At 58.2% G+C, this 56,752-nt stretch carries 56 protein-coding genes, 1 tRNA gene, 1 pseudogene and 1 riboswitch (1 of these 59 only partly in view); of the genes and pseudogenes, 14 read left to right on the forward strand and 44 right to left on the reverse strand.

The genetic code is table 11. The annotated features are described in order from the left end of the window. On the forward strand, window positions 1-1,790 hold a 1,790-nt coding region (locus BN1125_RS14780), incomplete at its 5' end, for a hypothetical protein (RefSeq protein ID WP_042013182.1). A gap of 88 nt (window positions 1,791-1,878) precedes the next feature. Here BN1125_RS14780 and BN1125_RS19150 read toward each other — a convergent pair. Then, window positions 1,879-2,025, reverse strand: coding sequence for a hypothetical protein (locus BN1125_RS19150; RefSeq protein WP_156993403.1), 147 nt, complete (start codon window positions 2,023-2,025; stop codon window positions 1,879-1,881). A 107-nt stretch (window positions 2,026-2,132) separates the two neighbouring features. Here BN1125_RS19150 and BN1125_RS14785 point away from each other — a divergent pair, with 107 nt between their 5' ends. Genes BN1125_RS14785 through BN1125_RS14795 form a run of 3 tightly spaced genes read left to right on the forward strand, consistent with a single transcriptional unit; the run spans window position 2,133 to window position 6,246 of the window. After that, window positions 2,133-3,263, forward strand: coding sequence for an FIST signal transduction protein (locus tag BN1125_RS14785; RefSeq protein WP_042013183.1), 1,131 nt, complete (start codon window positions 2,133-2,135; stop codon window positions 3,261-3,263). Then, the gene (locus BN1125_RS14790) at window positions 3,260-4,711 is read left to right on the forward strand and encodes an HD domain-containing phosphohydrolase (protein ID WP_042013185.1); all 1,452 of its coding nucleotides are present in this window, start codon (window positions 3,260-3,262) and stop codon (window positions 4,709-4,711) included. Before BN1125_RS14785 ends, BN1125_RS14790 begins: the two co-directional genes overlap by 4 nt. Next, window positions 4,708-6,246, forward strand: coding sequence for an HD domain-containing phosphohydrolase (locus tag BN1125_RS14795; RefSeq protein ID WP_042013186.1), 1,539 nt, complete (start codon window positions 4,708-4,710; stop codon window positions 6,244-6,246). The genes BN1125_RS14790 and BN1125_RS14795 overlap by 4 nt, the downstream gene beginning before the upstream one ends. 79 nt (window positions 6,247-6,325) lie before the next feature. Here BN1125_RS14795 and purL read toward each other — a convergent pair whose 3' ends face one another. Then, window positions 6,326-10,261: a phosphoribosylformylglycinamidine synthase gene (purL, locus tag BN1125_RS14800; RefSeq protein ID WP_042013187.1), complete on the reverse strand. Its 3,936-nt coding sequence runs from the start codon at window positions 10,259-10,261 to the stop codon at window positions 6,326-6,328. A 149-nt stretch (window positions 10,262-10,410) separates the two neighbouring features. Between purL and mltF the strand changes: the two genes are divergently transcribed. Next, window positions 10,411-11,895: a membrane-bound lytic murein transglycosylase MltF gene (mltF, locus tag BN1125_RS14805; RefSeq protein ID WP_042013188.1), complete on the forward strand. Its 1,485-nt coding sequence runs from the start codon at window positions 10,411-10,413 to the stop codon at window positions 11,893-11,895. 371 nt (window positions 11,896-12,266) lie between these two features. Here mltF and BN1125_RS14810 read toward each other — a convergent pair whose 3' ends face one another. The 20 genes from BN1125_RS14810 to trmJ all read right to left on the reverse strand — a co-directional run bounded on the left by BN1125_RS14810 (window position 12,267) and on the right by trmJ (window position 31,270). Further along, window positions 12,267-12,491 carry a zinc ribbon domain-containing protein gene (locus BN1125_RS14810; protein WP_042013189.1) on the reverse strand — a complete coding sequence of 75 codons (225 nt, stop codon included), beginning with the start codon at window positions 12,489-12,491 and terminating at the stop codon, window positions 12,267-12,269. A 123-nt stretch (window positions 12,492-12,614) separates the two neighbouring features. After that, a complete protein-coding gene (der, locus tag BN1125_RS14815; RefSeq protein WP_042013190.1) occupies window positions 12,615-14,111 on the reverse strand; it encodes a ribosome biogenesis GTPase Der in 1,497 nt (498 codons plus the stop codon). 74 nt (window positions 14,112-14,185) lie between these two features. Then, window positions 14,186-15,370 carry an outer membrane protein assembly factor BamB gene (gene bamB, locus BN1125_RS14820; protein WP_042013191.1) on the reverse strand — a complete coding sequence of 395 codons (1,185 nt, stop codon included), beginning with the start codon at window positions 15,368-15,370 and terminating at the stop codon, window positions 14,186-14,188. Further along, window positions 15,363-16,013 (reverse strand): YfgM family protein, encoded by a 651-nt coding sequence (locus BN1125_RS14825; RefSeq protein WP_042013192.1) that lies wholly within the window; start codon window positions 16,011-16,013, stop codon window positions 15,363-15,365. The genes bamB and BN1125_RS14825 overlap by 8 nt, the downstream gene beginning before the upstream one ends. Window positions 16,014-16,016: 3 nt before the next feature. Continuing rightward, entirely contained in the window at window positions 16,017-17,294 is a 1,278-nt protein-coding gene (hisS, locus tag BN1125_RS14830; protein WP_042013193.1) for a histidine--tRNA ligase, read from the reverse strand. A gap of 138 nt (window positions 17,295-17,432) precedes the next feature. Continuing rightward, on the reverse strand, window positions 17,433-18,548 hold the full coding sequence (gene ispG / locus BN1125_RS14835; RefSeq protein WP_042013194.1) for a flavodoxin-dependent (E)-4-hydroxy-3-methylbut-2-enyl-diphosphate synthase: 1,116 nt from the start codon (window positions 18,546-18,548) through the stop codon (window positions 17,433-17,435). A 10-nt stretch (window positions 18,549-18,558) separates the two neighbouring features. Then, complete coding sequence (rodZ, locus tag BN1125_RS14840) at window positions 18,559-19,551, reverse strand: cytoskeleton protein RodZ (RefSeq protein WP_042013195.1); 993 nt, start codon at window positions 19,549-19,551, stop codon at window positions 18,559-18,561. Then, window positions 19,541-20,332 carry a PilW family type IVa pilus biogenesis/stability lipoprotein TapF gene (tapF, locus tag BN1125_RS14845; RefSeq protein ID WP_156993406.1) on the reverse strand — a complete coding sequence of 264 codons (792 nt, stop codon included), beginning with the start codon at window positions 20,330-20,332 and terminating at the stop codon, window positions 19,541-19,543. Before tapF ends, rodZ begins: the two co-directional genes overlap by 11 nt. Before the next feature lie 11 nt (window positions 20,333-20,343). Then, window positions 20,344-21,447: a dual-specificity RNA methyltransferase RlmN gene (gene rlmN, locus BN1125_RS14850; RefSeq protein ID WP_033136073.1), complete on the reverse strand. Its 1,104-nt coding sequence runs from the start codon at window positions 21,445-21,447 to the stop codon at window positions 20,344-20,346. 167 nt (window positions 21,448-21,614) lie between these two features. After that, window positions 21,615-22,043 (reverse strand): nucleoside-diphosphate kinase, encoded by a 429-nt coding sequence (gene ndk, locus BN1125_RS14855; RefSeq protein WP_033136074.1) that lies wholly within the window; start codon window positions 22,041-22,043, stop codon window positions 21,615-21,617. 266 nt (window positions 22,044-22,309) lie between these two features. Beyond that, entirely contained in the window at window positions 22,310-23,593 is a 1,284-nt protein-coding gene (pepB, locus tag BN1125_RS14860) for an aminopeptidase PepB (protein WP_042013198.1), read from the reverse strand. Continuing rightward, window positions 23,590-24,894, reverse strand: coding sequence for an aminopeptidase PepB (gene pepB, locus BN1125_RS14865; protein WP_042013200.1), 1,305 nt, complete (start codon window positions 24,892-24,894; stop codon window positions 23,590-23,592). The genes pepB (BN1125_RS14860) and pepB (BN1125_RS14865) overlap by 4 nt, the downstream gene beginning before the upstream one ends. A gap of 174 nt (window positions 24,895-25,068) precedes the next feature. Beyond that, on the reverse strand, window positions 25,069-25,407 hold the full coding sequence (gene fdx, locus BN1125_RS14870) for an ISC system 2Fe-2S type ferredoxin (protein WP_042013201.1): 339 nt from the start codon (window positions 25,405-25,407) through the stop codon (window positions 25,069-25,071). A 1-nt stretch (window position 25,408) separates the two neighbouring features. Beyond that, complete coding sequence (gene hscA / locus BN1125_RS14875) at window positions 25,409-27,256, reverse strand: Fe-S protein assembly chaperone HscA (protein ID WP_042013203.1); 1,848 nt, start codon at window positions 27,254-27,256, stop codon at window positions 25,409-25,411. 28 nt (window positions 27,257-27,284) lie between these two features. Further along, window positions 27,285-27,803 carry a co-chaperone HscB gene (gene hscB, locus BN1125_RS14880; RefSeq protein ID WP_042013204.1) on the reverse strand — a complete coding sequence of 173 codons (519 nt, stop codon included), beginning with the start codon at window positions 27,801-27,803 and terminating at the stop codon, window positions 27,285-27,287. 118 nt (window positions 27,804-27,921) lie between these two features. Next, window positions 27,922-28,245, reverse strand: a complete 324-nt coding sequence (iscA, locus tag BN1125_RS14885; protein ID WP_005333812.1) for an iron-sulfur cluster assembly protein IscA — start codon at window positions 28,243-28,245, stop codon at window positions 27,922-27,924. Window positions 28,246-28,260: 15 nt separating this feature from the next. Next, window positions 28,261-28,644, reverse strand: a complete 384-nt coding sequence (gene iscU / locus BN1125_RS14890) for a Fe-S cluster assembly scaffold IscU (RefSeq protein ID WP_040094674.1) — start codon at window positions 28,642-28,644, stop codon at window positions 28,261-28,263. Window positions 28,645-28,685: 41 nt separating this feature from the next. Continuing rightward, a complete protein-coding gene (locus BN1125_RS14895; protein ID WP_042013205.1) occupies window positions 28,686-29,900 on the reverse strand; it encodes an IscS subfamily cysteine desulfurase in 1,215 nt (404 codons plus the stop codon). Between the two features lie 51 nt (window positions 29,901-29,951). Then, on the reverse strand, window positions 29,952-30,455 hold the full coding sequence (iscR, locus tag BN1125_RS14900; RefSeq protein ID WP_042013206.1) for a Fe-S cluster assembly transcriptional regulator IscR: 504 nt from the start codon (window positions 30,453-30,455) through the stop codon (window positions 29,952-29,954). A 92-nt stretch (window positions 30,456-30,547) separates the two neighbouring features. Next, entirely contained in the window at window positions 30,548-31,270 is a 723-nt protein-coding gene (trmJ, locus tag BN1125_RS14905; RefSeq protein WP_042013207.1) for a tRNA (cytosine(32)/uridine(32)-2'-O)-methyltransferase TrmJ, read from the reverse strand. Window positions 31,271-31,457: 187 nt separating this feature from the next. On the opposite strand from trmJ, the gene BN1125_RS14910 reads away from it, so the two are divergent. After that, entirely contained in the window at window positions 31,458-31,874 is a 417-nt protein-coding gene (locus BN1125_RS14910) for a hypothetical protein (RefSeq protein WP_042013208.1), read from the forward strand. Here the strand turns inward: BN1125_RS14910 and ubiT are convergent. After that, on the reverse strand, window positions 31,827-32,360 hold the full coding sequence (ubiT, locus tag BN1125_RS14915; RefSeq protein ID WP_042013209.1) for a ubiquinone anaerobic biosynthesis accessory factor UbiT: 534 nt from the start codon (window positions 32,358-32,360) through the stop codon (window positions 31,827-31,829). The genes BN1125_RS14910 and ubiT overlap by 48 nt on opposite strands. Before the next feature lie 188 nt (window positions 32,361-32,548). Between ubiT and ubiU the strand changes: the two genes are divergently transcribed. The 3 genes and pseudogenes from ubiU to BN1125_RS18695 form a co-directional block, all read left to right on the forward strand. Continuing rightward, a complete protein-coding gene (gene ubiU, locus BN1125_RS14920) occupies window positions 32,549-33,544 on the forward strand; it encodes a ubiquinone anaerobic biosynthesis protein UbiU (RefSeq protein ID WP_042013210.1) in 996 nt (331 codons plus the stop codon). A 12-nt stretch (window positions 33,545-33,556) separates the two neighbouring features. Continuing rightward, window positions 33,557-34,429 (forward strand): U32 family peptidase, encoded by an 873-nt coding sequence (locus BN1125_RS14925; RefSeq protein ID WP_042013211.1) that lies wholly within the window; start codon window positions 33,557-33,559, stop codon window positions 34,427-34,429. 331 nt (window positions 34,430-34,760) lie between these two features. Further along, window positions 34,761-35,164 (forward strand): annotated as a pseudogene (locus BN1125_RS18695) (helix-turn-helix domain-containing protein); the annotation flags it as partial. A 157-nt stretch (window positions 35,165-35,321) separates the two neighbouring features. Here BN1125_RS18695 and BN1125_RS14930 read toward each other — a convergent pair. Continuing rightward, window positions 35,322-35,409 (reverse strand) — tRNA-Ser (locus tag BN1125_RS14930). A 134-nt stretch (window positions 35,410-35,543) separates the two neighbouring features. Beyond that, window positions 35,544-35,999: a type III secretion system chaperone family protein gene (locus tag BN1125_RS14935; RefSeq protein ID WP_005337119.1), complete on the reverse strand. Its 456-nt coding sequence runs from the start codon at window positions 35,997-35,999 to the stop codon at window positions 35,544-35,546. 158 nt (window positions 36,000-36,157) lie between these two features. On the opposite strand from BN1125_RS14935, the gene BN1125_RS14940 reads away from it, so the two are divergent. After that, window positions 36,158-37,495 (forward strand): flavohemoglobin expression-modulating QEGLA motif protein, encoded by a 1,338-nt coding sequence (locus tag BN1125_RS14940; protein ID WP_042013213.1) that lies wholly within the window; start codon window positions 36,158-36,160, stop codon window positions 37,493-37,495. An 80-nt stretch (window positions 37,496-37,575) separates the two neighbouring features. Here BN1125_RS14940 and BN1125_RS14945 read toward each other — a convergent pair whose 3' ends face one another. Both BN1125_RS14945 and BN1125_RS14950 read right to left on the reverse strand, forming a co-directional pair. After that, window positions 37,576-38,157: a thymidine kinase gene (locus BN1125_RS14945; protein ID WP_042013214.1), complete on the reverse strand. Its 582-nt coding sequence runs from the start codon at window positions 38,155-38,157 to the stop codon at window positions 37,576-37,578. Between the two features lie 91 nt (window positions 38,158-38,248). Beyond that, window positions 38,249-39,829, reverse strand: coding sequence for a Na+/H+ antiporter NhaC family protein (locus BN1125_RS14950; RefSeq protein ID WP_042013215.1), 1,581 nt, complete (start codon window positions 39,827-39,829; stop codon window positions 38,249-38,251). An 88-nt stretch (window positions 39,830-39,917) separates the two neighbouring features. After that, window positions 39,918-40,089: riboswitch (Lysine riboswitch) on the reverse strand. A gap of 302 nt (window positions 40,090-40,391) precedes the next feature. Here BN1125_RS14950 and BN1125_RS14955 point away from each other — a divergent pair. Beyond that, window positions 40,392-40,796 carry an H-NS family histone-like protein gene (locus tag BN1125_RS14955; RefSeq protein ID WP_042013216.1) on the forward strand — a complete coding sequence of 135 codons (405 nt, stop codon included), beginning with the start codon at window positions 40,392-40,394 and terminating at the stop codon, window positions 40,794-40,796. Window positions 40,797-40,865: 69 nt separating this feature from the next. Here the strand turns inward: BN1125_RS14955 and BN1125_RS14960 are convergent, their stop codons facing one another. The 5 genes from BN1125_RS14960 to BN1125_RS14980 all read right to left on the reverse strand — a co-directional run bounded on the left by BN1125_RS14960 (window position 40,866) and on the right by BN1125_RS14980 (window position 43,754). Further along, window positions 40,866-41,441, reverse strand: a complete 576-nt coding sequence (locus BN1125_RS14960; RefSeq protein WP_042013217.1) for a cob(I)yrinic acid a,c-diamide adenosyltransferase — start codon at window positions 41,439-41,441, stop codon at window positions 40,866-40,868. After that, the gene (locus BN1125_RS14965) at window positions 41,438-41,668 is read right to left on the reverse strand and encodes a DUF3820 family protein (protein ID WP_005337126.1); all 231 of its coding nucleotides are present in this window, start codon (window positions 41,666-41,668) and stop codon (window positions 41,438-41,440) included. Before BN1125_RS14965 ends, BN1125_RS14960 begins: the two co-directional genes overlap by 4 nt. A 1-nt stretch (window position 41,669) precedes the next feature. Next, window positions 41,670-42,341, reverse strand: coding sequence for a 7-carboxy-7-deazaguanine synthase QueE (gene queE, locus BN1125_RS14970; protein WP_042013274.1), 672 nt, complete (start codon window positions 42,339-42,341; stop codon window positions 41,670-41,672). 61 nt (window positions 42,342-42,402) lie between these two features. Continuing rightward, on the reverse strand, window positions 42,403-43,110 hold the full coding sequence (queC, locus tag BN1125_RS14975) for a 7-cyano-7-deazaguanine synthase QueC (protein ID WP_042013218.1): 708 nt from the start codon (window positions 43,108-43,110) through the stop codon (window positions 42,403-42,405). Between the two features lie 20 nt (window positions 43,111-43,130). Then, entirely contained in the window at window positions 43,131-43,754 is a 624-nt protein-coding gene (locus BN1125_RS14980; RefSeq protein WP_042013219.1) for a tRNA-uridine aminocarboxypropyltransferase, read from the reverse strand. Here BN1125_RS14980 and rrtA point away from each other — a divergent pair. Then, window positions 43,753-44,346, forward strand: a complete 594-nt coding sequence (gene rrtA, locus BN1125_RS14985) for a rhombosortase (RefSeq protein WP_167562322.1) — start codon at window positions 43,753-43,755, stop codon at window positions 44,344-44,346. The two genes, BN1125_RS14980 and rrtA, sit on opposite strands and share 2 nt — an antisense overlap. Here the strand turns inward: rrtA and pyrF are convergent. From pyrF to cmk, 6 genes are all read right to left on the reverse strand, one after another. After that, window positions 44,321-45,022, reverse strand: a complete 702-nt coding sequence (pyrF, locus tag BN1125_RS14990; RefSeq protein WP_042013220.1) for an orotidine-5'-phosphate decarboxylase — start codon at window positions 45,020-45,022, stop codon at window positions 44,321-44,323. The genes rrtA and pyrF overlap by 26 nt on opposite strands. Before the next feature lie 18 nt (window positions 45,023-45,040). Then, complete coding sequence (gene lapB, locus BN1125_RS14995) at window positions 45,041-46,207, reverse strand: lipopolysaccharide assembly protein LapB (RefSeq protein WP_042013221.1); 1,167 nt, start codon at window positions 46,205-46,207, stop codon at window positions 45,041-45,043. Between the two features lie 9 nt (window positions 46,208-46,216). Further along, the gene (locus BN1125_RS15000) at window positions 46,217-46,501 is read right to left on the reverse strand and encodes a LapA family protein (protein ID WP_042013222.1); all 285 of its coding nucleotides are present in this window, start codon (window positions 46,499-46,501) and stop codon (window positions 46,217-46,219) included. A gap of 158 nt (window positions 46,502-46,659) precedes the next feature. After that, window positions 46,660-46,944 (reverse strand): integration host factor subunit beta, encoded by a 285-nt coding sequence (ihfB, locus tag BN1125_RS15005; RefSeq protein ID WP_005299934.1) that lies wholly within the window; start codon window positions 46,942-46,944, stop codon window positions 46,660-46,662. A gap of 92 nt (window positions 46,945-47,036) precedes the next feature. Continuing rightward, window positions 47,037-48,707: a 30S ribosomal protein S1 gene (gene rpsA, locus BN1125_RS15010; protein ID WP_042013223.1), complete on the reverse strand. Its 1,671-nt coding sequence runs from the start codon at window positions 48,705-48,707 to the stop codon at window positions 47,037-47,039. Between the two features lie 94 nt (window positions 48,708-48,801). Next, complete coding sequence (cmk, locus tag BN1125_RS15015; protein WP_042013224.1) at window positions 48,802-49,494, reverse strand: (d)CMP kinase; 693 nt, start codon at window positions 49,492-49,494, stop codon at window positions 48,802-48,804. A gap of 247 nt (window positions 49,495-49,741) precedes the next feature. On the opposite strand from cmk, the gene ribA reads away from it, so the two are divergent. Next, on the forward strand, window positions 49,742-50,335 hold the full coding sequence (gene ribA, locus BN1125_RS15020) for a GTP cyclohydrolase II (protein WP_042013225.1): 594 nt from the start codon (window positions 49,742-49,744) through the stop codon (window positions 50,333-50,335). A gap of 95 nt (window positions 50,336-50,430) precedes the next feature. Here the strand turns inward: ribA and BN1125_RS15025 are convergent, their stop codons facing one another. After that, complete coding sequence (locus tag BN1125_RS15025) at window positions 50,431-51,387, reverse strand: LysR substrate-binding domain-containing protein (protein WP_042013226.1); 957 nt, start codon at window positions 51,385-51,387, stop codon at window positions 50,431-50,433. 63 nt (window positions 51,388-51,450) lie between these two features. Beyond that, window positions 51,451-52,326: a LysR family transcriptional regulator gene (locus tag BN1125_RS15030; protein ID WP_042013228.1), complete on the reverse strand. Its 876-nt coding sequence runs from the start codon at window positions 52,324-52,326 to the stop codon at window positions 51,451-51,453. A 95-nt stretch (window positions 52,327-52,421) separates the two neighbouring features. On the opposite strand from BN1125_RS15030, the gene BN1125_RS15035 reads away from it, so the two are divergent. After that, window positions 52,422-53,684 (forward strand): MFS transporter, encoded by a 1,263-nt coding sequence (locus BN1125_RS15035; RefSeq protein WP_084202325.1) that lies wholly within the window; start codon window positions 52,422-52,424, stop codon window positions 53,682-53,684. A 111-nt stretch (window positions 53,685-53,795) separates the two neighbouring features. Here the strand turns inward: BN1125_RS15035 and BN1125_RS15040 are convergent, their stop codons facing one another. The 4 genes from BN1125_RS15040 to BN1125_RS15055 all read right to left on the reverse strand — a co-directional run. Continuing rightward, a complete protein-coding gene (locus tag BN1125_RS15040) occupies window positions 53,796-54,350 on the reverse strand; it encodes a VOC family protein (protein ID WP_042013229.1) in 555 nt (184 codons plus the stop codon). Beyond that, window positions 54,344-55,108: a hypothetical protein gene (locus BN1125_RS15045; protein ID WP_042013230.1), complete on the reverse strand. Its 765-nt coding sequence runs from the start codon at window positions 55,106-55,108 to the stop codon at window positions 54,344-54,346. Before BN1125_RS15045 ends, BN1125_RS15040 begins: the two co-directional genes overlap by 7 nt. 194 nt (window positions 55,109-55,302) lie before the next feature. Beyond that, a complete protein-coding gene (gene nfsA / locus BN1125_RS15050; protein ID WP_042013231.1) occupies window positions 55,303-56,028 on the reverse strand; it encodes an oxygen-insensitive NADPH nitroreductase in 726 nt (241 codons plus the stop codon). A gap of 71 nt (window positions 56,029-56,099) precedes the next feature. Next, window positions 56,100-56,752 carry the final stretch of an AbgT family transporter gene (locus BN1125_RS15055; protein WP_042013233.1) on the reverse strand. Its footprint extends 913 nt past the window's final position, so the window shows 653 of its 1,566 coding nt (coding positions 914-1,566); its start codon lies off the right edge, out of view; the stop codon is at window positions 56,100-56,102.

Consider the following 56,752-nt stretch of genomic DNA (forward strand, 5'->3'; position numbering starts at 1 on the left):
ACAGCGATGGCGACAAGGTGGGTGATAACAGCGATGAGTTGCCGCTCGACCCGTTACGCGATACTGCAGATGTCGTGACCACCGAAGAGGAGATATACAGCTACCTGGAGGATCACAGCAAACAACAACTCAATCTCAAACGGGTCACCAAGCAAACCACCAGCCGCTTCCTCGATGGGCACCAGGAAATAGCCGTGGAGGGCATCAACTATTACTGGAACAGCAGCAGTGCGAGCGTTGAGGAATTAAACGGTAAGCCGTTGATCTATAGTGAATATCGTAGCAAGGAGATCAAACAACCGGACGATAGCTTCGAGCGTCTTAACTGGTGGCATAAAGATCTCAATAAAGACGGCTTGTTCGGGTTTACCGGAGAGTCGTTCGAGGTAGGAACCCAAGGCGAGAACGATGCAGATTACTGGGTCTTCTTCGATGAAGACTCCCCCACTGGCGAAGGTGTCAGTATGAATCCGCTGCGCGCCTACGATGGGGGGGATTTGAAGGCACGGTTGGACGCTGATGATCTCTCCACCGTGGATATGATCCACCATTTTACCGTTACCCAAACCGGCGATACCCGGGTCAATCGCTTTTTGGAGTATCCGGCCCCCAAAGATGCCGCCACCCCACCCTACCCGTCACCGGCCGACTGGTTTGATCGCAACGTCATGGCACCCAATCTTGCCTATGTGAATAACACGGGTGACGCCTACACCGACTTCGATCCTTATGCCGAAACCGACACCTATGTCACGGGCGCAGATGGCTGCATCTCGCACACCGAAGAGCAGGACTGGCAAGCCGATGGCAATATTAATATCCGTACCGAGATCATTAATTGTCCTGACGGCTCATCCGAACAGCGGTTTGCCAAGCCAATCTGGCCCAACCCGCAAGATGAGGTGTTTGAAGAGTATGCCGATTACAACTGGCAAAACAGCATCACCATGACCCCCTACTGGTACGAGTACAGTGTCAAAACCGAGTTGGTCAATAGCCAAAAAGTGACCACCACTGCCGGGGCCCGCTATTTGCTGGACGGCAATACCAATACCCTGCTGGTCGATGGCGCCAACCCGAATGGTTACAAGTTTCACGACTATCTCTCCGTCCTGACCGCCGTCAGCCCAACGGAGAACATTGAGCGGGTTAGCTGGAACCATTACCACCTCGACGATCAGCCAGCTACCCCGATAGACGAGACCACCTTTACCGCAAAAACCGATGATACTGGCCAAGATGTTAAAATTTTCTTTAAAGAGGTTAACGACATCTGGGTTGGTCACCGTTTTGCCGAATGGGGTAGCCAACAGGTGACCAATTTGGCGGATAATATTGCGGCACTGCGGCAGCAAGGCGTCACCGTCGATCAGATCAACAGCACCAATCTGCCGGGACTGAGTGACTATGATGGTCATTTGCTGACCTCCTCCATCCGTTACCGTGCCGATGGCACCCCGAGAACCTGGTACTGGGTGACCAATCTGCCAGCCATCACGGATGATGCCGCTGGGCAAACCTGGAAGAAGGTGCCCATCCAACTGGTCAATCAGGGTCTGGATGGCTACGGCAAAAAGGGCTGGATCATCAATGATGCCGCCGGCACGCTGATCATGCTGCAGCCCAAGGTGGCAGAGCCTTGGGGGTGGTATGATGCCTATCAGGTCATCACGCTGGGTGTTTGGAAACCGAATGGTCAAGTAATTGATCCCAGTGGACGTTTTGATACCTGGGCAGGCTCTTTCTACCTCGACCCGGCAGCAGCAGATGCGGATTTGGCAAACCGTTAACCGCGTTCAAGGTTAAATAAAACAACACGGCCCCCGGGTGACCCCGGGGGCCGTTTTTATCGATGATATTGCTGAAAATGGGCTGGCATTACATCAGCAGGTCGGCAAACAGACTGCCGTTTTCAAAGAGCGGGAAACCGCTGGCACCTTGCGACTTGAAGGTCACTTGCCAGCCCGCCGTGTGGTGCAGATTGCTACTGACGTCTTCCAGACGTGGGCCCACAGGTGGCGACATCAAACAACGCATTGGTTTGATCCGCTTTGCCACTACAGATCTCGTCCGGTATGCATCCAACCCCCTTGCTGATATATTGATGACTGGCAGGAATGGAGTTCCGAGCGATGATGCAGCCTACTTTTCATCAATTTGATGCGGTGCAACTGGCCGATGTGCTCCGTCCCTATAAGGGGCAACGAATCGACGTATTGCTGGCCGAACAGGACGCTCACCAGGTTGCCGACCTGCAGCAGCAGTGTCAGCGCCTCAACATTCAGCTCTGTGGTGCCATCTTTCCACGCCTTATCAGCCGACACGGCTTTCATGAGCGCGGCGCCTGGCTGCTGCCCCGCCCCGCTTCCCACAATCCTCTGTTGATCCCGCTCTCCCCCGCCGCCTGCGTCGATGCGCTGGCCGACACCATCTGCGAGCAGTTGGCGTCCCGACTGGCAGAATGGCCGGACACGGAGAAGGTTCCCACCCTCTTTCTCACCTTTGACGCCATGTTCCCCCATATCGCCACTCTACTCGAGAGGATCTATCTACGGCTGGCGGACAGGGTCAACTATGCCGGTGTCAATGCCGGTAGCGGCCAGTTCACCGCCATGCCCTGCCTGTTTGACACCCAGAAATTGCTGGGCCATGGGGTCAGCTGTGCACTGCTCCCCCCCCACAGCCACCCCTTGCTGGATCACGGCTATCAGCTCACGACCCAGCCCATGCTCGCCACCAGCAGCGAGGGTAACAAGATCGCGTTTATCGACTGGGAGCCGGCCTTTAGCCGCTATCAATCCCTGATCCGGCAGCAGTTTCAGCAAAACCTCACCCCGGAGCAGTTCTACCGGTACGGCGTCCATTTGCCTCTGGGGTTGTTGCGGGCCAATGGTGATGTGATCGTGCGGATCCCGGTCGCCGTTACCGATGACGGAGCCCTGCTCTGCGTCGGAGAGGTACCGGATCACAGTATTCTCACCCTGCTGAAAGCCCCGGAAAGCCCCACTGAACTCGCTGTCGAACTGGCCAAAAAGCTCGGCCAACACGGTACACCCGAGCGCCTCGAGATCTACTACTGCGCCGGCCGTCAGCAGCACTTCGGCGAGCAGAGCGCCCTGGAGCTGGAGACCCTCTTTAGCCACAGCGGAGCCCACGAGCTGGTCGGGGCCCTCTCTCTTGGCGAGATCGGCAGTGTAAGGCCGGGAGACTACCCGCTCTTTCACAACGGCGCCATCCTCTGTCTCAGCGAGGGTCAGCAATGAATAACGATCACGCCATGGCCATTGTCTGCGATCTCGCCCTCTGCATCGGCCGGGAGGTCACACTCGATGCGCTGCTGACCAAGGTGTTGCAACGCTTTATGTTTCACTGCGCCACACCGGTTGGCCTGGTATTGCTGCAGCAGCGGGAAGGATATGAGCTTCTCAGGGTCATCGGTGATGATCAGCTATCCCGGCACAGTGGCTCGCTTCTCTCCTTGCCTGACTGGGTTGGTGAAGGCGACCACTCTACGCTGCAAACGACCTTGCCTCTCCCCGGTGGCCGGCCATACCAGTTTGCCTATCGGCTCAGGGTTGACGGGGGATATCTCTTCTTGCTGCTGGCCCCCCAACACCAACAACACACTGTGCCGGTCTGCCATCTATTTAGCCCGGTGCTCGGTAATCTGGCTCGCGCCATCCAGTTGTGCAAGGACAGCGAACAGCTGGCCAGACGCCAGCAGGCCGAGCTGGTCGACATGCAGCGCTTCAACGAATTCCTGCTCAAAGCCATTCCTATCCCAGTGTTTTACAAGGATGTCGAGGGGCGCTTTATCAGTTGCAACCCGGCCTTTACCCTGGTCACCGGGATCAGCAAGGCCGAGCTGCAGGGTAAGCGGGTAGACGACATCCTGCCCCCGAAGATAGCGGATGAATATGCCCAACGGGACATGGAAGTGCTGCGCAACAGACAGCCACAATATTTTGAACATACCCTGTTTGATCGAGAGGGGCGGCGCTACCAGGTGCTCAACTTCAAGGATCTCTTCTATGACCATCAGGGTGAGGTGGCCGGCATCATAGGCGCCCTGGTCGACATCACCCATATCAAGGAGAGCGAACAGCGCCAGCGCACCCTGCTGTTCCAGACCATAGCGGCCCTCTCCTCCGCCATCGCCCACAAGGATCCCGGCACCGCGGGCCACGAACAGCGCGTACATGATCTGGCGCTGGCCATCGGCCAGCATCTGCAACTCGCTCAGGCTCGGCTGGATGGACTGGGCCTCGCCGCCATGGTGCACAACATTGGCCTGCTGCAGATCCCGGCGGAGATCCTCACCCGCCCCCGCGGATTGAAGGAGGTAGAGTTCGAACTGATCAAGCTGCACCCGCAGGCGGGCTGTGACATTCTGCAACAGATAGACTTTCCCTGGCCCATCGCCACTATAGTGCAACAGCACCATGAGAACCTGGACGGCAGCGGCTATCCACAGGGATTGCAGGGGGATGCCATCTGCCTGGAGGCGCGCATCATCCGGGTGGCCGACTCCCTGTCCGCCATGATGGCCCACCGTCCATTCCGGCGGGCCATCTCCTTCACCGATGCCTTCGCCGAGCTGACCCGCTATGCTGGCGTCCACTACGACGAGCAGGTGGTCAGCGCCTGCTTCGCCGTCTGGCAGGCGGGCTACCGCTTTGTCCCCCCTTTGACCGAGGCAGGATCAAGATGAACTCAAGACCCATTACGCTCTTCACCGAACCGACGCGAGTCCCCCCGCTGTCAACGTTCGCACTGTTCAGCCAGGTGATGGATCAACTGCCCTATCGCGTGTTGTTCAAAGATACCCGCTCCATCTTCATCGCCTGTAATCGGCTGCTGGCCGACGATCTCGCCCTTACACCGGCCGAGCTGGTCGGCAAGTGCGATGTCGACTTTTTCCCGGCCGAGCTGGCCCAACGCTATCGGGATGACGATCTCCAGGTCATGACCAGCGGCACAACCCGGCATCACGAAGAACCCTATCTGAAGGGGGGTAAAAACCGCTGGCTCAGTACCACCAAGTTCCCCCTGTACGATGAGCTGGGCAAGGTGATCGGCGTCGGCGTCTTTTTCGATGATATCACCGAGAAGAAACAGCAGCAGGAGCGGCTGCAACAGTACATCTGGACGCAGGAGGCCATAACCCGCGCCCATCATGCCCTGCTCAAGCAGGGGGACGAGCAGACGCTATTGCAGGAGATCTGCGATGCCATCACCTTCGATGGCCGTTTTCCCCTGGTCACCGTGCTGTTGCAGGTCGCCGGGCAGGATGGATTGCAACTGGTCGCCCAGGCGGGTCATGCGCTCTGCGTTGCCAGCGACGACTGGCTTTCCCGGGATCCCGACCTGATCCGGGCCATCAGCACCGCGATGCCTTGCAACGAGACGCTTCCCTGCGAATTGGTACACCACTCGGTCACCCTGCGCGCCCACCTGCTGCTACCACTGCCGTGGCACACCGGCGAGAAGGGTGGCCTGCTTATTCACAGTGAGCAGGCCCGCCCCTTCACCGATGAGGAGGTGCACCTCTTCAGCCAACTGGCGGACTACCTTGCCTATGGCCTGCAGGCCCGCAACACCCAGCAGGCCTATCTCACCGCCCAGCGCGACCAGGTATTGCACGCCCGTCAACTGGAGCAGGCGCTGGAAGATGCCCTCGGTGCCATTGCTGCCGTGCTGGAGCAGCGCGATCCCTACACCGCCGGCCACCAGAAGCATGTCGCTACCCTGGCGCTGGCCATCGGCCGCGAGCTGAAGCTGGATGACAAGCGGCTGCGGGGGCTCTATCTGGGGGCCATGGTGCACGATATCGGCAAGATCCAGATACCGGTCGACATCCTCACCAAGCCGGGTCGGCTCACGCCCCAGGAGTTCAATCTGGTCAAGGAGCACCCGGGCGCCGGCTATCAGGTGCTCAAGGACATCGCCCTACCCTGGCCCATCGCCCGGATGATCCACCAGCACCACGAGTATCTCGATGGCTCCGGCTATCCTCAGGGGCTCAAGGGCGATGAGATCCTGCTGGAAGCCCGCATCCTCACCGTCGCCGATATCGTCGAATCCATGTCCTCGGATCGTCCCTATCGCGCCGCCCTCGGCATTCCCCAGGCCAGAGCCCACATCATAGATCTGCGCGGCACCAAGCTGGATGCAGAGGTAGTGGACGCCTGCTTGCGCATTCTCCATCGCGGTGAATTCACCCCCCATGAGCTGGGCCACGGCTAATCCTGATCACCACTGCCCATATTGAAAAACCGGCCAAATTTGGCCGGTTTTCTGTTTTTACGCGCTTGCGCTGTTGTGATTAACCCAGACGAACCCGGGCGTTGCGGAACATCCGCATCCAGGCGCCATCCTCGCCCCAGTTGTCGGGGTGCCAGGAGTTGGCCACGGTGCGGAACACCCGCTCCGGGTGCGGCATCATGATGGTGGCGCGACCATCGGCGGTGGTCACGGCGGTGATACCATCCGGTGAGCCGTTCGGGTTGGCAGGATACTGCTCGGTCACGCTGCCGCGGTTGTCGACAAAGCGCAGCCCCACCAGACCGCTCTGCTGCAGTGCACTCAGGTGAGCGGCATCACGCACCTCGACACGCCCTTCCCCGTGGGAGACGGCAATGGGCATCACGGAGCCTGCCATCCCGGCGAAGAAGGCGGACGGTGACTCCTGCACTTCCACCAAGCTGAAGCGGGCCTCGAAGCGCTCGGAGCGGTTGCGCACAAAGCGCGGCCACAGATCGGCCCCCGGGATCAGCTCGCGCAGGTTGGACATCATCTGGCAACCGTTGCAGACACCCAGAGAGAGGGTATCGCCGCGCTTGAAGAAGCGCTGGAACTGCTCGCGGGCGTTGTCGTTGAACAGGATGGACTTGGCCCAGCCTTCACCGGCCCCCAGCACGTCACCGTAGGAGAAGCCGCCACAGGCCACCAGGGTCTGGAACTCCTCCAGCTTGATGCGACCGGAGAGAATATCGCTCATATGGACATCGACCGCCGCGAAACCGGCACGATCGAACGCCGCCGCCATCTCCACGTGGGAGTTGACGCCCTGCTCGCGCAGCACGGCCAGACGGGGGGAGACCCCACGGGCGATATAGGGGGCAGCCACATCCTCGGACGGGTTGTAAGTCAGCTTGGCATGCAGACCCGGATCGGTGGCGTCCTGACGGGCGGCGTGCTCACTGTCGGCGCACGCCGGGTTGTCGCGCAGGCGCTGCATCTGCCAGCTGGTCTCGCCCCAGAGGGTGCGAAGGGCGGTGCGGCTGGCGCGATAGACCTCCTGACCGCCCCGCTGCAGGGTGATGAGGTCCCCTTCGCGCACCGTGCCAAGCACGTGAGAGCAAGCCGCCAGACCATGACCGGCCAGCAGGGTCATCACCGCCTCTTTATCTTCACGGCGTACCTGAATGACGGCGCCCAGCTCTTCGTTGAACAGCGCCGGCAGCAGCTCGCCGCCGATGCGATCGAGCTGGATGTCGAGGCCGCAGTGACCGGCGAACGCCATCTCGGTCAGGGTGACAAAGAGGCCGCCGTCGGAGCGGTCGTGGTAGGCGATCAGTTTGCGATCGGCTACCAGTGCCTGAATGGCGTTGAAGAAGCCCTTGAGCTGGACCGGATTGTCGAGATCCGGCGCCTTGTCACCCAGCTGGCGATAGACCTGCGCCAGTGCCGAGGCGCCGAGGCGCTGTTTGCCATTGCCAAGGTCGACGAGGATAAGGTCGGTTTCACCGAGATCGGTACGCAGCTGCGGAGTAACCGTGTTGCGCACATCCTCTACCCGGGCAAAGGCGGAGATGAGCAGAGAGAGCGGCGAGGTGACGCTGTGCTCCTTGCCATCCTGCTGCCAGCGGGTCTTCATGGACATGGAGTCCTTGCCCACAGGAATGGTGATGCCAAGGGCCGGGCAGAGCTCCTCACCCACCGCCTTGACCGCCTCATAGAGCCCGGCATCTTCCCCCGGGTGACCGGCAGCGGCCATCCAGTTGGCGGAGAGCTTGACCCGCTTCAGCGACCCGATATGAGCCGGCGCCAGGTTGGTGAGCGCTTCCGCCACAGCCATGCGAGCGGAGGCGGCGTGGGAGAGCAGCGCCACCGGGGTACGCTCGCCCATGGACATGGCTTCGCCGTGATAGCTGTCGTAGGTGGCAGCGGTGACGGCGCAATCGGCCACCGGGATCTGCCAGGGGCCAACCATCTGGTCGCGATTGACCAAGCCAGTCACGCTGCGATCGCCGATGGTGATAAGGAAGGACTTCTCCGCCACAGTCGGCAGGCGCAGTACCCGCTCGGCCGCGTCACTCAAAGTGATGCCATCGAGCTGAAGCGCTTTGCCTTGTGCCGGCAGGGTCACCACATCACGGTGCATCTTGGGCGCCTTGCCGAGCAGCACATCCAGCGGCAGATCGATGGGCTGATTGTCAAAGTGGCTGTCAGAGAGGGTCAGATGCTTCTCTTCGGTCGCGGTGCCGATGACGGCATAAGGGGCGCGCTCGCGCTCGCACAGCGCCTTGAACAGCGGCAGCTTGTCCTGCGCTACCGCCAGCACGTAACGCTCCTGGGATTCGTTGCACCAGATCTCCAGCGGGCTCATGCCCGGCTCGTCGCTCTGGATGGCGCGCAAATCGAAACGACCGCCACGCTCACCGTCGTTGACCAGCTCCGGCATGGCGTTGGAGAGACCGCCCGCCCCCACATCGTGGATAAAGACGATAGGGTTGTCGTCACCCAGCTGCCAGCAGCGATCGATCACCTCCTGGCAACGGCGCTCCATCTCGGGGTTGTCACGCTGCACCGAGGCAAAGTCGAGATCTTCGGCCGACTGGCCGGAGGCCATGGAGGATGCGGCACCACCGCCCAGACCGATGTTCATCGCCGGGCCGCCCAGCACGATCAGCGCCGCACCGACCGGGATCTCCCCTTTCTGGACATGTTCGGTGCGGATGTTGCCGATGCCGCCAGCCAGCATGATGGGTTTGTGGTAGCCACGCACCTCGACGCCGTTGTGGCTCGGCACCTCCTCTTCGAAGGTACGGAAGTAGCCGAGAATGGCCGGACGGCCGAACTCGTTGTTAAACGCGGCGCCGCCGAGCGGCCCCTCCTGCATGATGTCAAAGGCGCTGACTATGCGGCTCGGCTTGCCGAAATCCTGCTCCCAGGGCTGCTCGAAGCCGGGAATGCGCAGGTTGGAGACGGAGAAACCGACCAGACCCGCCTTGGGCTTGGCACCGCGACCGGTGGCCCCCTCATCGCGGATCTCGCCGCCGGAGCCGGTGGCCGCCCCCGGGAACGGGGAGATGGCGGTCGGGTGGTTGTGGGTCTCCACCTTCATCAGGATGTCGACCTGCTCCTGGTGATACTGGTACTCACCGTTGGCCGGGCTTGGGAAGAAGCGGCCGGCCTGGCTCCCTTCCATCACGGCGGCGTTGTCTTTATAGGCAGAGAGGACATGATCCGGCGTCAGCTCGAAGGTGTTCTTGATCATCTTGAACAGCGACTTGGGCTGCTGCTCACCGTCGATGGTCCAGTCGGCGTTGAAGATCTTGTGACGACAGTGCTCCGAGTTTGCCTGGGCAAACATGTAGAGCTCGATGTCGTTGGGGTTGCGGCCAAGCCGGGTGAAGTTCTCCACCAGATAGTCGATTTCGTCATCGGCCAGCGCCAGACCCAGCGCCACGTTGGCGTCGGCCAGGGCGGCGCGACCACCGCCCAGCACATCGACCTGGGTAAAGGGGCGCGGCTCGTGGTGGGCAAACAGGGCGGCAGCTTCGCTCATCTCGGCAAATACCACTTCCATCATCCGATCATGGAGCACGGCGGCAATGGCGCTGCGCTGGGCGGCACTCAGCTCACCCTGCCCCTTGATGGTCAGGTAATAGGCAATACCACGCTCCAGCCGCTTGACCTGTTTCAGGCCGCAGTTGTGGGCGATGTCGGTTGCTTTGGAAGACCAGGGGGAGATAGTGCCGGGGCGGGGGGTAACAAGAAACAGCTGACCGCTGGGGGTGTGTTCGGGGATGGTCGGGCCATAGCGCAAGAGCTGGCCCAAGGTCGCTCGCTCCGGGGGCGACAGGGGGCTTGTCAGCTCGGCAAAGTGCACATACTCGGCATAAACATCCTCTATCTCTACTCCGCTCTCTACTCCACTCTCCGTACCACTCTCGTTTCTCATCTGTGCGAAGCGTTGCAGCAGTTTTTGGACACGAAACTCAGACAGTGCTGGGGCACCACGCAAGATATCCATATGACCTTTCTCACCAAATTTTAAAGTGGGGGGGAATTGAGACGCGCGTATTATAGGGATCTGGCTCACAGCGGACAAACGTTTTTCTCACTTCATGCCGTGTGACTCTGCGCACACTCTCTGGTATAAAGGTGCCTCTTTTTTGACAAATGCCGATTTTTTCAACAAGGGTACTCACCTACTTGCGCTGCATTTTTCGACTGTTTATCGGGTTGTTGTTGACGCTGACTCTGGTTGGCTGCGACTTCTACACCCCCTCCAGCCAGCTGGAACAGATCCGCCAACGGGGCGAGATCCGCGTCGGCACCCTCTATGGCCCCACCTCCTATTACCAGCGTGATGACCTCGCCCTGGGGTTCGATTACGAACTGGCACAAAATTATGCCGACTGGTTGGGGGTGAAACTTACCATCATCCCGGTCGACACTACCGACCAACTGGTCGCCCTGTTGAAAAAGGGCAAACTCGATCTGGCCGCCGCCGCCATCATGATCACCCCCGAACGGCGCGAGCTGTTTCGCTTTGGCCCCGGCTTCTACCAGGTCTCTCCCAAACTGGTCTACCGCAACGGCAAACCCAAGCCTGCCTCGTTGAACGACATCAAGGGCAAGCTGGTGGTGGCCGCCGGATCCACCGGCGAAGATCTGCTCAATGAGATGAGCAAGGAGAATCCCAAACTGACCTGGAGCACCCGCGACAGTGCCGATGTAGAGGAGTTGCTCAAGCAGGTGGTAGATGGCGAGATCGACTACACGGTGGTGCAAGATACCGTGCTGGCCCGTAGCCAACGCTACTACCCCGAGCTCACCGAAGGGCTGACTCTGACCCAGAAACAGACCGTTGCCTGGGCCATGAGCAAGCTGCCCGATGACAGCCTCTATGCCAGTGTGATCGACTTCTTCGGTCAGCGCTTTATGGATGGTGCCATCGCCAAGCTCGACGAGAAGTACTTTGGCCACGTGCAGAACTTCGACTTTGTCGATACCCGCACCTTCCTCAAGCGCGCCAAGAGCTTGCTCCCCAAATACCAACGTCTATTTCAAACCTACGCCAAAAATATCGACTGGCGCCTGCTGGCCGCCATCAGCTATCAGGAGTCCCACTGGGACCCGCAGGCCCGCTCCTACACCGGTGTGCGTGGCATGATGATGCTGACCGAACCCACCGCCAAGGCAGTAGGGGTCAGCGACCGCCTCCACCCCGAGGAGAGCATCAAGGGGGGCGCCCTCTATCTGCAACAGATGATGGAAAAGGTGCCCGACTCGGTGCCCGAAGACGAGAAGGTATGGTTTGCCCTCACCGCCTACAACATCGGCTACGGCCATATGATGGATGCGCGCCGTCTGACCAAGGAGCTCGGCAAGAATCCCGATGCCTGGAGTGACGTCAAGGATGTGCTGCCACTGCTGCAGCAAGCCCGCTGGCATAGCAAGGTGCGTTACGGCTATGCCCGCGGCAGCGAGGCGCGCAACTATGTCAATAACGTGCGCCAGTACTATCAGAGCCTGCTCTGGCTCGACAACGAGCAGCAGAAGGCGCACCAACGGGAGAGTCTCGACAACGACAGCGAGCCGGAGATCGCCGAGCGCCCGACCATCATCGCCGAAGTGGTCAATCAGATCACCATGCGCTAACCAGCCATTATTCGGCTGTTTTCGCGCAAACTTCTCTGTTACCATCGATTCACATCGGAGCCTATCCGAAATCGCATTGTTTTCATTATGTTGAGAGATTAAATAACAGCAATTTCGGATGGGCTCCATCAATGACCCAAGGCCGGGATGGCCACCCAGTTGGGAGGAGACCAAGATGCAAAAACGTAGAAAAATCAGTCTGGTCAGAAAAGCGAAGTGCAGCTGGAGCCCCAGACGCAAACTCAAGCTTAATGACATCAAGCGCAACCTGTGGCGCAGAAATCGATCCTATACCCTGCTTATTGCAGAGCACACAGCATAAACCCGGCATTAGCCGGGTTTTTTATCTTCATTCTCACCTGACCAGCGTCTTACACCAGCGCAGCCTTGAACGCTACCACTCGCTTGGAGACCAGTGCGTTGCAGTGATTGCAAAAGTAATCCACCGCACCGCATGCCTGCAGCCGCTCCAGCTCCTGCTGGCAGGTGGGGCAGATGGCCGTGATGCGCACATGGGCCTGGCACTGGCCGCAGGTCTGATCCTTGCTGCGGGTATCCAGTTCCGCCTGACATGATGGACAAAGCAGGGCTTCCATTATCAACTCCTCGTAAAGTAGATCTGCCATGGATTGTCCCATGGCAGATCCCCCTCTTCTTATCCGGCACCTTATCACTGCGGGAATAACAAAGCGGCTGCCGGTGAGGGCAGCCGCCAGGGCTTATTTCTTCTTCATCTTCAACAGACGCTTGCGCTGACGCTCCTGACTCAGGGTCAGGTTGTTCTTCTTACCTTCAAACGGGTTGACCGACTCTTGGAATTCGACCCGGATCGGCGAGCCCATGATCTTGAGGGACTTGCGGAAGTAGTTGATCAGGTAACGCTTGTAGGAATCCGGCAAGTCGTTCAACTGGTTGCCGTGGATCACGATACGCGGCGGGTTGTAACCACCGGCGTGGGCATATTTCAGCTTGACGCGACGGCCGTTGACCATGGGCGGCTGGTGATCTTCCTGTGCCATCTGCATGATGCGGGTCAGCATGGCGGTGCTGGTCCGGCGGGTGGCGGACTGGTAAGCCTCCTGAATGGATTCAAACAGGTGGCCAACACCGCTGCCGTGCAGGGCGGAGATGAAGTGAACGCGAGCGAAATCGATGAAGCCCAGACGTCTGTCCAGCTCGTTCTTCACATCCTCTTTCACCTTCTGATCCAGACCATCCCACTTGTTCACCACCAGCACCACGGAGCGACCGGAGTGGAGCACGAAGCCGAGGATACTGAGATCCTGATCGGTGATGGTCTCCTGGGCGTCGATCACCAGCAGGCAGACGTTGGCATCTTCAATGGCCTTGAGGGTCTTGATGACGGAGAACTTCTCTACCGTCTCATGCACCTTGCCACGACGACGCACACCGGCGGTGTCGATGATCACATACTTCTGCTCGTCACGTTCCATCGGGATATAGACGGAGTCGCGGGTGGTGCCGGGCATGTCATAGACGATGACCCGATCTTCACCCAGCATGCGGTTGGTCAGGGTCGACTTGCCGACGTTGGGACGACCGACAATAGCAAACTTGATGGGCAAGTCGGCAAAGGGGGTCTCTTTGGTATCTTCCTTGGTGTCCAGATCACCGGCAGCCACCATGCGCAGCAGGGCTTCTTCGTCGAAGTCCTCCTCTTCCTCATCCTGCGCATCTTCATCGTTAGTCGCGTCGACCAGGGTCTCCAGATGGGGAGCCAGGGCCAGCTCCAGCAGGCTCAGCACGCCACGACCGTGGGCAGCCGCGATCTGATAGACCTCGCCCAGCGCCAGAGCGTAGAACTCGGAGACCGCGGAGTCACCGTCAATCCCGTCGGTCTTGTTGGCCACCAGAAACACCTTCTTGTGGGCCTTGCGCAGGTGCTCGGCGATGGCTTGATCCGCCGCGGTCAGACCGGCACGGGCATCCACCATGAACAGCACGACATCGGCTTCTTCAATGGCCAGCAGGGATTGCTCGGCCATCTTCAGCTCGATCCCCTCTTCAGTGCCATCGATACCGCCGGTATCGACCACGATAAATTCCAGCTCGCCCAACTTCGCCTGACCGTATTTACGGTCCCGGGTCAGACCGGGAAAATCGGCAACCAGGGCATCCCGAGTACGGGTCAAGCGGTTAAACAGGGTGGATTTCCCCACGTTGGGGCGGCCCACCAGGGCTACTACAGGAGTCATAAAAGCCTCATTCTCAAGACGACAAAGGCTCCGGGTCCGAAGACCAGGAGCCGGATATTCACATTATCGGACGATCAAGGACGCTTGAGGGCGTACAACTTGCCGTCACGGCTCTGCACATACAGGGTCTCGCCATCTGCCAGCGGGGCGGCGTAGAGACCACTGCTATCGAGCTGCTGCATCGCCTTGATGGACCCGTCGGTACGATCAAGCCAATACAGGTATCCTTCCACATCACCCACCACCACATAGTCACCGAAGATGACTGGTGCAGTGACGGTACGATTCTCCAGCTGGGTGTTGGACCACAGCTCCAGACCGTTGCGACGGTCGATGGCAAACAGATGGCTGCGGCTGTCGGTCAGCACGATGGCATTGCCGGTCATCGCCAGATCGCGATAGCCGGAATACTTGCGCTTCCACACTTCATCGCCAGTCATCAGCTTGCGCGCAATCAGCTGACCGTTATAGGCGATGGCATAGAGCTCATCACCGGCAATCAGCGGGCTGGCATCAACGTCGACCATGCGGTCCAGTTCGGTGGCACCACGCGGATCAGCCACCTTGGACTGGCGCACAGGCTGGCCGTTGCTCAGCAGGGCAATGCCCACCTTGCCATCGGCACGACCGTAAATCACGGCGCCGTTGGTGATGACCGGCGCACCAGCACTGCGCAGGGTCAGCGGCGGCTGCTCTTCGGAGAGCGACCACTGTATCTTGCCTTCGTCAGTGTCGAGCGCGATCAGGCGACCGGATGTGGTCAACACCACCACGCGGCCATCTTCAACCACCGGGCTCGCAACCACTTCGCCGGGCACATTGGTCTGCCACAGCACCTCACCGTTCTCTTCGTTCAGGGCGTAGACCACCCCGTTCTCGGAACCGAGGAACAGCTTGCCGTAACGGGAGACAAGACCACCGGAGAGGCGGGCACTGCGCTTGTCGGCATTGATCGGCTGATCGGCCAGATCGACGGTCCATAGGCGATCGCCACTGGCACGGTCAAAGGCGCTGACATCGCCATCACGGGCCGCCGCATAGATGCGATCCTCTTCCACCACAGGCTTGAGCTGGGAGTAGAAGTCACCGATGCCATCACCCACGGTGGATGACCATGCGGTGTCGGCCGAGAAGGCGGACTCCACCTTGGGCAGCGGCGCCATCGGGTTGAGATCCTCTTCCGAACTGAACAGGGAGCACCCCTGCAAGGCAAAGGAGACCGCAGCCCCCAGCGCCACCATCTTGAATAGATTACGCATCCGGTGCCTCACCAGTCGCAACGGCCGGCAAGGCCAGATCGTCCATCTTCAACTTGAGCTCGGCACTACCCTGCAGGCCACCGGCATCAGCCGCCGCCTGATAGGCGTCACGAGCCTCCTCAATCTTGCCCTGCTTTTGCAGCACATCACCACGGGCTTCGGCCACCTGGGCCTTGAAAGCCTCACTAGTTATTTTGCCCAGCTGGGCCAGTGCCTCATCGGCCTTGCCCTGATCGTTGAGCACTCGAGCCAGACGCAGGGAGGCGATGGGTTTGATGCTGTCGTCACCTGTGGTGGCGACCAAGGTTAGCTGCTCGGCAGCCAGATCCAGCTTGCCCGCTTTGACGGCAGCGGCAGCCAGTTGCAACGCAGCCAGTTCACCGTAGGAGTCACCCTTGTTGGCGGTGACAAACTGCTGTGCCTGCTCGAGACCGGCGGCATCGCCCTTCGCCAGCTGTTCAATCACCTGGTTGTAGGCCTGAGAGGAGGCCTCCATGGTCTCTTGCTGGTGCTGGTTGTAGTAGCGCCAACCGAACAGACCGACCAGACCGATGACGGTCCCGGCAATTACCGAGGTCCCGTTCTCTTTCCACCACTCCTTGATAACCTCAACCTGTTGTTCTTCGGTGGTATAGACTTCCACAGCTTACTCTCCTTTGGCTGCCAGCAGGGCAATGGCGGCGTCAACCTTGACGGTCTGTTGCTCGGCCTGACCACGCAGATATTTGATAGTGATCTCCCCGTTTTGTACCTCGGTCTCACCAAGGATCAGGGCGATGGTCGCGCCGCTCTTGTCGGCACGTTTAAGTTGTTTCTTGAAGTTGCCGCCGCCGCAGTGGCTCATCAGACGCAAGTCAGGCAGCGCATCGCGCAGACGCTCGGCCAGCTGGAAGCCAGCCTGCTCGGTCCCCTCGCCCACCATCGCCAGATAGACATCCACCGCCGGGCGGATATCGGCGTTGAGCTCGAGGGTCTCGAGCATCAGCACGAGACGCTCCATACCCATGGCAAAGCCCACGGCCGGGGTCGGCTGGCCGCCCAGCTGCTCCACCAGACCGTCGTAGCGGCCACCGGCGCAGACCGTGCCCTGGGCACCCAGGCTATTGGTGACCCACTCGAATACGGTCAGGTTGTAGTAATCAAGACCACGAACCAGACGTTCGTTAACGTCATATTTGATACCGGCAGAGTCGAGCAGGCGCTTGAGCCCCTCGAAGTGAGCCAGGCTCTCTTCGCCCAGATGATCGAACAGACGCGGGGCACCCACCAGAATGGCCTGCACCTTTTCATCCTTGGAGTCGAGCACCCGCAGCGGGTTGCTGTACATGCGGCGCTGGCTCTCTTCGTCCAGCTGATCCTTGTACTGCTCCAGATAGGCCACCAGCGCATCGCGGTAGGCGGCACGCTCGGCGCTCTGCCCCAGGGTGTTGAGCTGCAGGGTCACATGCTCGCTGATGCCAAACAGACGCCACAGGCGGTGGGTCAGCATGATAAGCTCGGCGTCAATGTCCGGCCCGTTGATGCCAAACAGCTCGACACCGAACTGGTGGAACTGGCGGTAACGGCCCTTCTGGGGACGCTCGTGACGGAACATGGGGCCCATGTACCACATCCGGCGTTCCTGGTTGTAGAGCAGACCGTGCTCGATACCGGCACGGACGCAGCTGGCGGTTCCTTCCGGACGCAGGCTCAGGCTGTCACCGTTGCGGTCTTCAAAGGTGTACATCTCTTTTTCGACCACGTCGGTCACTTCACCGATGGCGCGCTTGAACAGATGGGTCTGCTCGACAATCGGCATGCGCACTTCGCTGTAGCCATAGCTGGCCACGACCTGGCGCAGGATCTGTTCTACTTTCTGCCATACCGGGCTCTGCTCCGGCAGGCAATCATTCATACCGCGAATAGCTTGGATCTGTTTTGCCACGTTGATACTCGAGAAAAAGAGGTAAAATTTGGCCGCATTATAGGGAGTTTCACCCCCGAGGTAAAATCAGGGAGTCCGGATGCGGGGTCTAAAATCAGTCACCTGGAAAGAGGGCCACCCAATGTGGCCCCGTTTCGCTCACTCCTTGTCCATCAGGATCCGGTTGACCGGATCCAGCATGGCGGCCCGGGCGCGAATGCGTCGCTCCAGTACCGGAATGAGATCCTTGTTGTCGAGCCTGTCGACCCGCTGGCCTCCTTCATAGAAGGCACTCTTGTTGGCGGCACCCGCCAGACCAAGATCAGAGACCAGTGCTTCGCCCGGGCCATTCACCACGCAGCCGATGATGGACACATCCATCGGGGTGATGATGTCTTCGAGCCGCTCTTCCAGCGCGTTGACGGTGGCGATCACATCGAACTCCTGCCGCGAGCAGGAGGGACAGGCGATAAAGTTGATGCCGCGAGAACGGATACGCAGGGATTTGAGGATATCAAACCCGACTTTGATCTCTTCAACCGGATCGGCAGCAAGGGAGATGCGAATGGTATCGCCGATCCCGTCAGCCAGCAGCATGCCCAGACCGATGGCGGATTTCACCGCCCCGGCACGGAAGCCACCCGCTTCAGTAATGCCCAGATGGAGCGGCTGCTCAATCTGTTTGGCCAGCAGGCGATAGGCGCCGACGGCCAGAAACACATCGGAAGCCTTCACACTCACCTTGAAGTTCTGGAAATCGAGGCGATCGAGATAGTCCACGTGACGCATGGCGGAGTCCACCAGCGCTTCGGGGGTCGGCTCGCCGTACTTCTCCTGAATATCTTTCTCCAGCGACCCGCCATTGACCCCGATACGGATCGGGATATTAAGGTCGCGCGCGCAATCGACCACAGAGCGTACCCGCTGCTCGTTGCCGATGTTGCCCGGGTTGATACGCAGGCAGTCGGCGCCGTATTCGGCCACTTTGAGGGCGATGCGATAGTCGAAGTGAATATCGGCGACGATGGGGATACGGGTCTGCTGCTTGATCAGCTTGAAGGCTTCCGCCGCTTCCATGGTGGGCACGGAGACACGGACGATATCGGCACCGACCCGCTCGATCCGCTGGATCTGGGCGATGGTGGCGGCAACATCCGTGGTCTTGGTGTTGGTCATGGTCTGCACGGTAATGGGGGCATCGCCCCCAACCGGTACATGACCAACCATGATCTGTCGGGATTGACGACGAGTAATGGGAGATTCGTGAGAAGACATGGGAAACAGATTACTCCTGCGGCAATGAGAAGCGTGCCGTACGACCGTTGTTGTAACGGCTCATATCAAACGACTGCCCCTTGTAGTCAAGCTTGACGGCCATCGGCGCGCCAATGATGAACTTCAGGGGCTCGGCGCCTTCCAGCACCAGCTCGTCGTTGGCCTTCTTCAGACCGCTGAACAGGGTCTTGCCATTGGCATCTTTCACATCCAGCCAGCAATCAGCGGTAAAGCTGATCTTCAGTTGCGGCGCCGTCGCCGTCTGCGCGACAGCCTCTTCAGATTCGGTGCTTTTGGCGCCGGATACCGCAGTATCGGTCTCCGTGCTGTCAGCCGCGCTGACATCGGTCGGGGCCACGGCCGCAGAGGCAGAGGCAGAGGCAGAGGCAGAGGCAGAGGCCAGGGTAGCATTCGCATCTGAAACCACCGCAGGGGCAGCCACGTCAGTGGCGGCCGGTGCGATGGCAGCGCCTTCCACCGGAGCGGTGTTGATCGCATCGGGCGGCGTGATTGCAGGTTCAGCCGGAGTCGAACTGGTTGCACTCATCTCGGTGGCTGCCAGCGCTTCATCACCGGCGGAACGGCGAGAAGTACTCTGCCACCACCAGGCGACCGAGAGCGCAATCAACACCAGGATCACCAGCCAGGTGACGACCTTGAGGCGACTGTCGTTGGCTTGCTGGCGGGAGCGACGGGAGAAGCTCTGCATGTCGATATTGTCGGGAGGGGTCAGACCCAGCTTGTCGTAAGCGGCCAGAATGGTCTCGTCGGGAATCCCGACCAGTTTGGCATAGGTACGCAGATAGCCCCGAATAAAGGTATGGGACGTGTGTTTGTCGTAGGTATCGGATTCGATGGCGGCGATCAGGGTCAGACGAAGGTGAATGCGGGACGCAACCTGTTCTCGTGTCCAGCCAAGCTGTTCACGGGCGTTGCGCAGCAATTGGCCTGGGCCTACTGCCTGGGAGTCGTCTTGAAAATCGTGTGGCTGTTCAATAGTCATTGGCTAAATAACGCTTGGCTTGTTGCGAAGTGGGATATTGCCTTACCAGCTCAGTCCCGAATTGGTGAAGTAATGCCGGCTTGTCCATTGCCTGTGCCAGTATGAGTCTCAACCAGAGACTCTCCTCATTCTCGTCTGACACATCGGCAAAACGGGCGAGGTAGGACTGTACATCAGGCAGCTTGCCATCTTTCATGGAAAGCTCGGCCAAGTCCAGCAATAACCTTGGATTGCCAGGATTATACCCCAAGGCCAAGAGATAGTACTCGCTTGCTTTATCATTTCTACGATTTTGCAGGGCGCAAAGTGCCGCATTTTCATAGGTGCCGGCAATCTTCACATAACCTGGTTGAATAACAGCCTGGTTGAATGCCTTGTCTGCCTCATCATAACGGCCACGATCACAGAGGAAGGCGCCATAGTTGTTCATTGCGTCAGCATTGGACGGGTCCATGGCAAGGGCGTTCTTGTAATGCTCTTCAGCCGCCTTGAAATCCCCTACCCTCTGGTAGAAGTAGGCAAAACCGATCTGCACCTGAGGATTGGAGGGGTCATACTGGAGGGCGCGATCAAGATTGAACTTGGCCTGCTCCGCATTACCCTGACGCAGGTACTGAATACCCAGGTCGAGGCGGGTTTGGGCTGCCGCCTTGAGGTCGGGACCCACTTCACGCTGGGTGGAATTCTGGCCAGCGTAAGTGGTCTCGGTCACACAGCCTGGCAGCGCGCAGAGCGCTGCCACTACGATCAATGTACGTGTATCCATTCCCTGTCTATACAATGGCTTAGCATTTAAACCATTTTGACGGAAATCCCATCCTGTTGCATCCGATTTTTGATAGTTCGCTTGGTACGGTCAATCACGTCCCCCACCAGCTGACCACAGGCAGCATCGATGTCATCACCACGGGTCTTGCGGACAATCACGGTGAAACCGTACTCCATCAGCACCTTGGAGAAGCGATCGATACGGCTGTTGCTCGGCTTGCCGTATGGGTTGCCCGGGAAGGGGTTGAACGGGATCAGGTTGATCTTGCTCGGGGTGTCCTTGAGTACCTTAGCCAGCTCGTGAGCATGCTGCATGTCGTCATTAATATGATCGAGCAGCACATACTCGACGGTCACTCGACCACCGTTGGCGTTTGACTTCTCGAGGTAACGACGGACACCGGCGAGGAACTCCTCAATGTTGTACTTGTCGTTGATCGGCATGATCTCGGAACGCAGCTTGTCGTTCGGGGCATGCAGAGAGATAGCCAGCGCCACGTCGATTTGGTCGCCCAGCTTGTCAAGTGCAGGTACCACGCCCGAGGTGGAGATGGTCACCCGGCGCTTGGAGATACCAAAGCCGTAGTCATCCATCATCAGACGCATGGCGGGCACCACGTTGGCCAGGTTGAGCAGCGGCTCGCCCATCCCCATCATCACCACGTTGGTGATGGGACGCTTGCCACCGACCACGCGGGCAGCACGCCACACCTGACCGATGATCTCGGAGACTTTCAGGTTACGGTTAAAGCCTTGCTGGGCGGTAGAGCAGAATTTGCACTCCAGCGCACAGCCGACTTGAGAGGAGACGCAGAGGGTCGCGCGGTCATCTTCCGGGATGTAGACGGTCTCGACTTCCTGATCACCCACCTGCAGGGCCCACTTGATGGTGCCATCGGCAGAGCGCTGCTCACGGCTGATCTCGGGCGCCTTGATCTCGGCAATCGCCTTGAGGCGCTCTTTGAGCACCTTGTTGACGTTGGTCATCTGATCGAAATCATCACACCCAAAGTGATAGATCCACTTCATGACCTGATCTGCCCGGAATGGCTTCTCGCCCAGTTCGACGAAAAAGGCACGCATGGCATCCCGATCAAGATCCAGCAGGTTGATTTTTGTTTCGCTCATCAATGGCCTCAGTTCAAGCACTTCATCAATTATTGGCTGACGACGTCAGGGGGCAGCATTGTACAAATAATGGGTCTGGCTTTCCACCTGGAGAATAGAGGGATATTGCGTAAACGGCGAAAACAACAAAGGGAGCCTAAGCTCCCTTGCAGGCATCAGTCACGAAATTAGTCGCGGGAGCAGAGCTCATTTTCGCTGAAGAAGTAAGCGATTTCACGCTGGGCAGAGGCAAAGCTGTCGGCACCGTGCACCGCGTTGCGATCGATGCTCTCGCCGAAGCAGGCACGCAGGGTACCGGCCAGGGCTTGCTCGGGATTGGTCAGCCCCATCAGATCACGGTAACGCTGCACGGCATTTTCCCCTTCCAGCACCTGCACCATGACCGGACCGGAGGTCATAAAGGTCACCAGCGCATCATAGAAAGGACGGCCTTGATGTTCGGCGTAGAAGCCGGCGGCCTGTTCGCTGGTCAGACGCAGCATTTTGGCGGCAACGATAGTCAGGCCAGCGCTTTCCATGCGGTGGTAGATCTCGCCGATCAGGTTCTTGCTAACAGCATCCGGTTTGACGATAGAGAAGGTACGTTCGATGGCCATTGATATCTTTCCTTAACTACAGAGATTTATTGTTAGAATCCATGTTCGCTGGCGATTATACGTAAACAAAAACCGTAAAAACACACAAAAAAGCAACTTTTTATTAAATACAACTCCCTTGCAATCAACATCAACACTCATCTTGACCGAGCAGAGCCGGAAAATATGTGCGCTTGCGCACGAACGTTACCTTAAGCCGCCAAAAAACCATCTTTTGCTCACAATTCGAACAACATGAAAAAGCACCCGAAGGTGCCTTGTCTTGCCTATTTGGCCTCCGCCAGCAGGGCCCGTGCTATGGTACGCATCCCCAGGGTACTGGCCCCCGGCGCCCAGAGGGCATCGCCATTGTCACTGAAGCAGGCGGCCAAATCGATATGCAGCCACCCCATCCCTTCGTTGGCAACGAAACGGGAGAGGAAACCCGCCGCATTGGACGCGCCACCCGGCCCGCCCCCCTTCACCGGACGACTGTTGGCCGTGTCGGCGTAATGGGAGGGGCACTGCTGACGGTGCCAAGGTTCCAGCGGCAACGGCCAGGCTGGCTCATGTTCGGCATCTGCATAAGTCATGGCCCGGCTTACCAGCCCTTTATCGAGGCCAAACAGGGCATTATAGCGCCCACCCAGCGCCATCACGGCTGCGCCGGTCAGGGTCGCGGCATCGATGATCAGCGGCGCGCCTGACTCGCTCGCCAGTTGCAGGCCGTCGGCCAGTACCAGCCGCCCCTCGGCGTCGGTATTCACAATCTCGACCGTGGTGCCGTTCTTGTAAGTAAGGATATCCCCCAGCTTGTAGGCATGACCCGAAACCAGATTCTCGGCGCAGCAGAGGATCAGCTTCACCCGCTTATCGAGACCACGCAGCATGGCCAGTCCCAGCCCACCGGTGACAATCGCCGCGCCCCCCATGTCGCACTTCATGGTGAGCATCCCCTCGGAGCTCTTCATGGAGTAGCCCCCGGAGTCAAAGGTGATCCCCTTGCCCACCAGTGCTGCCGCAACCGGCGCCTTGGGATCGCGCCCCGGATTGAAGTCGAGCTCCAGCAGCACCGGCTCGCGTTCACTACCCCGACCCACCTGATAGAGGCCGACCCAACCGGCCTGTTGCAGCGCCTCGCCTTTCAAAATGCGATGGCTAACCTTGTCCGGCGCCAACTCGGTGATAAAGGCGGCGGCTTCAACCGCCAGCTCCAGCGGCCCCAACTGCTCCGGGGTCGCATTGGTCATCTCACGCACCCAGCGGCCGCAAAGCCAGCGCGCTTCCAGCTCCTCCCTGTCCTCTTCCGACGACATGGCCCACTGCAGTTGCACCTCAGCCTTGGGGGTTTGCAGACCTTGGGCAAAGGCCCACTGTTGCTCCCGTTCCCAATGACCTGCCAGTGTCACTTTCTGGATCCCCTGCAGGCAGAGGCGACGGGCACCCTGCTGGATATCGAGCAGCGGATTGGCCGTCACCAGATGGATCACCATGCCGTCGGCACGGTGAGAGAGAAGCGCCCCCTCCCCCCACTCGGCCGGTGCAAATTCACGACTTAACCATACATTCATGCGGTCACCTCCTGCAGCCAGCGTGCGATTGTGCGCAGACCGTGACCCTTGGCACCGGTCGCCCAGAGATCGTTGCCCGATTTCTGATAGGAGGCCGCCAGATCCAGGTGCACCCAGCCCTTGCCCTCATCGCGCACAAAGCGGGAGAGAAACGCGGCTGCCGTGGTGGCTCCGGCCGTGCCCTCGGCTGAGGCGACGTTGCCCAGATCGGCAAAGGCCGAGGTGAGCTGGCTGGCATGCCAGGGCTCAAGTGGCAGCGCCCATGCCTGCTCGTTTTCCACCTTGGCGGCGGCCAGCGCGCGCTGCTGTTCGGTCTCATCAAGGGCAAATACCGCATTGTAGTCGCGCCCCAGCGCCATCTTGGCGGCGCCGGTCAGGGTGGCAGCGTCAAGGATATAAGCCGCACCGCTGTCGGAGGCCGCCATCAGGCCATCGGCCAGCACCAGACGCCCTTCCGCATCGGTGTTCTGGATCTCGACCGAGATGCCGTTTTTGTAGGTGAGGATGTCGCCCAGCTTGAAAGCGTGGCCGGAGACCAGATTCTCGGCGCAGCAGAGAATGAGCTTCACCCGCTGGTTCAAGCCACGGCTGATGGCGAGTGCCAGCGCGCCGGTCACCATGGCCGCGCCCCCCATATCGGACTTCATCGGCAGCATATTGTCAGACGACTTCATGGAGTAGCCACCGGAGTCGAAGGTGATCCCCTTGCCCACCAGCGCCGCCACCACGGGGGCGTGGCGATCTCCGGTCGGGTTGTAATCCAGCTCCAGCAACACCGGCTCGCGCTCGCTGCCACGGCCCACCGACCAGATCCCGATATGGCCCGACTCGCGCAGCGCTTCACCGGCCGTAATGCGGGCGGTCACCTGATCTCCCGCCAGACCGCGAATGAGCAGCAGGGCAGACTCCGCCAGACTCATGGGGTAGATCTCTTCCGGACAGCCATTGGTGATATCGCGTACCCAGCGGGCCGCCTTGAGCAGCGCATCCAGCTCACGGGCATCCGCCTCGCTCTGCTGGCCGATATCCAGCTCACGCTCCCCTTTGGCGGCATAGAAGCCTTGGGCAAACGCGAAGCGACGCTCCAGATCCCAATCTTCACCCATCAGTGTCACCCGTTTGATCCCGGTGGACTCGAGACGACGAGCGGCGCGCTGAACGATGCGCAGTGCATCCTTCTCCTGACCGACAGCACCGAGATGGATCTGTGCCTCGTCGCCATTGAAACTGAGCAGGGCGCCCTCGCCCCAATGGGCGGCCGCAGCCTGGGTGGATAACGCTACCTTCATCATGTCAGCCATGGTGTTTGCTTCCTTTTTACTGGCACTGTTTATAAACACTCTTTATGAGGAAAGAGGATATTGGCAAAAAGAGAATAACGAATACAAAAAAGGCCGTGCCCCTCGGGGGTCACGGCCTTCACCATATCACTGAAGCATCCGTTGATGCTGCAAGTGCAATTCACTCATGTCTAATTAATGGCGCTCAGAGGCAAGGTTCAGGGTGTACTTGGGCAGTTCCACCACCAGATCCTCGTCGGCCAGTTTGGCCTGGCAGCTGAGGCGCGATTCCGGCTCCAGTCCCCATGCCTTGTCCAGCATGTCGTCTTCCAGCTCATCGCTAGGCTCAAGGGAGTCAAACCCCTCCCGCACCACGCAGTGGCAGGTCGTGCAGGCACAGGACTTCTCGCAGGCGTGCTCGATCTCGATGCCGTTGCGCAGCGCCACATCCAGAATGGTCTCGCCACTTTGCCCCTCTAGGGCAACGCCATCCGGGCAGAGTACGGGATGAGGAAGAATGATCAGTTTTGGCATATTACACCTTGTTGACGTTTTGTCCGGTCAGCACCTTGCGGATGGACGCATCCATCCGACGGGCTGCAAACTCGCCACTGACAGCATCTGCCGCCTCAATGGCTTCTTTGATTTGATAGGTGGAACCCGCGTGGCGCTGGGTCAGCAAATGGGCGATGGCCGCGTCGATCTCGGCACGCTCGGTCGGGTTCAGCAAGGCGTCGCCATCAACAGCAAGCGCCGCATTGAGACTCTCGACCACCCGGTCAGCTTCAACCTGCTGCTCGGCCAGCATGCGGGCATCCATGTCCTGCTGGGCGTTCTCGATGGAGGCGCTCAACATGTTGAGGATATCCTGCTCAGCCAGCCCGTAAGAGGGCTTGACCTGGATCTCGGCCTGCACGCCGGAGGATTTCTCCATGGCGCTCACCGACAGCAGCCCATCCGCATCGACCTGGAAGGTGACCCGAATATGGGCGGCACCGGCGGCCATCGGCGGAATACCGGTCAGGGTGAAGCGGGCCAGGGAGCGGCAATCGGCAACCAGCTCGCGCTCCCCTTGCACCACATGAATTGCCATCGCGGTCTGGCCATCCTTGAAGGTGGTGAACTCCTGGGCGCGGGCCACCGGAATGGTGGTGTTGCGCGGAATCACCTTCTCGGCGAGGCCACCCATGGTCTCCAGACCCAGCGACAGGGGGATAACGTCCAGCAGCAACATCTCGGCATCGGGCTTGTTGCCCACCAGAATATCGGCCTGGATGGCGGCGCCAATGGCGACCACCTTGTCCGGATCGATGCTGGTCAGCGGCGTGCGCTGGAAGAACTCGCCCACCAGCTCGCGCACCAGCGGCACCCGGGTGGAGCCACCGACCATCACCACTTCCAGCACTTCCACCTGCTCAAGGCCCGCATCGCGCAGGGCGCGGCGGCAGGCCAGCAAGGTGCGTTTCACCAGCGGGGTGATGAGCTCGTCAAACTGACTGCGGCTCACTGAACCCTGCCAGCCGGCAAAGGTGCAAGCCACCTGCTCGGCATCGGTCAGACCGTGCTTGACGGCAGCGGCCACATCCAGCAGCTCCCGCTGCAGATGGGCATCCAGATCACCAGAGAGGCCAGCCTGCGCCTTGATCCAGTCCGCCAGCAGATGATCAAAATCATCGCCGCCCAGAGCCGAGTCGCCGCCGGTCGCCATTACTTCAAACACCCCGCGATGCAGACGCAAGATGGAGATATCAAAGGTTCCGCCACCCAGATCGTAAACCGCGATCACCCCTTCCTGACCGGAGTCGAGGCCATAGGCAATCGCGGCCGCGGTCGGCTCGTTGAGCAGGCGCAGCACATGCAGACCGGCCAGACGGGCCGCATCCTTGGTGCCCTGACGCTGGGCATCGTCGAAGTAGGCGGGCACGGTAATGACCACGCCATCGAGATCGCCACCCAGCGAAGCGGCTCCACGCTCGGCCAATTTTTTCAAGATTTCGGCCGATACCTGGACCGGATTGACCAGTCCCTGACGGGTCTGTAGTTGCGGCATGCCATTGTCAGCTGCCACAAACTGGTAGGGCTGCTGGCGGGTATCGATATCGACCAACGCCTTGCCCATCATCCGCTTGACCGAGACGATGGTGTTATGAGGATCGAGTGCCGCTTCACGCTTGGCATCAATCCCCACTCGAATCGCGTCGCTTTGATAGTGCACCACCGACGGGAGCAGGTCGCGCCCTTGCTCATCGCAAAGGGTATCGGCGTGACCGCTGCGGACCGCAGCAACGAGAGAGTTGGTGGTGCCGAGATCGATGCCGACGGCACGTTTGTGCTGATGAGGAACAGCGCTCTGGCCGGGTTCGGCGATTTGCAGTAATGCCATGGGTAATGAAACTTCCAGCGTTAAAGGATCAAGACTCGAGAAGCGAGTCTTCGAATCGTTCCAGCTCTTCGAGGAGCTTGTCGACAAACTTGAGTTTGCGAACGCAATCAGCGGCAACGAGATCTTTGCCGGCGGCAAGAGACTCGGTCAGCTGCTGCATCAACATCTGGTGATCATGCCTGATCTCGCTGCGAAAATCCTTGATGGCGCGCTCAGGGTCTGCGTCATCTTTCAGATCGGCCAGACGCTCGCGCCACTCCAGCTGCTGCATCAGAAACGCGGTATCTTGCAGAGTTTGCTGTTCGCCACGGATATCGGTGCCACGCAGGGATAGCAGATATTCTGCACGGCGCAGCGGTGCCTTGAGGGTGGTAAATGCCTCGTTGATCTGGGCGGCGCGCTGCACCGCAGCCAGCTGCTCCCGCTCGGGTGCGGTGGCAAAACGATCTGGATGAAATTGGGTTTGCAGCTGGCGGTAGGTATCAGCCAACTGACGGGTATCGAGCTCGAAGCCTTCAACCAGCCCAAACAGCTCGAAATGATTCATGCAAACCTCTTGGAAACGTTCGCCACAACCTCACTCGCCCCTGGCAAATGAGATGTGGTTGAACGGGTCATGGGCAACCCGTTCAACCACAGACGAAGGATCATTGACGTCAAACATCTCAGACACTGAAGCTTTCGCCGCAACCACACTCGCCTTTGGCGTTGGGATTGTTGAACTGGAAGCCCTCGTTGAGGCCCTCCTTGACGAAATCCAGCTCGGTGCCATCCAGATGGATCAGGCTCTTGGCATCAACAATAATCTTGACGCCCTGCTGCTCGAACACCTGATCCTCATCGGTTAGTTCATCAACGAACTCAAGCACGTAGGCCAGACCGGAGCAGCCGGTGGTTTTGACGCCGAGGCGCAGGCCAATGCCCTTGCCCCGGTTAGCCAGAAAAGAGGAAACCCGTGCCGCGGCGGCATCTGTCATGGTAATAGCCATACTGCTCTCCGGCGCTTAGAGACCTTTCTTCTGCTTGTAATCGGCGATGGCGGCCTTGATGGCGTCCTCAGCCAGAATAGAGCAGTGGATCTTCACCGGTGGCAGGGCCAGCTCTTCAGCGATATCGGTGTTCTTGATGCCAGCCGCTTCGTCCAGGGTCTTGCCTTTGACCCACTCGGTCACCAGGGAGCTAGAGGCGATAGCAGAACCGCAGCCGTAGGTCTTGAACTTGGCATCTTCGATGATGCCTTCGTCACTGATCTTCAGTTGCAGCTTCATCACGTCGCCACAGGCGGGTGCACCGACCATGCCGGTCGCAATGCTGGGATCATTCTTGTCGAAACCACCGACGTTGCGCGGATTTTCGTAGTGGTCGATTACTTTTTCACTGTAAGCCATATCTCACTCCTGCTAATTCTGTTGCTCATCGACCCGTAGGATCAGTGATGAGCCCATTCGACCGTGTTCAGATCAACGCCATCCTTGTACATCTCCCACAGGGGGGACATCTCGCGTAGGCGACCGATGGAGTCACGAATAAGCTTGACCGCGTAGTCGATCTCTTCTTCGGTGGTAAAGCGACCCATGCTGAAACGGATGGAACTGTGTGCCAGCTCGTCGTTCAGGCCCAGCGCACGCAACACATAGGAAGGTTCCAGGCTGGCGGAGGTACAGGCAGATCCGGAAGAGACGGCCAAATCTTTCAGCGCCATGATGAGGGATTCCCCTTCCACATAGGCAAAGCTGACGTTGAGGTTGCCCGGAACACGCTGCTCCAGATCGCCATTGATGTAGACGGCTTCAATATCCTTGATGCCATTCCACAGACGCTGACGCAGTGCCATAATTCGCTGGCCTTCACTCACCATCTCTTCCTTGGCGATGCGGAAAGCTTCGCCCATCCCGACAATCTGGTGGGTCGGCAGAGTACCGGAACGCATGCCGCGCTCATGACCACCACCATGCATCTGGGCTTCCAGACGAACGCGGGGTTTACGGCGCACAAACAGCGCACCGATCCCTTTCGGGCCATACACCTTGTGCGCAGAGACGGAGAGCAGGTCCACTTTCAGCGCCTCCACATCGACCGGGATCTTGCCCACGCTCTGAACGGCATCCACGTGCAGCAAAATCTTGCGGGAACGGCACAGCTCGCCGATGGCGGCAATGTTCTGAACCACGCCGATTTCGTTGTTCACATGCATGATGCTGACCAGGATGGTGTCATCACGCATGGCGTTTTCGATCATCTCGATAGTGAACAGGCCGTTGGGCATCGGCTCAAGATAGGTCACCTCGAACCCTTCACGCTCCAGCTGCCGACAGGTATCGAGCACCGCCTTGTGTTCGGTCTTGGAGGTGATGATGTGCTTGCCCTTGCTGGCATAGAAGTGGGCAACACCCTTGATGGCCAGGTTATTGGATTCGGTCGCACCGGAAGTGAAGACGATCTCGCGGGGATCAGCACCGATCAGATCTGCCACTTGATTACGGGCCAGATCGACCGCCTCTTCGGCTTGCCAGCCAAAGCGGTGAGAACGGGAGGCCGGATTGCCGAACAGGCCATCCATGGTGAGACACTGCATCATTTTTTCTGCGACACGCGGGTCCACCGGACAGGTTGCCGAATAATCAAGGTAAATAGGCAGTTTCATGTTTTTCTCCGTCACAGTCCGGGTCATAGCGTCCCGCTGTGGAAAGCACGTTTATAGTTGGACTTTCAAGCTCACATCGCCGTGTTCTGCCCGATCAACCAGGGACAACACGGTCTTCATTTGTTGATCTTGCTTGCCGGCAATCCGGCGCACATCGGCCTGGAGCACCAGCTCGGCCAGGGTGATATCGCCAAGGAAGCTAGAGATCCGCTCACTCAAGTCACGCCACAGGGAGTGGGTCAGGCACTGGGTGCCGCCGTGGCAGCCGCCCTTGCCGAGACACTTGGTGGCATCAACCGATTCATCCACCGCGGTGATCACCTGACCGACCGAGATTTCGTCCGGAGCCAGACCAAGGCGATAACCACCGCCCGGACCACGCACACTGCTCACCAGACCATTCTTGCGCAGGCGGGCAAACAGCTGTTCGAGATAGGACAAGGAGATACCCTGGCGCTCGGAAATATCGGCAAGGGGGACGGGCCCCTGCTCTGCATGCAGTGCCACGTCGAGCATGGCGGTTACAGCGTAACGTCCTTTTGAAGTCAGTCTCATGTGCCTTACCGTCTTGCGAAGCAATTTAATGGGGCACATGGTCACATACCCGACCAAACCAGTCAAGTATATAGTTGAGTAAAACAGTCGGATTAATCCGGCGCCCGCGTTTTCTGCACCGAGGTCAAAATCCCCCGCAGAATATTGAGTTCTGCCGCTTCCGGTCTAGCTCGATTGAACAGCCGACGCAGCTTGCTCATCACATGGCCCGGATGATCATCGGCAATGAAACCGGTCTTCATCAGGGTCTGTTCCAGGTGTTGATAGAACCCTTCCAGCTGGGCGGCACTCGGATAGGCCATCTCATCTTCAGGCTCGATGGCCTGCCCTTGCAACCAGTGCATCCGCACTTCATAGCAGAGGGTTTGCACCGCCATGGCGAGATTGAGGGAGCTGTAATCGGGATTGGCCGGAATGGCCACGTGGTAGTGGCACTTTTGCAATTCGTCATTGGTGAGACCGGTGCGTTCACGGCCAAACACCAAGGCGACCGGATGCTGCATCGCTTCACTCACCAACTTCTCCCCCGCTTCACGGGGGTCGAGCATGGGCCAGCTCAATGTGCGGGAACGCGCGCTGGTGCCGATCACCAGACCACAGTCAGCGATCGCTTCATGCAACGTCGGGACGATACGGGCATTGGCAAGCACATCGCTGGCACCTGCCGCCAGGGCGAAGGCATTGTCATCCGGCAAAGCTTGCGGATCAACCAATACCAGTTGGGTCAACCCCATGGTCTTCATGGCACGTGCCGCAGACCCCATGTTGCCGGTATGAGAGGTGTTTACCAAAACGATACGAATCTGATCCAACATGCCCAGTCAATCTTCAGTCAAAAATAGCGTGCGATTGTAACATAGGAGAACGCTATTTTGGCACCGTAAAAGGCAAGCCATTTCAGCACAAAACTACCCGTTTGTATAACAAACCGGCATGAGGGAAAGGTGAGAGGGAAACTAGACTTGAAGGATATCCGGTTAACGGTACAGGAGACACAACACCATGCTTCCTCCCTTTATCTATGAGAGATTGCCCAGCCTCTACCTGCTGGCGGCCGTAGCCATCATTACGTTGAATGAACAGCCCCTGCTCTGGTTTGCAGGCGCCTTATTGTTTATCGCCGGAGCGGTGACCTGGATGATGCGCTCCAGTTACCGGCGTACAGACCTGATTATCTTTCCGAGCAAACGCTGGCTACAGCCCGAGTGGCTGTATGAAGCGCAGCCCTTTATCTGGTTGGCTGTGGGGCTGGCCATGTCACAGCTGCCCGCCCCTACAGCCATCATTGCCTTGGTGCCCTGTCTGTGGGCCTGTCGTTGCCTCTGGGCACGGCACCATTATCGCCGCCATGCCCACGGCGTGATTGCCCACTTAAGACGGGATCCCGCCCGGCGCCGTCTGCAACGGGGCCTGCGCTGACTCGGTGCGGGCGCGTTCGATAAACGTCGCCAGATCCATCAGGGGATACTTCATCAGGCTCGGCAAGCCATCGAGATCCAGACTGTCCATCAGGTTTTTCACCTCAAGGCCCAGTTCGGTATCCCCTTCTATCTTCAGCTTGCGCTGGAAGAAAAGCGAATCCGGATCCTCTTTGCGACCGGCAATCAGGATCAGGTCGTTGGCGGTACCGCTGAAGCAGACATCGGCCTTGTCACACTCACGAGCCACCACCAGCTGGCCGCTCTGCTCACTGATAAACCAGCACAGCTCCAGATCAGAGACTTCGACTTTCAGCCACTTGTCGGCCAGAAACTCGAAATCGCCATCTTCGATGGCCTCTTTGAAGACCTGGGCCAGCAAGCTCTCCATCAACTGCTTTTGCAGATTGAAGGGAACCAACTTGAGGGGATGGCGCAAAAAGCGCGGAGCCTGTTCTACCAGGCGACGTTGCAGTTGTTGAAACACGATAGACTCCTTTTTTGCGCATTCAAACACAGGGAGAGTGGCAAGATCCTGTTGGAAATCAAACTTGTGGAGAGTTACCTCAAGAAGGGTAAAGCCACACAAAGCTGCCTCAGGTCAAAAAGCGGAAGTGCATGGCTGCATACAATCAGGGCTCGTTTGCCCTTCATATGCACTCTCGGAGCGTACCAATGGAATTACTCTGTCCGGCAGGCAGTTTGCCGGCACTGAAAACCGCAGTGGATAACGGGGCCGATGCCGTTTATATCGGTTTCAAGGATGACACCAATGCCCGCCACTTTGCCGGTCTCAACTTTACCGACAGCAAACTGGAGAAGGCAGTGGATTATGTGCATCAACATGGTCGCAAGCTGCATATCGCCATCAACACCTTTGCCCATCCCGGGGCGGATGCACGCTGGAAACAGGCAGTGGATCGCGGTGTGGCACTCGGCGCCGATGCGCTGATCATCGCAGATCTGGCGGTACTGGAATATGCCAGCCGCCACTATCCCGAGATGGAGCTTCATGTCTCGGTTCAGGCCAGCGCCACCAATGCCGCCGCCATTCGCTTCTATCAGCAGCAATTCAATGTCACCCGAGTGGTGCTGCCCCGGGTGCTCTCCATGCATCAGGTCAAGCAACTGGCTCGCGAAACCGACGTAGGCCTTGAGGTGTTCGCCTTTGGCAGCCTCTGCATAATGGCCGAGGGACGCTGCTACCTCTCTTCCTACATGACTGGCGAGAGCCCCAACACCGTCGGCGCCTGCTCACCGGCCAAGTTCGTCCGCTGGGAAGAGACCCAGAATGGCCTCGAGTCACGGCTCAACGAAGTGCTGATCGACCGCTACGGCCCGGGTGAAAATGCCGGCTATCCGACCCTCTGCAAGGGGCGTTTCGACGTGGATGGCCAGACCTACCATGCATTGGAAGAGCCGACCAGTCTCAATACCCTTGGCCTGTTGCCCGAGCTGTTCAAGACCGGGATCCAGTCGGTCAAGATTGAAGGGCGCCAGCGCAGCCCCGCCTATGTGGAGCAAGTGACCAAGGTCTGGCGTGCGGCCATCGATGCCTATCAGGCCAATCCCGAGGCCTATCAGGTCAAAGCAGAGTGGGATGCCCAGCTCGCCCGCGTCTCAGAAGGTAGCCAGACTACCCTCGGCGCCTATCATCGTCAGTGGCAATAAGGAGCCCACAGCATGCAATTCTCTCTCGGGCCTCTGCTCTTCTACTGGTCCAAGGCCGATACCGAGGCTTTTTACCATGCCGCGGCCAACAGTCAGGCCGACATCATCTATCTGGGTGAAACGGTCTGCAGCAAACGCCGCGAGCTCAAGGTCGATAACTGGATCCAGCTCGCTCGTGACGTGGCCTGCTCAGGCAAACAGACGGTGCTCTCTACCCTGGCGCTTATCTCCGCCCCCTCCGAACTCAAAGAGGTGAAGCGGCTGGTCGACAACGGCGATCTGCTGGTCGAAGCCAACGATCTCGGTACGGTGCAACTCGCCTGGGAGGCAGGCATCCCCTTTGTCTGCGGCCCCGCCATCAACGCCTATAACGCCGATGTGCTGCGCATGCTGCTCAAACAGGGGATGAAACGCTGGGTCATGCCGGTGGAGCTCTCCCGTGACTGGCTGATCCAGCTCAATCAGGATCTGGGCCCCCTGCGCGACCAATTTGAGGTAGAGGTGTTTGCCTACGGCCATCTGCCGCTCGCCTACTCGGCGCGCTGCTTCACCGCCCGCTCCCTCGACAAACCCAAGGACAACTGCGAGCTCGCCTGCATCAACTACCCCACCGGGCGACTGGCCAACAGCCGCGAGGGACAACGGGTGTTCAATCTCAACGGGATCCAGACCCAGTCTGGCTACTGCTATAACCTGGGTAACGAGCTGGCAGAGATGGCGGGGCTGGTGGATGTGGTCAGGCTGTCGCCGCAAGGGATGGAGACGCTGGAGATGCTGGCCCGCTTCAAAGCCAACCAGCAGGGCCAGGCTCCCCTCTCCCTGCAGTCAGGGAGTGACTGCAACGGCTACTGGCGCCAGATACCGGGTATGAGTCTGGTGGAGTAAGCCCAAGGGCAAGATAGAAAATAATCGGGAATAGAAAGGGGGCCATGATGGCTAATGCCAGTCATTTAAGCAATTTTGTGACTAGATATTAGAGATTTTGAATATCAAGAACGGCGCCATGGTTAAGGGGTCAATGTAGCTCCAACCCTTGCCTTGACTGGCTTGCAATAAAAAGGTTCTGCGCATTATCGCGGGCAAAGAGAGGATTGACAGTCAGGGACTCTGGTAAATTGGGTTCTTCGCGGAATCGTGGGGAAGTGAGAGTTGACAGACAGGGCCGAGGTATACTGGTCGTCGCCAAACACACCAACCCCTGAGCCCTGCTGTCACCATGCATCCTATCGATCTTGCCGCTTTTTGGCCAGGCTACGCTGTCGTAGCCAGCCACCAAGATACCAAAACACCCTCACGCTAGAGCCGCTCAGCACTGAGCTTCCACGCTGCGGTCGCTGTCTTGAGCCAAGCCCCCTGACCCATGATCGCCGTATCCGTCTTATACGGGATCGCGATCTGCTCGATCAGCGTGTCCAATTACAGGTGCCTGTCCGCCGCGTGGACTGCCTGAACTGTGGTCGTGTTACTGAGCACATCGACTGGCTCGCCCCCCTCATCACGCCTGACCCAGAGGTTGCGAACGTGAGTCGAGGCCTTGCTGCAGATGCTACCGCTAAGTCATATCAGTCGCCTCACCGGGCCCACTGGCACACTATCAAGGCCATCGACAAGCGCCGCCTACACTTTTTTGGGGTTCGGCATAATGGCCATTTTGTACCACCTTTTTGGCCCTCCTGACAAAATGACAGGGGGCAAAGTGTGAACGAAACACCACTAAAACCAGCAAGTTACTGACGCAAAAGAAAAACCCCAACCATCAAGGTCGGGGTTTACTGTTTGGCGGTGAGGGAGGGATTCGAACCCTCGATACGTTGCCGTATACACACTTTCCAGGCGTGCTCCTTCAGCCACTCGGACACCTCACCAAATTTTGTTCTGCGGTTTAACGTGTTCAGCCAACACGGTGTTCACTGCGCTGTTGCGCTGGAACGGGGCGTAATTTATGGGAAAGCCCCGCCCGCGTCAACGGCTTTTTTCACCTGACGAACCGTTCGAACACTTAATGCACAGATTCCGGTGCAACCTGGATTTCCGGCAGGTTGAGGAAGCCTGAACGTTCGCATTCGGCAACCAGTTCGTGGGTGGCGGCGATGGTGCTTTGCACGAACAGCAGGAACTGCTCGACGCTGAGTCCGGCCTTGGTAAAGACGGTGTGGCCGACCACCAGCCGCGGCAGGTTGTCATCGATGATATCGAGGAACACCTTGAGGGAGGGGTACTGCATATTGAGTCGGCCCAGTTCGGCAACCAGCGGCAGCATTGCGGAGGGGCGCACTTCCAGCTCGGAGGAGAACAGCAGGCCTTCCTCTTCCACGAAGATCCGGCTCTCCTGAATACCATCGACCGACTGCAAAGAGACAATGTGGATACCGTGACACTGGTCGCAGACATAGTGCTCGATACGAGCCTGTTGCAACCAACGCATTATCATTTCGGAGCTGGGGATATTCATCATTTCCACGACAAGATGGGGATCAAGGGGCGCAGTCTAAACCAATTTGCTATCAACAAAAAGCACGCCAACCCGATAACCATGCGGCTCGCTTCTTTTTGGCAAGCGCTATGCATATACTCAGCCAAATCCACGACGACGCTTGCCCCACAGGGGGCCCCATGACCATCCAAGAAAAGTATCGCCTTCATCTGAAATCACTCTCGGATGAGTTGCTCGCTCTGCAAAAGCCCATCCGCATTCTGGATGCCATCAAGTGGCCACGCCATCTGCAAGAGCGCTTTCTGGCAAGCGGTGGCAGAGAGCTGCCCGCTATCGACAGGCACTTTTATGATGCCCTCCCCCTTGGCTTCGATCCGCGCAACAAATATCTGGAGCTCAAGGAGCTGCGGGACCGGATCCGCAGAAAGCTGGGGCCGCAGGACGATCTTGGCCGGATCCTGCAAGAGACGGTCGATCAGTACATGGTGGTGATCGAGATGCTGCGCCAGCGCGGCCAACCCGATTTTCAGCGTTACAGCCAGCTGCTTTATGGCTCAGCCAGCGATCACCTGCGTGGGGATCGCAAGACTCTCAAGGAGCTTGGCGCCCGCCTGTGCGATATATTCTCTCTGCCCGGTGCGCGGCATCTGGTGCGTCCCTACCCCAAGGAGTTTGAAGGAGAAGCCGCGGTCGCCAAACTGCAGGGCAAGCTGTCGAGCTACTTCAGTGACGGCACGGTGCAGGTGAAGCTGAGCGATGGGATTGTCTCCGACGCCGCGGCCGGTGGTGACTATATCAAGCTCAACTCCCACGCCCGTTTCTCCGAGCTGGACTTGCAGGTGCTGGAGGTACACGAAGGATGGGTCCATGTCGGCACCACCCTCAACGGTCGTCAGCAGCCCTATGCTACCTGGCTGAGCGCCGGTTCACCGCGGATCACCGCCTGTCAGGAGGGGCTGGCGGTATTGATTGAGACACTTACATTCAGCTCCTTTCCGGATCGGGCCAAGCGCATCTCCGATCGGGTGATGGCCATCGACATGGCCGAGCGCGGCGCCGATTTTATCGAGGTGTTTCAGCACTTCGTGCAGCAGGGCACCAGCGAGCACGACGCCTACAAGATCACCCAGCGGGTCTTTCGTGGCGGCATGGTGGGTGGTGGCGCCTGCTTTACCAAGGATCTCTCCTACGTGCGTGGCTATGTGGAGACGGTCAACTTTATCCGCAGCGCCGTGCTGGAAGGGGTGCCCGAGATCCTGCCGATGCTGTTTGTCGGCAAGGTGACGCTGGATGACATTCCGGTGCTCTATCAGCACTATCTGGAGGGACTGATTGCCGCCCCTCGTTACCTGCCGCCGATGTTTCGCGATCTAACCGGGCTCTACGTCTGGTTCGGTTTTGCCTCCGGCATGTCACTGGTGGATATCGGTCGGGTACAGCACCATTTTCGCCAGCTGTTTCAACGCCTGCCAGTCGCCGACCCCATCATTGCGCCAGTGGATATCGAGATCGACTGAACCACTGCGATACCAGTTGGGGAAAAGAAGAAGGGCGCCAGATTGGCGCCCTTCTCGACTATTCAAATATCACAGTCGGGTTACTTGTAGGCCCGACCTTCCAGATAGTGTTTGCGGCAGAGCGACACATAGCGATCGTTACCACCGATCTCCACCTGCTCGCCATCGCGCATCACTTGCCCCGCTTCGTTGACCCGGGAGTTCATGTGGGCCTTGTTGCCGCACCAGCAAATGCTCTTCAGCTCTTCAAACTTGTCGGCCAGACAGAGCAGATGGTAGGAACCCGGGAACAGCTCGCCGCGAAAATCGGTCTTGAGGCCATAGGCCATCACCGGAATATCCTGTTCATCGACAATGCGGGCCAGCTGGTATACCTGCTCACGGGTCAGGAACTGGGCCTCGTCCACGATAAAGACATCGATATGTTTCTTTGCATGGCGCGCTTTCACCATTTCAAACAGATCACAGTTGTCGCTGAACACGTCCACCTTCAGTTCAAGGCCTACCCGGGCACTGATCACCCCGACCCCGAAACGGTCATCAATGGCTGGCGTCATCGCCAGAGGATGCATGCCCCGCTCCAGATAGTTGAAGTGCGCCTGAATGAGCTGGGTGGATTTGCCTGAATTCATGGTGGCAAATTTGTAGTGCAGTGAAGCCATGATACTGTTCCGATACTGAATTTATGGGGCGCATGCTAACCAAAGCCCCTGACAAAACCAAGGGGCCCGCGGGCCCCTTGCTCTATAAATGTTACGCGGTGGCCAGCACTGGCCGCGCTTTAGCCTTTTTCAGGTGATAGCCGGTAAAGAGCAAGAACCAGAGGGCGCTGACGCTGAAACCGGCCAGGCTGGAGTGCATCAAGCCCATGGCCAAGTAACCGATGGCCGCACCGAAGGCGATGGCCAGCGCATAGGGCAGTTGGGTCATCACATGATCGATGTGATGGCAGCCGGCGCCGGTCGCTGAAAGGATGCTGGTGCTGGAGATGGGTGAGCTGTGATCCCCGAATACCGAACCAGCCAGTACAGCAGCCAGCATCGGCAGCATCAGGCTGATGTCGCTGGCAGCAGCCATGTCACCGGCCAGCGGCAGCATGATGCCGAAGGTGCCCCAGCTGGTGCCGGTGGCAAACGCCATGGCACAGGAAAGAATAAAGACTACGGCGGGCAGCACTTCGATCGGCAGGTTGCCGTTAGCCAGCGAAGCCAGGTACTTGCCGGTCTCCACATCGCGCACTACGGCACCGATGGTCCAGGCGAACAGCAGGATGTTGATGGCCGGCAGCATGGCCATAACACCTTGCGGCGCGGCCTTGATCCAGTTCTTGGCACCCAGCTTCAAGCGCATCGCCAGACCGATGGAGACCATCAGACTGCACAGGGCACCGTAGACCAGCGAAGAGCCGACGTTGGTGTTTTCGAACGAACCGAGCACGCTGAACGGCAACCCTTGCTCGCTCAGCACCGCAGCACCGGAATCGATCATGAAATAGATGGTGGCAGCGGTCAGGGTCAGGATCGGCAGTACCATGTCGATCATGCCGCCGTTGCTCTCCTCCGGGCTCTCCATATCCAGACCGATGGGGCGGCCCTTGGACTCATCCCACAGCTTGCCTTCCAGCGCCCACGCTTCGTGTTGACGCATCGGACCGATATCGAGTTGGAATGCAATCACCACCAGCACCATGATGAGTGTGAAGACGGCGTAGAGGTTCATCGGGATCATCTCGACAAACGCCGCGATGGGGCTCTGCTCGGTCAGGCCGTGTGCCGCCAGAATGCCGCCAATAAGCGCGATGATATAGGCGCCCCAGGAGGAGATGGGCATCAGCACGCAGACCGGCGCCGCGGTGGAGTCCAACAGATAGGCCAGCTTGGCACGGGAGATCTGAAAACGGTCGGTGACAGGACGGCAGATGGCCCCCACCGACAGGCTGTGGAAGAAGTCATCGATAAAGAAGGCAAATACCATCATGCCGGTCAGCGCTTTGGCACCCTTGCGGGTCTTGGCACGACGCTCGGCCCACTCGGCAAAGGCACGGGTCGCCCCGGAGACACTCATCAGGCTGATGAGGCCACCCAGCAACAGCATAAACAGGATCATGTTGACGTTGTCACGATTGAGTGCGCCATCGACCCAGAAGATCTTGAGTACGGTATTCAGCATGTAGTGCAGGGATTCGAGGGGCGAAAACTGGTTGAGCAGCAGACTGCCCGTGACGATGCCCACACCAAGGGACAACAATACGCGGCGGGTCAGGATCGCCAGCGCGACAGCCAACAGAGGGGGAAGTACGGACCAACCGGAGTCGGCGAAATGACTAATGTCCATGATCTCTTTGCACCTAAAGATTACAGGTGGAGATCTACCGAGAGGATCTAAAGAAACAAAACCTATGGGGAGGTCATACTCCTCAGCCCCTTCAGGTAGCGCTCCATAGTGGATGACTATGGCAGTCCTGCACCTATTAGATGCAGAACCAGCAGCCCGGTATGATGGCCTGGCCACTTCGGCGCTGACTCCTTTCCTTGTGCATCACAGGCATCACCCTCCGCACAAGTAGTCATAGGCAGCGCGCCTCTACTTAAAGGTATTCGAGGGACATTTTATCGAGATGGCAGCTTATAGCAAGTTTTTTGATTAAATAGTCATGATAAACATATCAAGGTTGAAAAAAGGTAGTCAAATGATGCAACAATGCCAGATTTGACGCTATTTTCACCTACTTCGGCTTCATTGGCATCCAATCACCAAGTCTATTGCTGGTCATATTAAATATCTATATTGATGTTCCCCACGGATATAATATTTAACCCGGCTTGACTTATTTAAATCGCCAAGCAAGAATCAGCTGGAACATAATATTTTTCTCAGACTCGACGTGGTAACTCCTATGAATGAATTTTTAAAGGTGCTGCTTAATATCCGCAGTCTGCGTGCGACCTGCCGCGAGCTTTCTCTGGAACAACTGGAAGAGGCACTGGAAAAACTCTCTACTATCGTTGCTGAACGTCAGCAGGATGAAGCTGCCGAGCGTCAGGCCCGTGCAGAGCATCTGCGGAAAATTAACGAATATAGCGAAATGCTGAAAGCCGCCGGTATTGACCCGGCAGAATTGGTAAGCGCTGTCGCTACCAACCCCGGCAAATCAGAAAAAGCCAAGCGGGCGCCACGTCCGGCCAAATATCGCTATCAGGATAATGGCGTAGAGAAAACCTGGACCGGCCAGGGCCGCATGCCTTCGGCCATTGCCAGCGCCGTGGCAGCAGGTAAATCACTGGAAGATTTTGCTATCTGACAGCTCTTGCGTTACCAATAAAAAGCCTCGCCTTGGCGAGGTTTTTTATTACCGCTTAAATGTGACATATCAGATAGCCGATTGTGGGCGATCAGCTGCCTTGACCCACAGCACTTCACGATCCCCTGCCACGCAGATGAGATAGCGGGCAACGGTGAAGAACCAGTCACTCATCCGGTTCAGATAGGGCAAGACCTCGGGATTGACGCACTCTGCATGACTCAATGTCAGCAGCAAGCGCTCGCAATGCCGTACCAGGGTACGCACCACATGCGCCTGCGCCGCGGCACGGGAACCACCGGGCAATATAAATTGACGCAGCGGTGGCAATGGCTCGCTATAACGATCGATCTGCTGTTCAAGGCGAGTCGTCCAGGCTGCATTGACTTGCCAAATAGATGGATTCTGGGCAGCACTGGAGAATGCCAACTCCCCCCCCAGATCAAACAACTCCTGTTGCAACAACTGCAAGTCAGCCAATAAGCAGAGCTCTTGCGACGGCACGTCACAAATCAGCAAGCCAAGATGGGAGTTGAGCTCATCGATATAACCGTAGGTCTCGACCCGCAAATGATCCTTGGGCAATGGGATACCATCGGCCAGCCGGGTCATGCCCTTGTCGCCCTGCCTCGTATATATTCTCATACCGACATCCTGTTAATAATGGGAATAATCATGGACTCGAGTCCATTGAGTTTGATTTCGTAAGCCAACGCCAGCGTCTGGCCCAATTTACCCGCAGGAAAGCCACTACGTGCCATCCACACCAGATAGGGCTCGGGAATATCGATGATACGCCGCCCCTGATATTTACCGTAAGGCATCTTGTTGGTCAGGGTCAGCAGCACCTGTTCATCAGATAGCCAATCCATATTAATCGATATCCAGATATTTATGAGTCTGGATTGAGAGTCGCCAGTTACGGGCAATGCAGGTATCCATGGCCAACTGGGTGGCCCGTGGCTTCTGGCTGATGGGTTGCAAGGCAATGACCACATCCGGACGCAGGGTCGCGGTAGCCAGCAGCGCATCCAGCTCTTCAATATGGTGTTCAGTCGCCACCGGATGCTTGATCTCGTTGGCCCGCTCCAGCGCCGAGACCAGCACAGGCAGTCCCCCTTTCATGCCAATCTTGGGGGAGACGGTGACCCAGGTCTGCTCATGGGTCTTGATCTCACTGGTACCACTGGTTTCAATCTGCACCTGATAACCCGCCGCCAGCAGTGCTGACGAGAGTTCGTGCAGATCGTAGAGGCAGGGCTCGCCACCGGTGATCACCACATGGCGCGCCTGATAACCCAGATCGCCAAAGCTCTTGATAATCTGCGCGGTGCTGAGTTGGCTCCAGCAATCGGATTCGTTGGAACGATCCAGCACCGCCTCCTTACCCATTTCACGAGCCGGATCAACAACCCAGGTATGACGGGTATCGCACCAGGGGCAACCCACCGGGCAACCCTGCAGGCGAACAAAGATGGCGGGCAGGCCGGTAAAGATGCCCTCCCCCTGGATGGTCTGGAAAATCTCGTTGATTGGGTAGTTCATCTCGATCACGGCTTGTTGCAAAAGTCGCGGATTATACCTCAAGCCACGGCAAGACGCAGGCTCACTCTGCGCTTTTCTCACCCAGCCCGGTTTTTTCAAACAGCCTGGCCATGATGCCCGCCTTGTCAGCCAGATAGTTGTTCAGGCCGCGACTGCGCAGTTCACACGCAGGACACGTGCCGCAACCGTCACCGGCAATGCCGTTGTAGCAGGTCAGGGTCTGCTGGCGCACTGTGTCAAGGTGACCATAGTGATCCGCCAGTGCCCAGGTCTCGGCCTTGTCGAGCCACATCAAGGGAGTTTCAAAACGGATACCGCGATCCAGCCCCAGCGACACCGCCTGATTGAGGGCCTTGACGAACTCGTCACGGCAATCGGGATAGCCGGAGAAGTCGGTCTCGCAGACACCGGTGATCACCGCTTCGGCACCCACCTGATAGGCATAGATGGAGGCCAGGGTCAGGAACAGGATATTGCGGCCCGGCACGAAGGTGTTGGGCAGGCCATTATCCTGCAGCTCGCAGCTGACAGGGATGTCGTCACGGGTCAGGGCAGAGACCGCCAGCTCATTGAGCAGCGTTACATCCATCACCTTGTGGGCGGCAATCCCCAATGCACTGCCCAGGCGGCGCGCAGTGTCGATCTCTTCCCGATGGCGCTGGCCATAGTCGAAGGTGATGGCGTGCACTTCATCATACTGGGCCAATGCCTGCACCAGACAAGTAGTGCTGTCCTGACCGCCGCTGAAAACCACGACTGCTTTTTTCATCTTGATAACTCCTTGAATTGTCACGCCCGGCGGCCTTCGGCAAAGTCCTGCCACTGGGTATTCAACCGGTTGAACAGGGTTAGCAAGGGCGCATAGCGTTCTGGCGCCCCCTCCCACCGGGACAAGAGGTGATAGCCCGCCTCTATTGTCGAGAGGGCATCGGGAAAGGGTTTCTTGCGAATGGCGTATTGACCGGCAACGGCGCCAATGCCGATCCGGGACAAGCTGGCCAGGGCCGGATTGCTCTGCAACATGCGGTAGGCCTTGCGCCAGGTGCCGTCGAGCAAAATAAAGGCGACCGACGTTTTGCCAGAGGGTTCACTCTCCCACTGTTGGCGAAGATCGGTCAGCGAAATGGCATCCTCATCCGGCCAGAGCAGATAACAGCGCCGGGAAGCGTCAGCAAGCAGGCCGCTCAGCCACTCATCGCGGGAAAAGTCCTCCCCCACATGGATCTCGCACTGCTGCAAAGAGGCGGCCAGCAAGGCTGCGGTTCCCTTGGGATGCGCCACCTCACTCGTGTGCTGCAAGATATAGAGGGGCGTGTAGTTGTCAACCGGCGCAATATAATCGCACAGGCAGGCTTTGAGGGCACGAGTGCAACGAGTACAGTATCGACTGTTCTTGTCGTTGGACTGTTTCATGTTGTCAGACAAATCTGGATTGCTCTGGGTTATCACGCTCTCTCTCACCAGCTTGCTACTCTTCTTTACCGTTCCCAATCTTCAGCTCTCCTTCGATCGGCCCTTGATCGCCGGGGGCGAAGGGTGGCGGATCATAACAGGCAATCTGGCTCATACCAATCTGTGGCACCTGCTGCTCAATCTGGGCGGCCTCGCCATCCTCTATAGCCTGTTTCGCGACTATCTGGGTGGGGCTCGCCTGCCGCTGCTGATGTTGCTGCTCTGGTTGGCAGTGGGCTTGGGGATCTGGTGGTGGTGCCCGCAGACCCAGTGGTACATGGGGCTATCCGGCTCGCTGCATGGCCTGTTTGTCTGGGGGGCGATGCAGGATATCCGCCACGGACGCCGCACATCGGGCTGGCTGCTGTTGTCGGGGGTGGGGATCAAACTTACGCTGGACTTCTACAACGCCGGAGAGAGCCCGATCTCCACCCTGATCAATGCCAGAGTACACATCGGCTCTCATCTTATCGGGGCAGGTGCAGGCCTGTTGCTCGGCCTGCACCGTGTTTCACTGAGTGAGCCGGTTACGCCCCCGCCAGCTCGGCATTGATGCTGGCCAGCATGGCGGCCGGATCGGCAGCCTGCGTAATGGGGCGACCGATAACCAGATAATCGGAACCGGCCTCGACCGCCGCTTTGGGTGTCATCACCCGGCGCTGATCGCCCGCCTCAGAACCGGTCGGGCGAATGCCCGGGGTCACCAGCTTGAAATCGGCGCCCAGCAAGGCTTTCAGCTCATGGGCCTCGTTGGCAGAACAGACCACCCCATCCAGACCGGAGGTCTTGGTCAAGGTCGCCAGCCGGATCACCTGCTCGGCCGGGCTCATATCCAGACCAAGAGGGATCATGTCGGACTGCTCCATGCTGGTCAGCACGGTCACGCCGATAAGCAGGGGGGCCTTGTCGCCATAAGGCAGTAGCGCCTCTTTGGCGGCACGCATCATCCGCTCACCACCACTGGCATGCACGTTGACCATCCAGACACCGAGCTCGGCACTGGCTGCCACGGCTTTGGCAACGGTATTGGGAATATCGTGAAACTTCAGATCCAGAAAGACATCGAATCCCTTGGCCACCAGCTGGCGTACAAACTGCGGGCCAAACAGGGTAAACATCTCCTTGCCTACCTTGAGACGGCACTGGGCCGGAGAGATACGTTCAACGAACGCTAAGGCATCTGCCTCGTGCTGATAATCCAGCGCTACCAGTACTTTGGGATCTTGCATCTCACATCCTATTGCTTGTTATTCACCGTCCAGACCACGGATCGGCTTGATGGAACCCCACTGGCGACAAGACGGGCACTGCCAGAACAACGAGTGAGTGGCAAAGCCGCACTGCCGACACTTGTGGGTTGACTTGATTTTGATCTGCTCGCCGACCAGCTGTTGCAGCAGTTCGAGACTCTCCTTGGCAGGCCCCTCCTCCGCACTGGCCAGCTGAAAACCCACCAGCTGGTAAAAACCTTTCATGGAGGGGTGACGACGCAGCTGACGCAGTACCAGCGAACGGGCCTGACTCAGGCCATCGCGCTCCTCCACCAGTTTGGCCAACGCCAGTGTCACGCTGACACCCGCGTGATCCTCGACCGCCTTTTCCAGCAGCGGGATCAACGCCTGGCCGCGTCCCAACTGCTGGTAGCACGCGAGCAATTTGGGCATTGCCTCGGAAGCAAAGTCGATATCCTGCTCAAACACCCGTAGCAGCTCCTTGCCAGCCTGCTCATACTCCCCTTCCGCCATGGCAAGATCGGCGAGCCGCAGACTGGCGCGGGCACATGCCGGATTGATACCGAGCGCCCGCTTGAGTTTGGCCAGCCCCTCCCCTTTATTGCCATCCTGCAGTGCGATCTCGGCCTGTTCGCAATAAAAGTGAGAGATGGGATCGGCAAGCTTCTTGCCCTGGAATTTTTGCAGACGAACCGCGACATCGATGGCCTTGTCCCAATCCCGCAACTGCTGATGGATGATCAGCAGCTGCGCCAGCGCCGTCTCTTCGAAATCGCTGTCCTCACACAGTTCATTCCAGAGCGCTTCGGCACGGTCGAGTAAACCGGCCGCCAGAAAATCGCGAGCCAGCTCCTGCAAGGCAAGCTGACGCTGCTCTCGGGTCAATTGGCGGGTCACCAAGTTCTGGTGGATCTTGATGGCGCGATCCACCTCTCCCCGTTGGCGAAACAGGTTGCCGAGAGAAAGGTGGGTTTCGATGGTTTCACTGTCCACCTCAAGCAGCTGGATAAAGAGATCCACCGCCTTGTCGGATTCATCGGACAGCAAATAGTTGAGACCCGCCACATACTGGCGGGAAAACTGGTTACTCTGTTTTTGGGTGTCCTGGCGAACACTCCTGCGCCCCATGTACCAGCCATAACAGGCGGCGATGGGCAACAGCAGGAAAAGCAGTTCAAGCATTGAGGAACATTATTCCTTACCCGGTGACCGGACCAGCTCCAACTCGCGGGATTGACGACGCATGGTACGGTTGAGGGTGCGGTTTTGCATTTTCAGGCGCAGGAACAGCAGGCCGAATACCAGCCAGCCCAGCAAAAAGCCGCCAGCAAAGAAGAAGCCCAACAGCATGGCAAGCGAAAACTCACCCTGAGCGATCAGGTAATTGAACTGAACCAGCTGGCCATTTTGTGAGCCCAGCGCCAGGGTCAGAACAAACACCAGCACCAGCGGAATGAGGGCCAAAATACGCTTCATAAGAGCTCCCTGTCAGTATCTAATGAGAGGCTGATTATCCTTAAAATCGCAGGCAGACTCTAGAGTGAATGGGAAAAGAGTTTAAGAAACAAGACGATTGGCACAGGAATCGGCGCCAAAAACAAAAAAGGCATACTCGAGGTATGCCCATATCTGCATTATTCGATGATGTTGACGCGCTCGCGCAACTCTTTGCCAGGTTTGAAGTGCGGGACATATTTCCCGGTCAATTCAACCTTGTCCCCGGTTTTGGGGTTGCGTCCCACTCGGGGCGCACGATAGTGCAGTGAAAAACTGCCGAATCCGCGGATTTCAATCCGGTCGCCGTTTTGCAAGGTCGATGCCATCTGTTCAAGGATCTCCTTGATGGCGGCTTCGACATCCTTGGCCGGCATATGCATGCGGCTGGCTGCCAGTTGTTCGATGAGATCTGATTTGGTCATAACGTTAAATCTCCTTCCCCGATCACATGCAATATTCATTTTGCCAGGATAAAAAAGGGCGGCGCAATGCCGCCCTTTTCTTGCTTCAAGGATTACTCACCCTTGGCGGCTTTGAATGCTTCCATCATAGCATTGCTGAACACAACTTCTTCTTGTTGGTTCAGGCTATCGATAGCAACACGCTCATCAGCCTCGTCCTTAGCACGGACAGACAGGCTCACGGTGCGGTTCTTACGATCAACGCCCATGAATTTAGCTTCAACTTCGTCACCAACAGACAGCACCAGAGTGGCGTCTTCTACACGGTCACGAGCAGCGTCGGAGGCACGCAGGTAGCCTTCTACGCCGTCAGCCAGTTCGATAACGGCACCTTTGGCATCAACCTCGGTAACCTTACCCTTCACAATAGCACCTTTCTTGTTGTCAGCCAGGTACTTGTTGAACGGGTCTTCTTCGATCTGCTTGACACCCAAGGAGATGCGCTCACGCTCCGGATCCACTTGCAGAACAACGGCTTCGATCTCGTCGCCCTTCTTGAATTCACGCACGGCTTCTTCGCCCTGGTTGTTCCAGGAGATGTCAGACAGGTGAACCAGGCCGTCGATGCCGCCATCCAGACCGATGAAGATACCGAAGTCAGTGATGGACTTGATCTTGCCGGAAACACGGTCGCCTTTGGCGTGAGTTTCGGCAAACAGCTGCCACGGGTTGGATTTGCACTGCTTCAGACCCAGGGAGATACGACGACGCTCTTCGTCGATATCCAGAACCATCACGTCAACCACGTCGCCAACGTTAACAACTTTGGACGGGTGGATGTTCTTGTTGGTCCAATCCATCTCGGATACGTGTACCAGGCCTTCAACGCCTTCTTCGATTTCAACGAAGCAGCCGTAGTCGGTCAGGTTGGTCACGCGGCCAGACAGACGGGTGGTCTCCGGGTAACGCTTGGCGATAGCAACCCAGGGATCTTCGCCCAGCTGCTTCAGACCCAGGGATACACGGGTACGCTCGCGGTCGAACTTCAGAACCTTGACAGCGATCTCGTCGCCAACGTTGACGATTTCGGAAGGATGCTTAACGCGCTTCCACGCCATGTCGGTGATGTGCAGCAGGCCGTCAACACCGCCCAGATCTACGAATGCACCGTAGTCGGTCAGGTTCTTGACGATACCCTTAACTTCTTGACCTTCTTGCAGGTTAGCCAGCAGGCTTTCGCGCTCGGAGGTGTTCTCGGTCTCGATCACGGCACGACGGGAAACAACAACGTTGTTGCGCTTCTGGTCCAGCTTGATGACTTTGAACTCGAGTTCTTTGTTTTCCAGGTGAGCGGTGTCACGGATCGGACGCACGTCAACCAGAGAACCCGGCAGGAAGGCACGGATGCCGTTCAGTTCAACGGTGAAACCACCCTTGACCTTGCCGTTGATGATACCGATAACGGTAGCTTGCTCTTCGTATGCCTTCTCAAGCTGCAGCCAGGCTTCGTGGCGCTTGGCTTTTTCGCGGGACAGCTTGGTTTCGCCGAAACCATCTTCGATAGAGTCCAGAGCCACATCAACGGTATCGCCGACGTTGATTTCCAGCTCGCCCATGGCGTTCTTGAATTCTTCAGCCGGGATAGCGGACTCGGATTTCAGACCGGCGTCAACCAGTACGAAACCGTTCTCGATAGCAACGACAGTACCCTTGACGATGGAACCTTGACGGGTTTCAACGGCGTTCAGGGACTCTTCAAAGAGTTGAGCAAAAGATTCGATCATTGTTTATGTCACAAATGAAACATCCACTTGCAATCCGGCACAAGCGGGGCTGTTTTAAATAATCTGCGCCATCCTTGGTGCAGACGACCGGATGTCAGCTTGCGCTGGCATCACCAAGTTGTTGCTCTGCATAGGCGAGCACTGTAGCCAGCACGTCATCTATGGTCATGGCGGTAGAGTCTACCACCAGAGCATCTTCTGCCGGTTTCAGGGGGGCAGTAGCGCGATTTCTGTCGCGATCGTCACGTTCCCGAATCTCGGTTAAAAGACGCTCAAAGTTAACATCAAAGCCCTTATCTTGCAACTGCTTATAGCGACGCTGGGCCCGTTCTTCGGCGCTGGCGTCGAGGAAAATCTTCAGCTCGGCCTCTGGGAAAACCACGGTGCCCATGTCTCGACCATCTGCGATAAGACCCGGGGCCTGACGAAATGCCCGTTGACGGCGCAGCAAGGCTTCGCGCACTCGGGGGAAGGCGGCGATTTTACTGGCGGCATTACCCACCTCTTCGGTGCGGATGGTGCGCGAAACATCTTCCCCTTCCAGGATCACCTTGACCAGATCCCCTTCTACCTGAAATTGCACATCCAGATTGGCAGCCAGTGGCACCAGTGAGGCTTCACTGTCCAGCTCGACATCGTGATGCAGGGCGGCCAGGGACAACACCCGATAGATGGCGCCCGAGTCCAGCAAGTGCCAACCCAGCTTCTCAGCAAGCAGCTGACACAAGGTGCCTTTACCTGCACCACTGGGGCCATCAATTGTCATTACGGGGGCCATCTGAGGCATAACATCTCTCCTGCACTGTGTTGCTCCCATCCCGAAGGGGTGGGTTAATGGGCGCAGATTATACCTGAATGTGGTGGATCTGGCAGTCATCAATCCTCATATAAGGCTGAAAAGCCCTCGCCATGACGCTTCCTATCCCGTTTCACCATGTCATTAGGCAATGCAGGGGCTTGTTCTTATGGTCGAGCCAGGCAAGGCACGTTAAACTGGCCCCCTTTTTTTGCGCAGTTAGTAGTAAGGAGCACCGATGAGCAGCGTTACCCTTGTGGCCAAGTCCAAATTGCCAACCCCTTGGGGCACCTTCACGCTGGTAGGTTTTCAGGAAACCGGCACGGGCAAGGACCACGCCGCACTGGTGATGGGCGATATAACCGGCGATGAGCCCGTGCTGGGCCGCATCCACTCCGAGTGCCTGACTGGCGATGCCCTGTTCAGCCTGCGTTGCGATTGCGGCTTCCAGCTGCAGGCAGCCATGGAAAACATCGCCAAGGCGGGTCGTGGCGTGTTGTTGTACGTGCGTCAGGAGGGCCGTGGCATCGGTTTGCTCAACAAGATCCGCGCCTACCATCTGCAGGATCAGGGGGCCGATACCGTCGAAGCTAACGTCGCCCTCGGTTTTGCCGCCGACATGCGCGATTACACAATTTGCGCCGACATGCTCAAGCAGCTCGAGGTCACATCCCTGCGCTTGATGACCAACAATCCGCGCAAGATGAAAGCGATGGAATCCTTCGGCATTCCGGTGGCCGAGCGAGTACCGCTGCATGAAGGACGCAATCCCCATAACGAGTTCTATCTGTCGACCAAGGCCAACAAGCTGGATCACATGCTGAAGAAGTGAACCTGAAATAGTGAGCCTGAACTGACAAAGGTTAGATAGTCAAACGCCTCCCATCTGGAGGCGTTTTTCTTGCCATGATCGCAAGCCGCTCACGCTTATCTCAGTGGCACTGTCAGATTGGCCAGCAACCCATTACACTCCTCGCCAGTACGGGCAGCACAACATTGTTCTACCCGCTCCCGGGTCAGGTGGGGCGCAAGACGCTCCACAAAGTCGAACAAATAGGCACACAAAAATGCCCCTTTGCGCAGTCCAATCGCGGCCAGACCGCCAGCCAGCCAGGGTGCCGGTTGAAGCAGCAGATCGCCATCGCGCTGGGGCTCCCAGGCAAAGGTTGCCATCACGCCAATCCCCATCCCTTGCCTGACATAGGTTTTGAGCACATCGCTGTCGCTTGCGCTGCACACAATCCGGCTCTGGGCATGGGGGTGATCCGAGCCATGGGCGGCAGATAGCGCTCTCCCGTCGCTCACCAGCGCAAACTCAACCAGTTCTGCCTGGCTCAGCGAGGAAACCTTCGCCAACGGATGATCCTTTGGCAGTAGCAGCCCCCGTTGCCACTGAAAACAGGGGAGCATCAGCAGGTCCCCTCCCTCTTGCATGTCATCGACCAGCAAAAGATGAGCAGCCCCCACATCCACGGCGGCCCGGCACTGCGCCGCACTCCCCTGCATCACAGTCACCGCCACCTTGGGAAAACGGGTCATGAATCCCTTGAGGATGGCGGGCAGAATATAGCGGGCCTGCAGATGGCTGGCCGCGATGGTGAGCGAGCCCTGATCCGGATGAACATGCTGTTTCGCCATCACCTTGATGATGGCGACCTTGTCCAGCACCTCGGTCGCCACCTTGATCACATCCCGACCAATGGGGGTGATCCGGGTCAGGTGTTTGCCGCTGCGCTCGAAGATCTGGATCCCCAGTTCATCCTCCAACATCCGTACCTGTTTGCTGATCCCGGGTTGAGAGGTGAACAGGCTCTCGGCGGTGACCGACAGATTCAGCCTGTGGTTGGCCACCTCGACGATATAGCGCAATTGCTGCAGTTTCATGGTGTAGCCCTCAAGCGAACCCACCGTTAATAGTAACAAACTTTCAGCAAGGCCCGGTTGCCATCAGGCAAGGCGATCCGTTAGCAAAAAATCACGTAAGGCGCGGTTGGCCATGGAGAGCGGGTCGCCACGCCGCCACGCCACGCACAGATCGAGATAGATGGGTGGATCGAAGGACACACCGCTGAGATCCGGATCCTCTTCCAGCACCATCCGCAAGAAGGTGGTCACCGCAAAGCCTTGTCGTACCACGGCCTTAAGCAGGGGGATAAGATTACTCTCGAAGGCGATATCGGGTTCGACGCCAAGGCTCTGTGCCAGCGCCTCCATATGCTCCCGATGGTAGAAACCGCGGCGAAACAGCGCCAGCTCCTGAGCGAAAAACTGCGAGAGGGTGACGGCCGGGGTGCCGCGCAGAGGGTGATCCTCCCCCACTACCATCAGCATCTCTTCACTCAGCAGATGAGCCCCCTCAATGGCGGGCGGCAGATCGCTGGTGATGAGAATGGCCAGATCAAGGGATCCATCCACCATCCGGCTGAGCAACTCTCGGGTGCCCGCCTCCTCCACCCGGATCTTGAGCCCCGGGTAGCGGTGCTTGAAAGCCATCAGGCGAGGGGGAAAATAGTAGGAGCCCATCATATAGGGGATCCCAATGCGCACCTCCCCTCGCTCCAGCCCTTTCAGTTCGGCCATCTCGGCCTCGGCCTGATGCATCTGCAGCAACAGGCGCTCGGCATGGCGGCAGAGCACCTCCCCCTCCGGGGTGAGCCGTACCACCCGGTCCTGGCGATCAAACAGCCGCAACTCGAGCTGCTGCTCCAGTTTGGCGATGGCCATGCTGATGGCCGGCTGTGCCACGTGCAGACTGTTGGCGGCCCTGGTAAACGAACCGGCATCCCTGACCGACAGCAGATAGGTGAGCTGTTTCAGATCCATTTATCAATTCATCTTATGAGTCGGATAATTTAAATATATTATGCTTATATCGATAAGGTCTCTACCCTGACTAAAAGCAGTCAGGACAATACCCAATGATCGAAGTCGGCAGTCGCGAATGGATACGCACTACCCTGGCCCTCAGCCTGGGCTCTTTTCTGGTGTTTCTCAATCTCTATCAAACCCACCCCCTGTTACCCATGATTGCCGAGGTATTCTCGGTCAACGCCCTCTCGGCCAGCTGGACCCTGGCAGGGTGTACCGCAGGTCTCGCCGCCTCCTTGCTGATCTGCGCCAGACTCGCGGATCGCCACGGCCGCCGGCAAGTCATGCTGGGTACCCTCACCCTAGCAATCTTGCTCTCACTGTTAATCCCGCTGGTCGAGCAGTTTGGCACCCTGCTGCTGCTGCGCATTCTTCAGGGTGCGCTGCTGGCCGGGTTACCAGCCACTGCGATTGCCTATATGGGGGAAGAGTTCAGCAAACGGGCGCTGCTCTCGGCAGTAGGGATCTATATCGCAGCCAACTCCCTCGGTGGCATTGCCGGTCGGGTGGTCGGCGGCCTGTTGGCAGGCTGGTTTGGCGACTGGCAGCATACCTTTCTGGGAATTGGTGTTATCAGCCTGTCACTGCTGCCGCTGGTCTTCTGGCTGTTGCCCCACCAGACCCGCTTTGTGGCGAGTGACCCCGTTCGCGGTCAATTCGTCCGCGCCTTGCAGCAACATCTGAGCAATCCCTTGCTGGTGGGGGCTTACCTTATCGGGGGGCTCAACTTCATGGTCTTTCTGAACCAGTTCAGCTATCTCACCTTCCTGCTGGCAAAGCCCCCCTTCTCCCTGCCCACCCAGTGGCTCGGCATGCTATTTCTGACCTACCTGTCGGGCACTGTCGCCTCCTCCTTGAGTGGCCGCTTTGCCAACCGCTGGGGCGCCCAGCGCATGCTGCTTGCCGGTATCGCGCTGATGGCCATCGGCACCCTGTGGCTGCTGCAGGGAAGCCTGATCGGGATCCTGAGTGGCTTGCTGGTCTCCAGCTTCGGTTTTTTCCTAGCACACGCCTGTGCCAGTGCCTGGGTCGGCCATCATGTCGAACACAACCGGGCCCTCGCCTCCTCCCTCTATCTGGTGGCCTACTATCTGGGGGCCAGTCTGGGGGGGATTTACCTGCACCCGTTCTGGGAGCAGGGCGAACTGGGCGGGCTGGTCATGGGGATTGAACTGATCCTCATCCTGACGGCGGGCTTGAGTCTCTGGCTCGGTCGCCTCAAGCAGCGAAGCGAAGCGAATCGCCACTCCCCGCCCAGCGACCCCAGCGGCACGGGTAACGGGATCCGCACAAACAGGCTCACGCACGACTAGATAACCATCTCGCAGCCAAGCATCTCCAAATAGCAAAAGGGGTCATATCGGTGACCCCTTTTGCTGTGCGAATCAAGAGCCTGTCAGGCTCACACTGCATTTTGCGCTGAATCAATCCTGCTCGAAATAATCCGCAGGCACCGCCACCACAGCACCGGTCGCCACCTCGTCGGCGATCACCTCGGCCAGTGAGCGAAGATGAAACTTGATCTGACCGGAGGGCAACATCAGACCGATATCGGGGTTGCGGGTATCCAGTATGTTGCCGGTTTTGAACGGCAGCTCGGAATAGCGCGCCACCAGATCCTGCAGTGAGGCGACCACCAGTTCGATATGTTCCAGTCCCGCCTGATGAACGCGACCCGGTTTTGGTGCCGCCAGTTCGATACAGGGCACCTGCACCTCACCGACCAGCAGTGGCTGATGCAACCGATAAGTCGCAATGGGACGACCGCCGATCATCCCCTCCACCAGTAAGCAGCCCTCTCCAGCCAGCACAGCGCATCGCGCGCGATACTCCTGCAAGGTGGCCGCCCGATAACAGAGGTGATCGACTGTTGGCTGGGGGATGATGACACCCGTGGTGGCCAGTTCGGCCAATAGCTGAGAAACAAATGGGGCCATTGGCCCCAGTGTGGAATCGAGTGGATGAGACATGTTTACCATTTTTTCTTGGGTTGAAACAGGACATCGAGCTCATCGACCTCCTTGTCCTTGATGTTTTGCAGATCCTGCGCGCTGTTCTGCTGCAGAAACTCTTCAAGCTCCTTGAGCCCCTGACGCATATCCTCTTCACGAGCCAGCAGATAGGGATCCTTGTCGCCAATGCTGGCCACCGCCGACAACCCCTTGGTATAGAGCTGGCGGCAAGTACCATATTGGCCCTGAATGCGGGCATCCATTGCACGCTTGACCAGATTGGAGATATTGATTTTCAACTGCATAAGCTCGAGGCGACGATCTTCCTGGGCAAATCCCTGCGGGTCTATCTTGCCCTTGTTGTGCTCAACACGCAGCACGGCCCGCAACTTCTTGACCAACTGCAGCATCTGGATCGCCTGACGATCGGACTCAGGGGTCTTGAAATGCCCCTCATCCTGCGCACTGTAATTCTCCTGCACATTCTTAATCTGGATCTGCACATCGGCGATGCGCTGCTTGAGCTGGGGGTTGGGCATCACCTGGACGATGGCACGATAGGCATCGAGGATCCGGTGCTGAAGCAGCAGTACCATGTTTTTGGAGAAAGGCACCAGATTGACGTTCAGCAGCACCTCTTCGGTCTCGTCGGCCACTGTCTTGTGTCTGGCAACGGCCTGACGCTTTTCAGCCTCCGCCTTCTGCTTATATTGCTGTACCACGTTATAGGCGATAACCAAAAACAGGAGCGCGCCGATAGACAGCAATATCAAAGTTAAAATCATAGGATGTCCAAACCCCTGTCCCAATCCAATTGCGTGATCCTACAACAGCTTACCTACTTAAGGTAGCCTGTAGATCCCTCCTTGCCCATGATTTGTCACCAAGCTGTGTACCCGGTCTCAGGGAGACATTGCAGGATCATGGGAAAATGACCATGGTGGTCATCACTTCCCCATCGTATCGCCCATCAGCACCATTACTTGAGGTTAAAGCCTCGTGACTGCAAGAATCCCAGCATGAAAGGACGGGACTCCTTGCTCAGTATGGTGCGGATCTGGCCACTCCAGGTCTGCTGCTTGTTATTGCTGCTGCGGGCCTGATAGTAGTCCGCGATCTGCTGATCGTATTGGGCCAGCATGTCACGATCCAGCTCGTGCTGATAGCGATCCTGATGCACGACCAATCCTCTGGGCAGACGGGGTTTCTGCTCCGGCTGCTGGGCCGGATGGCCGAGACAGAGACCAAACAGCGGGATCACCTGATGGGGCAACCCCAGCAACTCGCTTACCTCGATCGGATGGTTGCGAAGCCCGCCAATATAAACCCCGCCCAATGACAGTGACTGGGCAGCAAGCAGGGCATTTTGCGCCATCAGGGCGCCATCGATGGCCCCGATCAGCAACTGCTCCGCATAACCTGTCTGGGCCTCGGGCACGATCTGGGTATGGCGATAGTAGTCGGCGCAGAACACCAGAAATTCGGCAGCCTGAGCGACATAAGGCTGGTTGCCGGCGAGCTCGACCAGCCGGGTACGCGCCTGCGACTCTGTTACCCGGATGATGCTGGTCACCTGCAGAAAACTCGAGCTGGCGGCTGCTTGCGCAGCGGCAAGGATGGCATCCAACTGCTCGGGCACTATCGGATCGGCACTGAACTGGCGAATGGAACGATGGGAAAGGATAAGATCGATGGTCGGATTCATGGTACCTCCATGTGAGGTAACACCATAGCGAAAAAAACGAGGGAGCCCAAGGCTCCCTCGCACTCATCCCATCAAGGGGCTGGATAGACATAAGGGGCCTGCAACCCGAGCGGGAAGCCCAGCGCCCAGTAGACCAGCAGGAAGATGGTCCAGCTCACCAGGAAGGCCAGCGAGTAAGGCAGCATCATGGAGACCAGCGTCCCTATCCCGGTGCTCTTCACATAGCGCTGGCAATAGACCACCACCAGCGGGAAAAAGACCATCAGGGGGGTAATGATGTTGGAGGCGGAGTCCCCGACCCGATAGGCCGCCTGGGTCAGCTCGGGGGAGATCCCCACCGCCATCAGCATGGGCACCAGAATGGGGCTGATCAGCGCCCACTTGGCCGAGGCAGATCCCACCACCAGATTGACGGCGGCTGTGAGCATGATCATCCCGACGATGGTCACCTGACCGGGCAGCGCCATGGCATGGAGCACTTCGGCACCAGAGAGGGCCAGCAGAGTGCCCAGATTGGAATCACCGAACGCCTTGATGAAAAGCGCACAGAAGAAGGCCATGACCATGTAGGAGCCCATCTTGTTCATGGTGGCCGACATGGCGTCGATCACATCCTTGCCACTCTTGAAGCTGCCCGCCACAAAACCGTAGACAATCCCAGGCAGGATAAACAGCAAGAAGATCAGCGGCACGATGGACTTCATTACCGGGGCGGCAAAGGTGG

It is taken from the genome of Aeromonas fluvialis (genome assembly GCF_000819885.1).
GTDB lineage: Bacteria > Pseudomonadota > Gammaproteobacteria > Enterobacterales > Aeromonadaceae > Aeromonas > Aeromonas fluvialis.

Coding starts and splice junctions, on each gene's coding strand:
- BN1125_RS19150 (WP_156993403.1), bottom strand. CDS start 2,025: ATGTCGCCACCTGTGGGCCCACGTCTGGAAGACGTCAGTAGCAATCTG.
- BN1125_RS14785 (WP_042013183.1), top strand. CDS start 2,133: ATGATGCAGCCTACTTTTCATCAATTTGATGCGGTGCAACTGGCCGAT.
- BN1125_RS14790 (WP_042013185.1), top strand. CDS start 3,260: ATGAATAACGATCACGCCATGGCCATTGTCTGCGATCTCGCCCTCTGC.
- BN1125_RS14795 (WP_042013186.1), top strand. CDS start 4,708: ATGAACTCAAGACCCATTACGCTCTTCACCGAACCGACGCGAGTCCCC.
- purL (WP_042013187.1), bottom strand. CDS start 10,261: ATGGATATCTTGCGTGGTGCCCCAGCACTGTCTGAGTTTCGTGTCCAA.
- mltF (WP_042013188.1), top strand. CDS start 10,411: ATGCCGATTTTTTCAACAAGGGTACTCACCTACTTGCGCTGCATTTTT.
- BN1125_RS14810 (WP_042013189.1), bottom strand. CDS start 12,491: ATGGAAGCCCTGCTTTGTCCATCATGTCAGGCGGAACTGGATACCCGC.
- der (WP_042013190.1), bottom strand. CDS start 14,111: ATGACTCCTGTAGTAGCCCTGGTGGGCCGCCCCAACGTGGGGAAATCC.
- bamB (WP_042013191.1), bottom strand. CDS start 15,370: ATGCGTAATCTATTCAAGATGGTGGCGCTGGGGGCTGCGGTCTCCTTT.
- ispG (WP_042013194.1), bottom strand. CDS start 18,548: ATGTCTTCTCACGAATCTCCCATTACTCGTCGTCAATCCCGACAGATC.
- rodZ (WP_042013195.1), bottom strand. CDS start 19,551: ATGACTATTGAACAGCCACACGATTTTCAAGACGACTCCCAGGCAGTA.
- rlmN (WP_033136073.1), bottom strand. CDS start 21,447: ATGAGCGAAACAAAAATCAACCTGCTGGATCTTGATCGGGATGCCATG.
- ndk (WP_033136074.1), bottom strand. CDS start 22,043: ATGGCCATCGAACGTACCTTCTCTATCGTCAAACCGGATGCTGTTAGC.
- pepB (WP_042013198.1), bottom strand. CDS start 23,593: ATGAATGTATGGTTAAGTCGTGAATTTGCACCGGCCGAGTGGGGGGAG.
- pepB (WP_042013200.1), bottom strand. CDS start 24,894: ATGGCTGACATGATGAAGGTAGCGTTATCCACCCAGGCTGCGGCCGCC.
- fdx (WP_042013201.1), bottom strand. CDS start 25,407: ATGCCAAAACTGATCATTCTTCCTCATCCCGTACTCTGCCCGGATGGC.
- hscA (WP_042013203.1), bottom strand. CDS start 27,256: ATGGCATTACTGCAAATCGCCGAACCCGGCCAGAGCGCTGTTCCTCAT.
- hscB (WP_042013204.1), bottom strand. CDS start 27,803: ATGAATCATTTCGAGCTGTTTGGGCTGGTTGAAGGCTTCGAGCTCGAT.
- iscA (WP_005333812.1), bottom strand. CDS start 28,245: ATGGCTATTACCATGACAGATGCCGCCGCGGCACGGGTTTCCTCTTTT.
- iscU (WP_040094674.1), bottom strand. CDS start 28,644: ATGGCTTACAGTGAAAAAGTAATCGACCACTACGAAAATCCGCGCAAC.
- BN1125_RS14895 (WP_042013205.1), bottom strand. CDS start 29,900: ATGAAACTGCCTATTTACCTTGATTATTCGGCAACCTGTCCGGTGGAC.
- iscR (WP_042013206.1), bottom strand. CDS start 30,455: ATGAGACTGACTTCAAAAGGACGTTACGCTGTAACCGCCATGCTCGAC.
- trmJ (WP_042013207.1), bottom strand. CDS start 31,270: ATGTTGGATCAGATTCGTATCGTTTTGGTAAACACCTCTCATACCGGC.
- BN1125_RS14910 (WP_042013208.1), top strand. CDS start 31,458: ATGCTTCCTCCCTTTATCTATGAGAGATTGCCCAGCCTCTACCTGCTG.
- ubiU (WP_042013210.1), top strand. CDS start 32,549: ATGGAATTACTCTGTCCGGCAGGCAGTTTGCCGGCACTGAAAACCGCA.
- BN1125_RS14925 (WP_042013211.1), top strand. CDS start 33,557: ATGCAATTCTCTCTCGGGCCTCTGCTCTTCTACTGGTCCAAGGCCGAT.
- BN1125_RS14935 (WP_005337119.1), bottom strand. CDS start 35,999: ATGATGAATATCCCCAGCTCCGAAATGATAATGCGTTGGTTGCAACAG.
- BN1125_RS14940 (WP_042013213.1), top strand. CDS start 36,158: ATGACCATCCAAGAAAAGTATCGCCTTCATCTGAAATCACTCTCGGAT.
- BN1125_RS14945 (WP_042013214.1), bottom strand. CDS start 38,157: ATGGCTTCACTGCACTACAAATTTGCCACCATGAATTCAGGCAAATCC.
- BN1125_RS14950 (WP_042013215.1), bottom strand. CDS start 39,829: ATGGACATTAGTCATTTCGCCGACTCCGGTTGGTCCGTACTTCCCCCT.
- BN1125_RS14955 (WP_042013216.1), top strand. CDS start 40,392: ATGAATGAATTTTTAAAGGTGCTGCTTAATATCCGCAGTCTGCGTGCG.
- BN1125_RS14960 (WP_042013217.1), bottom strand. CDS start 41,441: ATGAGAATATATACGAGGCAGGGCGACAAGGGCATGACCCGGCTGGCC.
- BN1125_RS14965 (WP_005337126.1), bottom strand. CDS start 41,668: ATGGATTGGCTATCTGATGAACAGGTGCTGCTGACCCTGACCAACAAG.
- queE (WP_042013274.1), bottom strand. CDS start 42,341: ATGAACTACCCAATCAACGAGATTTTCCAGACCATCCAGGGGGAGGGC.
- queC (WP_042013218.1), bottom strand. CDS start 43,110: ATGAAAAAAGCAGTCGTGGTTTTCAGCGGCGGTCAGGACAGCACTACT.
- rrtA (WP_167562322.1), top strand. CDS start 43,753: ATGTTGTCAGACAAATCTGGATTGCTCTGGGTTATCACGCTCTCTCTC.
- BN1125_RS14980 (WP_042013219.1), bottom strand. CDS start 43,754: ATGAAACAGTCCAACGACAAGAACAGTCGATACTGTACTCGTTGCACT.
- pyrF (WP_042013220.1), bottom strand. CDS start 45,022: ATGCAAGATCCCAAAGTACTGGTAGCGCTGGATTATCAGCACGAGGCA.
- lapB (WP_042013221.1), bottom strand. CDS start 46,207: ATGCTTGAACTGCTTTTCCTGCTGTTGCCCATCGCCGCCTGTTATGGC.
- BN1125_RS15000 (WP_042013222.1), bottom strand. CDS start 46,501: ATGAAGCGTATTTTGGCCCTCATTCCGCTGGTGCTGGTGTTTGTTCTG.
- ihfB (WP_005299934.1), bottom strand. CDS start 46,944: ATGACCAAATCAGATCTCATCGAACAACTGGCAGCCAGCCGCATGCAT.
- rpsA (WP_042013223.1), bottom strand. CDS start 48,707: ATGATCGAATCTTTTGCTCAACTCTTTGAAGAGTCCCTGAACGCCGTT.
- cmk (WP_042013224.1), bottom strand. CDS start 49,494: ATGCCTCAGATGGCCCCCGTAATGACAATTGATGGCCCCAGTGGTGCA.
- ribA (WP_042013225.1), top strand. CDS start 49,742: ATGAGCAGCGTTACCCTTGTGGCCAAGTCCAAATTGCCAACCCCTTGG.
- BN1125_RS15025 (WP_042013226.1), bottom strand. CDS start 51,387: ATGAAACTGCAGCAATTGCGCTATATCGTCGAGGTGGCCAACCACAGG.
- BN1125_RS15030 (WP_042013228.1), bottom strand. CDS start 52,326: ATGGATCTGAAACAGCTCACCTATCTGCTGTCGGTCAGGGATGCCGGT.
- BN1125_RS15035 (WP_084202325.1), top strand. CDS start 52,422: ATGATCGAAGTCGGCAGTCGCGAATGGATACGCACTACCCTGGCCCTC.
- BN1125_RS15040 (WP_042013229.1), bottom strand. CDS start 54,350: ATGGTAAACATGTCTCATCCACTCGATTCCACACTGGGGCCAATGGCC.
- BN1125_RS15045 (WP_042013230.1), bottom strand. CDS start 55,108: ATGATTTTAACTTTGATATTGCTGTCTATCGGCGCGCTCCTGTTTTTG.
- nfsA (WP_042013231.1), bottom strand. CDS start 56,028: ATGAATCCGACCATCGATCTTATCCTTTCCCATCGTTCCATTCGCCAG.